This window comes from Burkholderia sp. BKH01 (assembly GCF_025685725.1).
Lineage (GTDB): Bacteria > Pseudomonadota > Gammaproteobacteria > Burkholderiales > Burkholderiaceae > Burkholderia > Burkholderia pyrrocinia_C.
This window is the reverse complement of sequence record NZ_JAOTQT010000037.1, coordinates 1-53,977: the sequence shown is the minus strand read 5'-3', so window position 1 is coordinate 53,977 and position 53,977 is coordinate 1. Positions and strand designations below refer to the sequence as shown.

The window sequence follows — 53,977 nt, the reverse complement described above, 5'->3', positions numbered from 1 at the left end:
GCGGCGCCCAGGGCCGCGAGCCTGCCGCCGATCCGGCGCCCGCACCGGCCGCGCCGGCCCGCCAGCGACGCGCAGCCGCTCGTCGCCACGCCGCGGGACGACAACCACCGTGCGACGGCCCCCGCGAAAGCGGCGGACGCCGGCACCGCTCATTAACGGAGAAAGGCATGCAATTCGACAAGCGCGCCTGGCTCGACAAGATCAAGCAGATGTTCGCGGGCTTCGACCGCCCGCTCGCCCTCATCGTGTTCCTGCTGCTGTGCGTCGGCATCGTCACGCTGTACAGCGCGGCGATCGACATGCCGGGCCGCGTCGAGGACCAGCTACGCAACATCCTGCTGACGTTCGTGCTGATGTGGGTGATCGCCAACATCCCGCCGACTACGCTGATGCGCTTCGCGGTCCCGCTCTATACGTTCGGGGTCGCGCTGCTGATCGCGGTCGCGCTGTTCGGGATGACCAAGAAGGGCGCGAAGCGCTGGCTGAACGTCGGCGTCGTGATCCAGCCGTCGGAGATCCTCAAGATCGCAACACCGCTGATGCTCGCGTGGTACTACCAGCGCCGCGAAGGCGGGCTGCGCTGGTACGACTTCCTCGCCGCGTTCGGGATCCTGATGGTGCCGGTCGGGCTGATCGCGAAGCAGCCCGACCTCGGCACGGGCCTGCTCGTGTTCGCGGCCGGCTTCTTCGTGATCTACCTCGCCGGCCTGTCGTTCAAGCTGATCGTGCCGGTGCTCGTCGCGGGCGTGATCGCGGTCGGGTCGATCGCCGTGTTCGAGGACCGCATCTGCCAGCCCGAAGTGCAGTGGCCGCTGATGCACGACTACCAGAAGCACCGCGTGTGCACGCTGCTCGACCCGACTTCCGACCCGCTCGGCAAGGGCTTCCACACGATCCAGGCCGTGATCGCGATCGGCTCGGGCGGTGTGCTCGGCAAGGGCTACCTGAAAGGCACGCAGGCGCACCTCGAATTCATTCCGGAGAAGCACACCGACTTCATCTTCGCGGTGTTCTCGGAGGAATGGGGGCTCGTCGGCGGGCTCGTGCTGCTGACGCTGTACATGGCGCTGATCGCGCGCGGGCTCTATATCGCCGCGCAGGGCGCGACGCTGTTCGGCCGCCTGCTCGCGGGCTCGCTCACGCTCGCGTTCTTCGTCTATGCGTTCGTCAACATCGGGATGGTGAGCGGCGTGCTGCCGGTCGTCGGCGTGCCGCTGCCGTTCATGAGCTACGGCGGCACCGCGCTCGCGACGCTCGGCATCGCGATCGGGATGATCATGAGCGTCGGGCGACAGCGGCGGCTGATGAAGAGTTGACCGCGCGGCACGGCCGCAGCCAAGAAAAACGGCGCTCCGGCGCCGTTTTTTATCGTGCGTTTCGAACGCGGCAACGCGGCGCGGCGCCCACTCACTGCGGTGCCGCGCGCGGGCTCCCCGGCTCCGCACCGACGCCCGAGGCCGGCCCCTGCGCCTTCAGCCGCGCGCTCAACTCCTTGAATTTCAATCCGGCCGTCTCGTCGCCCTGCGCGGCCGCCGCCGCGTAATACGCCCGCGCGATATTCAGGTTCTGCTCGACGCCGTCGCCGCCGCGCTCGTAGAACGACGCGGTCACATACTGCGCGGTCGGCTCGCCCGCGTCGGCGGCCTGCTTGTACCACGCGAACGCCTGCCGGTTGTCGCGCGGCGTGCCGCGCCCGTCGAGGAACTGGTTCGCGAGCGACAACTCGGCCTGCACGTGCCCCTGCTTCGCCGCGCGCAGGAACCAGCGATGCGCTTCGGCCGGATTGCGCGCAACGAACTCGCCGTCGTCGAACATCCGGCCGTACACGTACTGCGCATGCGACATGTTCGAGTCGGCCGCGCGCTTCAGCCAGCGCAGCCCTTCGTCGATGTTCGCCGTCACGCCTTCGCCCGTCAGCAGCATCATCGCGTAGTTGAACTGCGCGAGACGGTCGCCGCGCTCGGCCGCGTCGTGGAACTGCACCAGTGCCGCGCGATAGTCGCCGGCGTTGTAGTCGGCGACCGCCGATTGCGTCTCGCGCGACGGATCGGGCTTCGCTTGCGGCGCACCCTGCGCGGCCGCCGCGACACACACGGCCCACAGGCCGAGCATCGCGCCCAACCGCCCGCTTGCACCGCTCGCACCCTGCGCGCGCCTGCAAGACGCGCCGTCACCGCCGTTCATGACCGTACCTCCTGCAGCGCTTGCCGCGTCGCACGCAGCAGCCAGCTCACGTCGGCCGACAGCGTGATCATCCGGTAGCCGGCCTCGCGATACTGCCGCGCGCCCGCCGCGTCGCCCGCGAAAATGCCGACCGCGACGCCGGCCTGCCTGCCTGCTGCGAGCACGCGCGCCATCGCGGTTTCGACGTCCGGGTGGCGGATGTCGCCGAGATGCCCGAGGCTCGCCGCGAGATCGGCCGGGCCGATGAACAGGCAATCGACGCCTGGCGTCGCCGCGATCCGCTCGACTTCGTCGACGCCGCGCGCCGATTCGATCTGCACGATCACCGCGACCTGCGCGTTTGCCGTCTGCACGTAATCGCGACGCATGCCGAACGCCGCCGCGCGCACCATGCCCGCGACGCCGCGCAGCCCGTCAGGCGATTCCGGCGACGGGAAGCGCGTGAGCCGCACCGCGTGCGCGGCGTCGTCGGGCGTCTCGATGCACGGAAACATCAGCGTGCGTGCGCCGGCGTCGAGCGCGCGCTTCACGAGCCACGGCTCGCGCGCCGGCACGCGCACGACGGGTTCGCTCGGCAGGTGCGCGGCAGCGATCGCGCGCAACTGCGAGGTGACGTCGCGGCTATCGTTCGGCGCGTGCTCCATGTCGATGCAAAGCCAGTCGTAGCCGGCGTGCGCGAGCGCTTCCGCGGCCGAATCGCTGCCGAGCGACAGCCACAGGCCGTACAGCGGCTCGTCGCCGTCGCGCAGGCGTTGTTTGAGGGAATTGGTGAGCGTGCTCATCGATACGGCCTCCTGGACGGAACGGCAATCGAACGGGACAAGCAACAGGCGAAGGGGCGCCACACGTCGGGCAGCGCGGCACGACGGCGGCGCCAGACCGCGCCCTTCAACGTTAGTCGGCTGTGGGCGGCCAATCTGACAGCGCGCGCCGTACGACCGCACACCGATGCGTTTTCCGGTGCCACGCAACGATCATAGCGCGGCGTTACGCGGAATGTGGGAATGGGCGGGGAGCAGCGCCGGCGCGGGACGAGGCCGCGACGCGCGGTGGCGGGCAGCCCGCGCCGGACGGCGGGGCTGCCGGGAAGGCAGGATCAGCGGCCGGGCTGGCGCTCGACGTCGGCCCAGCAGTTCGGCGTTTCGTACAGGCGCACGCGCTCGAGGCGCAGGTTCACGCCGTAGTGCGCGTCGTACACGTTCGCGAGCAGGTCGAACGCGATCGCCGCAAGGTTCTCGACGGTCGGGATCCGGTCGATCACGACGGTCTTGTGGTCGGCCATCTGCTCGAGGAACGAGCGCACGACCTCGTCGCGCGCGTAGACCAGGAACGCGTGGTCCCACTTGCTGACCAGGTGCTCCATCGCGAGCGCCTTCACGTCGGCGAAATCCATCACCATGCCGCGGTCGGGCGCGCCCTCGGTATCGACGAGATCGCCGCGCAACGTGATTTCGAGCACGTAGCGATGGCCGTGCAGGTTCCTGCACTGGCTGCGGTGATCGGGAATGCGGTGGCCCGCGTCGAATTCGAGTTTTCGGGTAATCAGCACGATGTCAAAAGCCGTGGCTCAGGGAATGTTCAGATATTTGTGGGTCTGCATCGACAGGCGCCACTGCGGATGACGCTTGCACCAGTCGATCGCGAGCTTCGTATTGAGGTCGCGCGACGGGCCGTCCATCGGCTGGACGAGGAAATACTCGAAGTCGAGCTTCGCATAGTCGGCCAGCCGCTGGTTGTCCTGCGGGATCACGACCTTCAGTTCGTTGCCCTTCGTGACGACGAGCGGCGCGTCGGCCTTCGGGCTCACGCAGATCCAGTCGATCGATTCGAGCACCGGCAGCGAGCCGTTGGTCTCGATCGCGATCTCGAAGCCGGCCGCGTGCAGCGCGTCGACGAGCGGCTGGTCGAGCTGCAGCATCGGCTCGCCGCCCGTGCAGACGACGAAGCGGTGCGCTTCGCCATCCGGCCACAGGCCGGCGATCGTCGCGACGAGCGCTTCGGCGTCCTTGAACTTGCCGCCGTTCTCGCCGTCGGTGCCGACGAAGTCCGTATCGCAGAAGCGGCACACGGCCTCCTCGCGATCCTCTTCGCGGCCCGACCACAGGTTGCAGCCGGCGAACCGGCAGAACACGGCCGGCCGGCCCGCGTTCGCGCCCTCGCCCTGCAACGTGTAGAAAATTTCCTTGACCGCGTAAGTCATCGTCCTTCGTCCGGCTCGCGCCGCTCGTTGTCGATCAGAATCCGTTATCCATCAAGCGCTGCCGGCGCGCCGCGTCACAGCGGCGCTTCGGTCACCCGCTCGCCCTTCAGGTAGGCCTCGTAGCCGCGCTTGCGCAGCTTGCAGGCCGGGCACTCGCCGCAGCCGAAACCCCAGTCGTGCAGCTCCGCGCGCTCGCCAACGTAGCACGTGTGCGTCTCGACGCGGATCAGCTCGACGAGCGCTTCGCCGCCGAGCTGTTCGGCAAGCTGCCACGTCTGCGCCTTGTCGAGCCACATCAGCGGCGTCTCGAGCACGATGCGCGTGTCCATCCCGAGGTTCAGCGCGACCTGCAGCGCCTTCATCGTGTCGTCGCGGCAGTCGGGGTAGCCCGAAAAATCAGTCTCGCACATCCCGCCGACCAGCACGCGCAGCCCGCGGCGATAGGCGATCGCCGCGGCGATCGTCATGAACATCAGGTTGCGGCCCGGCACGAACGTGTTCGGCAGGCCGTTCGCCGCCGTCTCGATCTCGATCGTGCGCGTCATCGCTGTATCGCTGATCGCGCCGAGCACCGACAGGTCGATCATGTGATCGTCGCCGAGCCGGTCCGACCACGCGGGAAACTTGTGCTTCAGTGCTTCGCGCACGCCTTCGCGACATTCGAGCTCGACCCGATGGCGCTGGCCGTAATCGAAGCCAAGCGTCTCGACCGTCTGGTAGCGTTCGAGCGCCCATGCCACGCACGTGGCCGAGTCCTGCCCGCCGGAAAACAACACGAGCGCGCCGTCTTTAGCGTCTGTCCGAATCACCGTGATACTCCGTGAATGTGTAGGCTCGCGTCGCGCTGCGCCCCGGGGCCGGCTGCCGCCGGGCGGCCCGACGCGTGCCGGCCTGCGCCGGCTCGACCAGTATAGGCAGCGCGGTCGGCCGCGAACGCGGCGGAGCGCTTATACCGCCCATCGCGCGGCATCGTTGCCGCGCGTCACGGCGGCGCATCACTGGCAGCCTGCCGTGCGCATGTAGCGATGCGCTAAGTCATTGAGCGGGCACGGATTTTATCATGCCCACGCGAATGCTGCCGCGCACGCCGCCTATGGCACGCAATACCCACCACAAACGAAAAACCCCAAGAACCTTCCGATTCTTGGGGTTGGAACTGCTGGTGGCCTGGGACGGAATCGAACCATCGACACGCGGATTTTCAATCCGCTGCTCTACCAACTGAGCTACCGGGCCAACGAAGAATGAAAGTATATCGAGCTTTTCTCACCTGCTCAAGCGTTTTCGCAAAAAATTTATACGGCGCCTTCGGCCGGCTTCTTGCCGAGTTCGACGCCGAGCTGCTTGAGCTTGCGATACAGGTGCGTGCGCTCGAGGCCCGTCTTCTCCGCGACGCGCGTCATGCTGCCGTTCTCGCGCGCGAGGTGATATTCGAAGTACGCGCGCTCGAACGCATCGCGCGCTTCGCGCAACGGGATGTCGAACGGGATCGCGGCCGTCTGCCCCGCGAGGCCGAGTGCCGCCGCCATGTCGTCGCCGAGCGTCGGCAGCGCAGCCGCGGATGCAACCGCCGCGGCCCCCGCGGCCTGTCCGGCACCGGCCTTCGCCGCCGCGTTGGCGGACACCGGCGTCGCGCCGCGTGCGAGACCGTGCTCGACGGACTTCAGCAGCTTCTGCAACGCGATCGGCTTCTCGAGGAAATCGAGCGCGCCGATCTTCGTCGCCTCGACGGCCGTATCGATCGTCGCGTGCCCGGACATCATGATCACGGGCATCGTCAGCAGCCCCTGCGCCGCCCATTCCTTGAGCAACGTGACGCCGTCGGTATCGGGCATCCAGATATCGAGCAGCACGAGATCGGGCACCTGATTCAGCCGGTATTCCCGCGCGGCTTGCGCGTTCTCCGCTGCCTCGACGACATGTCCTTCATCGCTGAGGATCTCCGAGAGCAATTCCCGGATGCCCATTTCATCATCTACCACCAGGATGGTTGCCATTTACGCTGCCCTTGTCTGCTCACTTGCTTTTGTCTTAGCGGGGGTCGTCCCGCCCTGCGCGCCTGTTTCGGCGCCTGGCGCATCGCTCGCCATCTGCAGGAACAGGATCGACACCTGCGCACCCTCGACGGTCTCGCCGTGCATGCGATTGCGCAGATCGATCCGCGCACCGTGCTCGTCGACGATTTTCTTGACCGTGGCCAACCCGAGCCCCGTGCCCTTCGCCTTCGTCGTCACGTAAGGCTCGAACGCGCGGGTCAGGATGCGTGCCGGAAAACCGGGCCCGTTGTCGGACACGGTAAGACGTACCGCGACGCGCGTTTTGCCCTCGGCGTCGGGATCGCCATATTCTACTGTCTTGGTTTCGATCAACACACGCGGATGCGCGACTTCCGCGACCGAATCCTGCGCATTCTGCAGCAGGTTGTGGATCACCTGGCGCAATTGCGTCGCGTCGCCGCGAATCACCGGCAGCGACGGCGCGAGCTCGGCGACGATCGGGCTCTTGCCCTCGCCGACACCATACAGCCCGAGCACCTCGCTCGCCAGTTCGTTCAACTGCAGGTTCGCGAGCACCGCCGGCGGCGTGCGCGCGTATTCGCGGAAATCGTCGACCATCCGTTTCATCGCGGCCACCTGGTTGACGATCATCGTCGCGCCGCGCTTGAGCACATCCGCGTCGGGCGGCGCGAGCTTGTCGGACAGCTTCATCTGCAGCCGCTCGGCCGACAGCTGGATCGGCGTCAACGGATTCTTGATCTCGTGCGCAAGCCGCCGCGCGACCTCGCCCCACGCGACCGAACGCTGCGCGGAAATCACGTCGGAAATGTCGTCGAACACGACGACGTAACCGGATGTCTGCGGATCGTCGGCCTGCCCGTCGACCGTCAACACGAGGCGCGTGCCGCGCACGAGCAGCGTCAGCGGATCGGCTTCGCCCGGCACCTCGATCGCGAACTGCTGCTGCCAGTGGCCGCGATCGCCGCTGGCGCCGTCGGACGCCGCCTCGCGATCGGCGAACGCCTTGCGCACCATCGCGCCGAACCCCGCGGCAACGCCGATCCGGTCGAGTGTCGTGCCGATCAGCGCGTTGAACGGCTGCCGGAAGATTCGCTCGGCACCGCGATTGGCCGTCGTCAGCCGGAACTGGCGGTCGAGTACGAACACACCGGCCGTCAGGTTCGCGAGGATGCTTTCGAGATACGTCTTCGAATGCTCGAGCGCGATGCGGTTCTTCTCGACCGCGAGCCGCGCCTCGGACAACTGGCGCGTCATCGCGTTGAACGACTGCGTGAGGAAACCGAGCTCGTCGCGCGTCTTGATCTCGCGCTTCGGCGTGTAGTCGCCTTCCGTGATCTCCTTCGTGCCCTGCGCGAGCAGGAACAGCGGCCGCGCAAGCTGCTGGCCGAGCGCAAGCGCGAGCATCATCGCGATGAAGGTCGCGAGGAACAGCGCGAGCGTCAGCGTGCCGATGTACATCTTGCGCAAGCCGGTGCGGCCGAGCGCCTTTTCCTGGTACTCGCGATAGGCGCGCTGCACGGCGTCCGCGTTGTGCGCAAGCGTCGGCGGCACCGGTTGCGTGAGCTGCAGGAAACGTTCGGCCGGCTGCAGCAGCGACGTCGTCGCATCGGGAATCGGCCGCACGACGCGCAGCCGCAGCGCGCCCTTCGCACCGTGCGCGCGCGGGTCGCCGTCGACTTCGCCTTCGATCGCCGCGTACGCGCCGTGTTCGCGCGCCTGGCTCAGCATCAGCGGCGTCGGCAGGTCATCCGGAATCAGCGCCGCGAAATTGCCCGACGCCTGCGCGACGATATGCAGTTCGGGCGCCGCGCCCGAGCCGCCGCGGCCCGGCTCGACGATCGTCGCGTCCTGCACGCCGAACTGGTCGCGCAGCCGCAGCAGCGTGAGCGTCGTGCCGTTCGTGTTCGCATCGACGCTCGCGAGCTGGTCGGACATCAGTCGCGCCTTCGTCTGCAGATCGGACAGCGACGCATCGAGCATCCCGCGGCCGAGGTTCAGGCCGGCCGTCAGCGCCGTCTCGACGTTCACGTCGAACCACGACTCGATGCTGCGCGACACGAACTGGTACGACACGATGTAGATGATCCCGCCCGGCACCACGCCGACGAGCGCGAAGAACACCGCGAGCTTCGCGAGCAGCCGCGTGCCGAACTTGCCCTTCCTCAGGCGCACGACGATCATCCCGATCAGCCCGAGCACCACGAGCAGGAATACGAGCGCGACGACGATGTTGGTCGCGTACAGCCACGAGTAGTAGCGGTCGAAGAATTCGGTGTTCGCGCTCGCGGCCGCGAGCAGCACGAGCAGCAGCAGCGCGGTGAGCGCGACGGTCGAGACGATCACGCGAACGAGGAGGCTCTTCCCGCTGGCCGCGCGGCGCACTTTATTTAGCACGTTCGGTCACCGTGAAGTTGAAGCGCTTCCAGTCCGACCCGAGCGTCCAGTCGCGGTTGTTCACGGCGTCGACCTGGAACGGCTTCGGCATCAGCGCCGTATCGAGCTGCATCCGCACCGATGCCATGTAGGTTTCCCCCAGGCGCACCTGGTTGCGGTCGATCACATGCCACGACGTGATGTGCCGGACGACCGCGAGCGCGTCCTTCAGCGACGGGAAGCCGAGCTGCAGGCCGCCCGTCGACACGCGGTATTCGCGCGTGAGCGGCTGGAACGACAGGCGGATCGTCTGCGTCACCGACACCGGCTGCTCGTCGAACCAGTACCAGCGCGCGCGGCTCAGCTCGAAGTCGGTCGTGAAGTAAAGCGGGATGCCCTTGTTGACGGCATCCTCGAGGTTCGGATTCAGCTCGAAGTCGAAACGGGCGTCGAGGCTCCAGCCGCTTCCGTCGGCCTGGAGCGACGCGCGCTGCACGGCGATCGACTGGGCATGCGCCGGCCGGACGACGGCCAGGCACAGCGTCAACGCGACCATCAGGACGGCCGCGAGCCGAAGTGGAAAAAGGTGTTTGATCGTCACCGTTTCTGAAACCGCGCGTAGAAAAATCCGTCGTGATCGGTGTTCTGGTCGAGTGCGCCGGCGGCCGCCCCTCCCTGCACTCCGCCCGGCAGCAGCTGGCCGGGGGCGTCCAATCGTACCGCATCTTCACAAGCCGCTTCAAACCAGCGGGCCTGCAACTCACCTTCTTCGGGGAAGATCGAACAGGTCACGTAAAGCAATTCGCCGCCCGGTTTCACGAGCGGCCACAACGCCGACAGGATGCGGCGCTGTTCCGCGACGAGCGCCGGGATGTCGGCCTCGCGGCGCAGCCAGCGAATGTCCGGATGCCGCCGCACGATGCCGGAGGCCGAGCATGGCACGTCGGCCAGGATACGGTCGAACGGGCGCCCGTCGTACCATGCGTCGGGCGCGCCCGCATCGCCGACACGCACATCCGCTGCGAGCGACAGGCGCACGAGGTTCTCGCCGATGCGCGCCGCGCGCGTCGCGTCGCTTTCGAGCGCAACGACTTCCGCATCGGCCAGTTCGAGAATGTGGCCGGTCTTGCCGCCGGGTGCCGCGCATGCGTCGAGCACGCGCATGCCGTCGCGCGCGCCGAGCCATTCGGCCGCGAGCTGTGCGCCGGCATCCTGCACCGACACCACGCCGTCGGCGAATCCCGGAATGCGCTCGACCGGCAGCGCCGATGCGAGCCGCACCGCATGCCGGCCGATCGCGGTCGCGTCGATCCCGCTCGCGCGCAGCGTGTCGAGATACGCGTCGACGCTCGCGCGGCGCGCATTCACGCGCAGCGTCAGCGGCCCCTGGCGCTCGCCGGCCGCGAGGATCGCCTGCCATGCGTCGGGCCACGCGCGCTTCACCGCATCGACCCACCATGCGCGGTAGTTCCAGCGCGCGACGGCGTCGTCCCGCATCGCCGCGACGAGCGCGTCGCGCTCGCGCAGGAAACGGCGCAGCACCGCGTTGACCATTCCCTTCGCGAACGCAAATTCGCGCCGCGCGCCGATTACGGTGACGGCCTGGTCGACCACCGTGAACGCCGGGTACGCGGCATCGTCCGCCGGGTCGAGCAGCAGCGCGAGCGCGCCGGCGAGCACCGCGTGCACGTGCGCGGGCGGCGCCTTGCTGACGAACTTGCCGATCAGCCAGTCCGCGCTGCCGAGGCGTCGCATCGTCCGGTACGCAACGTCCTGCGTCGCGCCGCGCGCGAGCGCCTGCGCACCGGACGCCATCTGCGCGAATACCACCGACAGCGCTGCCGGCAGCGCGGTGCCGCGCCGTACCGCATCGACCGCCTGCGCGGCCGCGTCGAGTGCGAAGCCGAGCGATTCGGGCGCAAGGTGCAGCGCGGACAGGCGCGCCGGGCGGCCGGAAGAAGACGGAGCGGAAGAACGGGTTCGTGTCATCGGAGCGAAATCGGCAAACAAACGCAGCAAGCAAATGCGGCAAACGGCGGGATCGCGGAGGCCGCGCGGCCCAGCGATCCCAAACCGCGCATTGTAGCGTGCGACCATGCGGCCCCTTTGGCCCGTTTACCGCGCGCACAAATGAAACACCCCGCAGCGCGAAGCGTGCGGGGTGGCGAGGGGGACGCCACGCGGCAACGGCCGCGCGGTGCGCCGAGACTTAATCGAAGCGGCCGGTACGCGCCATCTCCATCAGGCGCGCGATGCGCTCCTCGGTGGCCGGGTGCGTCGAGAACAGGTTCTGCAGGCCACCGCCGTGGAGCGGGTTCATGATCATCATCTGCGCGGTGGCCGGATGCGCTTCGGCGGCCTGGAACGGGATGCCGGCCGCATAGCGATGGATCTTGTCGAGCGCGGTCGCAAGCGACTGCGGATCGCCGGAAATCTGTGCGCCGCCGCGGTCGGCCTCGAACTCGCGTGCCCGCGAAATCGCCATCTGGATCAGCGCGCCGGCAATCGGTGCGAGCAGCGCGACCGCAATACCCGCGATCGGGTTGGCCGGCCGGCCGTTCTCGTCGCGCCCGCCGAAGAACATCGCGAAGTTCGCGAGTGCCGAGATCGCACCCGCCATCGTCGCGGTGATCGTCGAGATCAGGATGTCGCGGTGCTTCACGTGCGCGAGCTCGTGCGCCATCACACCGCGCATCTCGCGCTCCGACAGCACGCGCAGGATGCCCGTCGTCGCGGCGACCGCCGCGTGCTCGGGGTTGCGGCCCGTCGCGAACGCGTTCGGCGCATCCTCGTTGATCAGGTAGACGCGCGGCATCGGCAGGTTCGCGCGCGTGGCCAGCTCGCGCACCATCCGGTAGAACTGCGGCGCCGTGTTCTCGTCGACTTCCTGCGCGTTGTACATGCGCAGCACCATCTTGTCGGAGAACCAGTACGAGAAGAAATTCATGCCGAGCGCGAACAGCAGCGCGATCGTCATGCCGCGCGAGCCGCCGATCATGCCGCCGATCACGATGAACAGGGCCGTGATCCCGGCCATCAGCATCGCCGTTTTGACCCAATTGAACATACCCACTCCTTATCCGTCAGGGGACCCGCCGCGCATCACAGGGCGCGACGGAAAATTGTAAGCGATTTGTTAGATAAGGTCTTGCCGGAAAAATTCAATCTCAGCGTTGCGATGTTGCAAGACGCAGGCCGAGGCCGACGAAAGCACTGCCGACCGTGCGGTCGAGCCACTTCTTGACGCCCGGCTTGCCGGAAAAGCGTTGCGTGACGCTGCCCGCGACCCATGCGACCAGGCTGGTCCAGACCGTGCTCATCGCGACGAACACCGCGCCGAGGGTCAGGAACGCCAATGCCTTGTGCGGGCTGTCGACCGAGACGAACTGCGGGAAGAACGACACGAAGAACAGCACGACCTTAGGGTTCAGCACGTTGGTCCAGAAGCCCTGCATGAACAGTTGCCGCAGCGGCTTCGCGGCCTGTGCGGCGGCGGCGCCCGACGGTGCAGCCGCCTGCTTCGCGACGATCATCCGCACGCCCAGATAGATCAGGTACGCGGCGCCGACCAGCTTGATCACCGTGAACGCGGCAGCCGACGCTGCAAGCAGCGCGGTCAGGCCGAATGCGCACGCGAGCGCGTGAACGCAGCAGCCGACCGAAATGCCGAGCGCCGACATCAGCCCCGCGCCGCGGCCCTGCGCGACGCTGCGGCCGACGATGTAGGCCGTGTCGGGGCCGGGCGTGACGTTCAGCAGGAAAACTGCCAGCACGAAGAAGCCGAAATGGGTGATGCCGAACATGAAAACCTCGAAACCGGAGAGCGCAGGGAAATTCTACGCGCGCCTGCCGCGCTGCGCGACTCGGCCGTCCGGCCGATTGCGCAGGGCCGGCAGGCCGTGTCGAATGGCAGTCAGGTCACGTTACGCAACGTCGGTCGGCGCGAAACGCTGGCCCGCGGCGAGCGGCGAGCCGGCCAGGAATTCGCGCGCGGGCAGCCGCTTGCCGCCCGGCTTCTGCAACTGCGTGACGCGCAGCGCGCCGCTGCCGCATGCGACGACCACGCCTTCCGGCGCGGCTTCGACGATCGTGCCGGGCGCCGCGTCGCCGCGCGCCGCCACCGGCTCGGCCGCCCACAGCTTGATTGCCGCGCCGTCGAGCGTCGCGACGCCGCCGGGGAACGGATCGAACGCACGCACCTGGCGCGCGAGCACGTCGGCAGGCTTGCGCCAGTCGAGCGCCGCTTCGTGCTTGCCGATCTTTTCCGCATAGGTCACGCCGTCGGCCGGCTGCGGCGTCGCCGGCAGCGTGCCGTCGCGCTCGAGCCGCACCAGCGCGTCGACGATCAGCCGCGCGCCGTCGGCGGCCAGCCGGTCGTGCAGCGTTGCGGTCGTGTCGTCGGGCGCGATCGCGATGCGTGCCTCTTCGATCATCGCGCCGGTGTCGAGGCCGACGTCCATCTGCATCAGCGTGACGCCCGTCTCGGCGTCGCCGGCCTCGATCGCGCGGTGGATCGGCGCGGCGCCGCGCCAGCGCGGCAGCAGCGACGCATGGATGTTGATGCAGCCGCTGCGCGGAATGTCGAGCACCTCCTGCGGCAGCAGCAGGCCGTACGCGGCGACCACCATCACGTCGTGCGGCGTCGTGCGCAGCAGCTCGATCGCGTCGGCCGCCTCCGCGGGGTACTTGCCCGCGCGGCGCAGCGACGGCGGCTGCGCGACGGGCATGCCATGCTCGACGGCGTAGCGCTTCACGGCGCTCGCCTGCAGTTTCATGCCGCGGCCGGCCGGGCGATCGGGCTGGGTGAGCACGAGCGGCACCGGAAAACCGGCCTCGTGGATCGCGGCGAGGGCAGCCGCGGCAAATTCCGGCGTGCCGGCAAAAATCACGCGCAACGTATGGGTCATGACAGCGTTCGGGGTCGGGCAGGATGAACGCGCGTCACATCGCACGTTCGAGTTTCTTCATCTTCGTCTTGATGCGCGTCTGCTTGAGCGGCGACAGGTATTCGACGAACACGCGCCCCATCAGGTGATCCATCTCGTGCTGGACGCACACGGCAAGCAGGCCCTCGCAGTCGAGCTCGAACGCCTCGCCCTGCTCGTTGAGCGCGCGCACGCGCACGTGGTCGGGACGCTCGACTTCGTCGTAGATGCCGGGCACCGACAGGCAGCCCTCTTCATAGATCTGCTTCACGTCGCTCGACCAGACGATCTCGGGGTTGATGAACGCGCGCAACTCGTTCTTTTCCTCGGAAACGTCGATCACGATCACGCGCTCGTGCACGTCGACCTGCGTGGCCGCAAGGCCGATGCCGGGCGCCGCGTACATGGTCTCGGCCATGTCGGCGACGAGCTTGCGGATCCGGTCGTCGACCTTGTCGACGGGCTTGGCGACCTTGTGCAGCCGCTTGTCGGGGTAATGAAGAATGTTGAGCAAAGCCATGGTGTTCGGTATTCGGTGGCGCGGCGTGCCGCATCGGCCATCCGGCCGGCTGGCGCCGCCGCCGCGATGCAATGAAGATGAGGCGGATGCGCGGCGTATCAATGCCGCGAATCGCGCCTCCTGCAATTGGCCGGGCGCCTGCGCGCGCGGCCCTGTCGAGTATTTCGGATGATGAAAATTTTATCATGGCGCCACGCGGTCCGCTGGCCGCTGCGTTCGAGGGCAGCCTCATGTCGCCGCACGCGCTGACCACCTCCGCGTTGCGCGCGTGGCTGCAGCTCGCACATGCGCCCGGCCTCGCACCCGCCGTACTGCAGGCGCTGCTCGACGCGTTCGGCTCGCCGGCGGCGCTGCTGCGCGCGTCCGACCAGGCCATTGCCGCCGTGAGCAGCCCGGCCGCCGCGCAGGCCGTGCGCGCAAGCGAACGCGACGATCTCGATGCGCGCACCGATGCCGCGCTAGCGTGGCTCGATGCGCCGGGCAACGCGCTCGTCACGCTCAGCGATCCGGCCTACCCGCCGCGGCTGCGCGACCTGCACGACCCGCCGCCGCTGCTATATATAAAGGGCCGGCTCGACCTGCTGCACGCACGCGGCTTCGCCGTGGTCGGCAGCCGCCACGCGACGCCGCAGGGGCTCGCCGACGCGACGCGCTTCGCACGCGAGTTGTCCGACGCGGGGCTCCCGATCGTCTCGGGCCTTGCGCTCGGGATCGACGGCGCCGCGCATCGCGGCGGGCTCGACGGCCGGTCGGGCACGGTCGCGGTGATCGCAACGGGCGCCGACCTCGTCTATCCGGCACGGCACCGCGCACTCGCCCACGAGATTGCCGCGCACGGTGCGATCCTGTCGGAATGGCCGCTCGGTACGCCGGCCCGCGCCGCGCATTTCCCGCAGCGCAACCGGCTGATCGCCGCGCTCGCGATCGGCGCGCTCGTCGTCGAGGCAGCCCCGCGCTCCGGCTCGCTGATCACCGCGCGGCTCGCGAACGAACTGGGGCGCGATGTGTTCGCGATGCCTGGCTCGATCCACGCACCGCTCGCGCAGGGCTGCCACGCGCTGATCCGCGACGGCGCGAAGCTCACGGCAGCGCCGCTCGATATTCTCGAAGAATACGGGCTGGGAGAACCGATGACCGGTGTGGCCTGCCCCGGAATTCAGGGCGCGAACCCCGGCCAGATTCGCGCAACCGAAGCCTCCGGCCAGCACGCCTCCGCCGGCATCGTGGAAGCGGCCGCCTCCGGTCCGGCCGCCGCGCCAGCCCGAATCGAGGCATCCCCGCCTCTCTCGCTCGGCACCCCGTCCGAACAGGCCGTGCTCGCCGCACTGGGATACGGCCCCGTCACATACGAATGGCTCGCCGAACACAGCGGCCTGTCCGACGACGTGCTGCACCGCGTGCTGCTCGCGCTCGAACTGGCCGGTCGCGTCGCGAGTCTCCCCGGCGGACGCTTCGCGCGGCTTGACGCGGCCCCCACCCCGCCTGCGCGCGGCGTGCTACATTTCCCCGAATAGGGGCGGCCGCGCCGCCGACGATACTCAAGGAAATCCATGCCCGCGCTGAATCTCGACACCGATGCGGATCGGATCGCCGAGCGCCTCGCCGATCCCGGCACGTTGCTCGTCGCCTGCCTGTGCGCCGAGTGGTGCGGCACGTGCCGCGACTACCGGACGGCCTTCGACCAGCTCGCCGACGCGCATCCCGACGCCTGCTTCGCCTGGATCGACGTCGAAACGCACGCCGACCGCCTCGACGATCTCGACGTCGAGAACTTTCCGACGATCCTGATCGAGGATGCCAACACCGCACGCTTCTTCGGCACGGTGCTGCCGCACGCGGCGATCGTCGAGCGAATGCTGACCGACCTGAGCGCGGTACCCGGTGCGCCGCACGCACCGAAATTGCGCAACGTCCTGAACGTCGAAGCCTGAATTCGCACGCCGGCCCGGCGGTTTCTCGCGCGTTTGCGCACCGCGCCGCGCCGGGCGCTTGCCGCCGCAGCAGCCCCCCCTCTATGATGACCCGCTTTTTACACGCCGAGCCGCCGTCGCTTCGGCGTGTGCTATAAAGCGGTCGTAAAAGGGACCCACACCGGCGAACCCGGTCTACCATCACACACCTGTCATGTCCAAAGCACTGATCATTGCGGAAAAGCCTTCTGTCGCGAACGACATCGCGCGCGCTTTGGGCGGCTTTACAAAGCATGACGAATACTACGAGAGCGACGAATTCGTCCTTTCGTCCGCTGTCGGCCACTTGCTCGAAATCGCCGCCCCGGAAGAGTACGAGGTCAAGCGCGGGAAATGGAGCTTCGCGCATCTGCCCGTCATCCCCCCGCATTTCGACCTGAACCCGATCGCAAAAAGCGAGTCGCGCCTCAAGGTGCTCACCAAGCTGATGAAGCGCAAGGACGTCGACCGCCTGATCAACGCATGTGACGCGGGGCGCGAGGGCGAACTGATTTTCCGCCTGATCGCGCAGCACGCGAAGGCGAAGCAGCCGGTCCAGCGCCTGTGGCTGCAGTCGATGACGCCGCAGGCGATTCGCGACGGTTTCGCGAACCTGCGCAGCGACACGGACATGCAGCCGCTCGCCGACGCCGCACGTTGCCGCTCGGAAGCCGACTGGCTCGTCGGGATCAACGGCACCCGCGCGATGACCGCGTTCAACAGCAAGGGCGGCGGGTTCTTCCTGACGACCGTCGGCCGCGTTCAGACGCCAACGCTGTCGATCGTCGTCGAACGCGAAGAGAAAATCCGCCGCTTCATCCCGCGCGACTACTGGGAAGTGAAGGCCGCATTCGCGTGCGCGGGCGGTTTCTACGAAGGCAAGTGGTACGACCCGAAATTCAAGCGCGACGAATTCGATCCGGAAAGGCGCGACTCCCGCCTGTGGAGCCTACCGGCCGCCGAAACGATCGTCGCCGCATGCCGCGACCAGGTCGGCACGGTCTCCGAGGAATCGAAGCCGTCGACGCAGCTGTCGCCGCTGCTGTTCGACCTGACGAGCCTGCAGCGCGAGGCGAACGGCCGCTTCGGCTTCTCCGCGAAAAACACGCTCGGCCTCGCGCAGGCGCTGTATGAAAAGCACAAGGTGCTGACCTACCCGCGTACCGACGCGCGCGCGCTGCCGGAAGACTACATTTCGACGGTCCAGTCCACGCTCGAGATGCTCAAGGAGAGCAACAACTACCTGCCGCATGCGAAGCAGGTGCTCGACAAGGGCTGGGTGAAGCCGAACAAGCGGATCTTCGACAATTCGAAGATCAGCGACCACTTTGCAATCATCCCGACGCTGCAGGCGCCGAAGTCGCTGTCCGAGCCGGAGCAGAAGCTGTACGACCTGGTCGTGAAGCGCTTCCTCGCCGTGTTCTTCCCGGCGGCCGAATTCCGCGTCACGACGCGGATCACCGAAGTCGCCGGCCATCACTTCAAGACCGAGGGCAAGGTGCTCGTCGAGCCGGGCTGGCTGCAGGTGTACGGCCGCGACGCCGAAGGGGCGGACGCGAACCTCGTGCCGGTGCAGAAGAACGAGAAGGTGAAGACGGACGAAATCGCCGCCGTCGCGCTCGTGACGAAACCGCCCGCACGCTACTCGGAAGCGACGCTGCTGTCCGCGATGGAAGGCGCGGGCAAGCTCGTCGAGGACGACGAGCTGCGCGAGGCGATGGCCGCGAAGGGCCTCGGCACGCCGGCCACGCGCGCGGCGATCATCGAAGGCCTGCTCGGCGAGAAATACCTGTTGCGCGAAGGCCGCGAGCTGATCCCGACCGCCAAGGCATTCCAGCTGATGACACTCTTGCGCGGGCTCGGCGTGAAGGAGCTGACCGCGCCGGAGCTCACCGGCGAATGGGAATACAAGCTGTCGCAGATGGAGCGCGGCAACCTCGGGCGCGACGCGTTCATGCAGGAAATCGCCCGCATGACGCAGCAGATCGTCAAGCGCGCGAAGGAATACGATTCCGACACGATCCCCGGTGACTACGCGACGCTCGAGACGCCGTGCCCGAACTGCGGCGGCCAGGTGAAGGAAAACTACCGCCGCTTCGCGTGCACGAAGTGCGAGTTCTCGATCTCGAAGATCCCGGGCAGCCGGCAGTTCGAGATCCCGGAAGTCGAGGAGCTGCTGCAGAAGAAGGAAATCGGTCCGCTGTCCGGGTTCCGCAGCAAGATGGGTCGCCCGTTCTCGGCGATCCTCAAGCTGTCCTTCGACGACGAGACGAAGAACTACAAGCTCGAGTTCGATTTCGGCCAGGACCAGGGCGGCGAGGAAGGCGAAGCACCCGACTTCTCCGCGCAGGAACCGGTCGGCGCGTGCCCGAAGTGCAAGGGCCGCGTGTTCGAGCACGGGATGAGCTACGTGTGCGAGCACTCGGTTGCGAACCCGAAGACCTGCGACTTCCGTTCGGGCAAGGTGATCCTGCAGCAGGAAATCACGCGCGAGCAGATGGGCAAGCTGCTTGCCGACGGCCGCACGGATCTGCTGCCGAACTTCAAGTCGTCGCGCACCGGCCGCAACTTCAAGGCGTTCCTCGTGAAGCAGCCGGACGGGAAAATCGGCTTCGAGTTCGAGAAGAAGGAACCGAAGGCCGCTGCCGCGAAGAAAACGGCAAAATCGGCGACGAAGGACGCCGAAACCGTGACGGAAGGCGCCGAAGAGAAACCGGCACCGGCCCGCAAGACCGCCGCCAAGGCCACGGCGACCAAGACTGCCGCCCGCAAGACGACGGCGCGCAAGACCGGCTCGTAACGGCCGGGCCGCCGGGGCTTCCCCCGGCGTACCGGGCTCCGGCATGCCGCCATAAAAAAAACGCGGATCGATCGCTCGATCCGCGTTTTTTCTTTGTGCCGGCGGCAACCGCCGCCCGGCCGTCGTGCCGTTACAGCGGCGACGGCACCGCGACGCGCGTGCGCGTCGAACGCGGCAGGCGCGGCGACAGGTTCGGGTCGGCCGATTCGGGTTGCTCGGCACGCGTCTCTACGCCGATCGGCGCGAGCGTCGCACCCTGCGCGGCCCACTGCTCGCCGATCGTCGCATCGGTCGAGTGGCTGAAATACTCGACGAGGTGGTCGATGAACGTGCGCACCTTCGCGGGCAAATGGCGCCGGCTCGGGTAAGCGATGTTGATTTCGACCTGCGGCAACCGGAAATCCGGCAGCAGCCGCACGAGCGCGCCGCGCGCGATGTCGCTGCCGATCAGGTAGCTCGGCAGGATCGCGACGCCCATCCCGAGCAGCGCGAACTGGCGCAGCATCGCGGTGTTGTTCGCGACGATCACGTTGGTCGGGCGTACGCGCACTTCGCCGTCCGGCCCCGTGAACACGCGCTCGTCGCCCCAGTATTCGGCCGGCAGGCTCAGGCTCGGGTGCGCGACGAGCTGCTCCGGATGGGTCGGCACACCGTGCTTCTCCAGATAGCTCGGCGTCGCGCACACGGTCATGCAGCCCGTGGTCAGCCGCCGCGTGACGATGCTCGCGCTGCGCATCTGGCGCGTGACGACGATGCCGACATCGAAACCTTCCTCGACGAGATCGACCTGCCGGTCGACCAGCGTGAGATCCGGCACCACTTTCGGGAAATTCTCCGTATACGTCTGCAACACGGGCGCGAGGTTATGCAGGCCGAACACGACCGGCGCGACGATGCGCAGCGTGCCGACCGGCTCGTGATTGCGCGCAACGACCATCTGCTCGACGTCCTCGAGCTCATCGAGGATCTGGCGAGCACGCTCCAGATAGACCTGGCCCGACTCGGTCAGGGAAAGGCTGCGTGTGGTGCGGTTCAGCAAACGCGTGCCGAGCCGGCCTTCCAGATCGGCGACGTGACGCGTCGCAACCGCGTTGGAAATATCCATTGCACTCGCGGCCCGCGCAAAACTGCCGAGATCTGCAACCTTGACGAACACGCGCATCGACTGCAAATGATCCATAAACGACTCCTGCCGCTGTTACAACTTCAAAAAGATGAAGCAAATGCGTAATTCTCCTACGACAGCGGAAATGATGCAGAGTTGCTCAACAAGGCGCCGGTTGACGATAAAAATAGTCAAAAATCCTCGCCATTTGCGGATGGTTGATCCAATTATTCTGATTGGAGCAACAATTGGGTGAACCTCGTCGAGTAAGCGGCCGAATCAGGAAAGACGTATTTGATGCGACACAGCAGCGCACCCTTGCGTACCGCACGCGAGCGGCGCCGGGTGAGGCTGTCGCCAATTGCCGCGGAGCGTAACAACCTGTTAAAAAGACCCCACGAAGGCGGCCGACGTAGCATCATGTCGGCCCCGGCCGGGCGGGACGGGTGCGCGACGTGCGCCACCGCCACTGCCGCTTTCAACGCGCGACACCGTTCACCATGAAAATTGCCATCCTCGACGATTACCAGGACGCCGTCCGCAAGCTGAACTGCTTCGAGATGCTTGCCGGCCACGACGTGAAGGTCTTCAACAATACGGTGCGCGGCCTGGGACAGCTCGCGAGCCGTCTGGCGGAAGTCGAGGCGCTCGTGCTGATTCGTGAACGGACCCCGATTTCGTCGCAACTGCTCGCCAAGCTGCCGAACCTGCGCATGATCAGCCAGACCGGCCGCGTCTCTAGCCATATCGACCTCGAAGCGTGTACCGACCGCGGCATCGCGGTGCTCGAAGGCACCGGTTCGCCGGTCGCGCCCGCCGAGCTGACCTGGGCGCTCGTGATGGCCGCCCAGCGCCGCATTCCGCAGTACGTCGCGAACCTGAAGCAGGGTGCATGGCAGCAGTCGGGCCTGAAGACGTCGGCGCTGCCGCCGAACTTCGGCCTCGGCCAGGTGCTGCGCGGCCAGACGCTCGGCATCTGGGGCTACGGCAAGATCGGCCGGCTCGTCGCCGGCTACGGCAAGGCGTTCGGGATGAACGTGCTGATCTGGGGCCGCGAGCATTCACTCGAAGCGGCGCGTGCCGACGGCTACACGGCCGCCGAGAGCCGCGAGGCGCTGTTCGAGCAGAGCGACGTGCTGTCGCTGCACCTGCGCATGCACGACGACACGCGCGGGATCGTCAAGCAGGAAGACCTGATGCGGATGAAGCCAACGTCGCTGCTCGTCAACACGAGCCGCGCGGAGCTGCTCGAGGAAAACGCGCTCGTCAACGCGCTGTCGCACAACCGCCCGGGGATGGTCGCGATCGACGTGTTCGAGAGCGAGCCGATCCTGCAGGGCTACAGCCTGCTGCGGATGGAAAACGTGATCTGCACGCCGCACATCGGCTATGTCGAGCGCGAGAGCTACGAGCTCTATTTCAGCGCGGCGTTCAGGAACATCCTCGCGTTCGACGACGGCGACATGTCGAGCGTCGCCAATCCGGAAGCGCTGACGCCGATCCGCAAGCGCTGATCGCGTGGGCCGCGCACGCCGCGCGGCCCGATTCTCCGTTCCCCGCCATCAGGCGGCCGCGCGGCCGCCTGTCATCGCATCGACGCGCGTGAGGAAGTGCTCGCCGTCGCGCCGCCCGAGGTCGTATGCATGCCGCATCTGCGACGGGCTCGTGTAATCCCAGCTCGAAATCGGCACCTTGCTCGACGGCTGCACGTACAGCCGCCGCTGCTCGCCGTGCGCGACCGTGAACATCTGCGGACGCGGATACAGCCGCGTGACGAGCACCAGCACGTCGCCCGGCGACGGGTCGAGCGCGTCGACCGGCACGTTGTCGACCATCCCGCCGTCGAGCACGGGCCGGCCGCCGCGGCGCAACACCGGCGTGAACGGCGGCGTGCAGGACGACTGCAGGATCAGGTCGGCGAGTTCGTCGACTTGCGTGCAGGCCTGCGCGCGCACGAATTCAGGCCGAAAGCCGAGCGTGCGCCCGAGCGTCGGATGCAGCGTCTTGCGCACGTATTTCTCGATGTTGTACGCGACGAGCCCGGCGGCAACCGCACTGCGCGCACCGAGCCAGCGCGGCACGTGCGACACGCCGATGCGGATCTCCGGCGCCGCGGCGAGCTTCGCGAACGGCTCGCCGTAGATGTCGAGCAATGCCTGACGGTAGATGCGGTAATGCGGAAACACGGGCTCGCGCCCGAACAGGTTGCCCCAGTACGCGTTCTTCCGGTTGTGGCGCAGCGCCTCTTCGTAATAGCGCATTACCCACGCGGCGTCGCGCGTATACAGCATGCACGCGGTCGCCGCGCCGGCCGAGATGCCGGTGATCACGCGCGGGCGCAGGCCGAGGGCCGGCTGCGCGACGTCCCAGAAGCCGGCCTGCCACCAGCAGCGATTGCCGCCACCCGCAAAGACGATCTGGTCGAACATCGCGCCGCTCAGCTGACGAGTGCGTAGGTCGACGTCGCGTGGACGGCCATCTTGCCGTCCTCGTCGAACAGCTCGACTTCGCCGAACACGAGGTTGCGGCCCATCCGCAGCACGCGCGCGGTGACGAGCACGTCGCCCTTGCGCACGGGGCGCATGAAGTTCGTGTTCAGCGATACGGTGGTCATCGGCCTGAACTCGCCGAGCGCGGCCGAGATCGCGACGACCATCGCGGTGTCGGCGGCCGCCGTGAACACCTGGCCGCAGATCACACCGCCCGAATGGCGGAATTCACCGGAAAACGGCAGGCGCATCGTGACGCTGTCGTCACCGATCGACACGGGGACCAGACCGAGCGAGCGGACCCACGGGGCCAGCAGGCGATCCAGCAATTCGCGGACTGCGTTTTCGTCCATCTTCGAATGTCCAGAAAACGTTGCGCGACCGCCGCGCAACGCGTGTGGCGTCATCATACCGGGAGCACGCCAACTGCGACCGCTCGTTACCGCGTCGACAGCCGCAGTTGGCGTGACGAAATATTTTCAGGAAATTTGCACAAATGGCTTGCCATGCCCCAAAAACCCGTGCATAATCTTTCTTCTGTTGGGGGCGTTAGCTCAGTTGGTAGAGCAGCGGACTCTTAATCCGTAGGTCGAGTGTTCGAGTCACTCACGCCCCACCAGGAATTCAAAAGGCCGGTCAGCGAAAGCTGACCGGCCTTTTTCATTTCCGCACGCCACGCTCGTGGCGCGTGCCCCCTCTCGGCACACATCCGCACGCCCCTTCCGCACCGTTTCCGCTAGAATCGTCCGACAAATATCACACGACCGGCCCAGGCATCGCCGTTTGTTTGCCCGCCGGCACTGAGAGAACATGGGACGTCAGACATGGAAGCATGTGAACGAGACGCGACCATTCAGAGGGCATGGTTGCGCCGATATCGGCCTGTCCGTCGGGACACGCCGTTCATCCGATCGCACTCGAATCCGCCGCACGACGCACAAGCCGGGTCCGGTCATGCCGGGTAAGGACGCGCTCGCCGCGCTGGCGCTCGGCGTCGTGCTGCTCCTGCTCGCAGGCGTGCTCGCCGTCACGGCCGGCCGCGCGACCGGCCACCTGGTCCGCGCGCCGGGCACGGTCGTGCGCATCGTGCAGGACAGCGACGCGATGCGCGCGTACCGGCCGATCGTCGCCTACCTCGCGAACGACGGCCAGCGCCGCGAAATCGCCGGCAACACCGCGTCGACCGTCCCCGCGTACGACATCGGCGAGAACGTCGACGTCTTGCTCGATCCGGCCCACCCCGACCGCCCCGCACTGATCGACGATTTCGCGCAACGCTGGTTTCCGGTTGCGGTGCCGACGCTGCTCGCCATCGCGTCGTTTGCGATCGGCAGCCTGCTGATCGCCGGCGAGCGCCGCCGTCGGCAATTCGACCCGCCGCCGGCCCGAACCGCAAGCAAGCAGGCGCGGCGCCGCTGGGATATCGCGATCGTGCTGATTCCGATCGCGATCGGCACGGGCTTCCTCGCCGGCGCCGGCGCAGCCGGCCTGCGTCAGTGGCAGATCGTCCGCGACTATGCGCACTCGACCGGCCATGTCGTCGAGATCGCGAATAACGCGCGGTCGCCCCGCGCGCGCACATCGCTGTATTCGGCAATCGTCGCGTTCACGACCGACGGCGGGCGCCTGATCACGTTCGCCCAGGGCTCGGCGTCGTCGCATCCGGGTCTGCGCGAAGGCGACGCGGTCAACGTGCTGTACGACCCCGTCACACCCGAGCGCGCGGTCGTCGACCGCTTCTGGGATCGCTGGGGCCTCACGGCCATCCTGTTCGCGATCGGCGCGCCGTTCCTCGCGGCCGGGCTGTTCGTCGCCGCGACACTGTGGCCGGACCATCGGACGCACGAGACCGCCCAGTAACGATCGAGCGCCGGCCGCGCGCGGCGTGCCAACCGTCACGGCGCGCTTCACCGTTCCCTGAACGCCTCCACCTTCGCGCGATTCCCGCACGTGCGCATGTCGCACCAGCGTCGCCCGACGCCGCGCCCCCGATCGACGAAGAACCACGTACAACGGCCGCACTGCCGCACGCGCGCGAAATCGTCGCTGCGCAGCAGATGCTCGAAACCGAGGGCGGCCGCATCGACCCAGCGCGACGCGGCACGCGCATCGGGCCGCCACGCGAACCGGCCGTCGACCGCATCGAACGCGCTGCGCCCGATCGCATCGCGGATCGCGACGGCGAGCCGGCCCGCCGCGCGCGCACCGGCGCTGCCGCCGCCTCCGGCCGTCAGGTGCGCGATCGCGGCGTACGCCTCCTCGCGAAAGCGATGCAGCGCCGCCAGCTCGTCCGGGCCTTCCTGCCGCGCATGACGCAGAAGCCGCGCCAGATCGGCCGGCGCCAGCAATCCCGCTTTCCCGGCCCACGCGCGCACGGCCGGCCAGTCGACGAGCTTGTCCTCGTCGCGCGTCTTACCCGTATCGGCCACCGTGTTGAGGAAGTCGAGCGCCGGATGGCCGCCGACGAAATCGGCCGCGCCCCATTCGTGCGCGTGTCGCGCAGGCTCGTTTCGAGTAACCATTTATTCTCACCTATCGGTTTCATGTCCGGATAATCCGGAGTAACCTGTTAACAACCAAAACAGGTTAGCACGGAGAAGCCGATGCTCGAACTCGCCAATCGCTTCATTTTCGAAGGCCACCGGATCGCATGGGGCATGCTCGGTGAAGGCCTACCACTCGTGCTCGTGCACGGCACGCCGTTTTCGTCGCAGGTGTGGCGCCGGATCGCGCCGTGGCTCGCGCGGCGCCATCGCGTGTACTTCTACGACCTGCTCGGCTATGGCCAGTCCGACATGCCGGACGCGGACGTGTCGCTCGGCCGTCAGAACGTGCTGTTCGGCGCGATGCTGGATGAATGGAAAATTGCGCGCCCGCGTGTGCTCGCACACGACTACGGCGGTGCGACCGTGCTGCGCGCGCACTTCCTCGACGGCATCGCGTATGCGGACCTCACGCTCGTGAACCCGGTCGCAATTGCACCGCAGGGATCGCCGTTCGTGCGCCATGTCGCGCAGCACGAAGCCGCGTTCACCGGGTTGCCGGCGTATGCGCATCACGCGCTCGTATCGGCCTATATCGGCAATGCCGTGGCACGGCCGATGAGCGACGACGCGCTGTCGATCTACCGTTCGCCGTGGCTCACGTCAGGCGGCCAGTCCGCGTTCTATCGCCAGATCGCGCAGATGCGCCAGCACTACATCGAGGAAGCGGAGGCCCGCTACGCGCCGCCGGACTTTCCGGTGCGCATCGTGTGGGGCGAGGACGACGCGTGGATTCCGCTCGAACAAGGACAGGCGCTCGCCGATCGCATCGCGAACGGCGCGCTGATCCGGGTGCCGCGCGCGGGCCACTTGGTCCAGGAAGATGCGCCGGAGGCGATCGTCGCAGCGGTGCTCGACGGACAAGGGCAGAGCTGAGCGCCGCCGGAATCGCGTATCGCGTCGGAACGCCGGCTCGCCTTGCGCGAGCGTCGCGATGAACTTCGCAGTGCGCGGATCGCGCGGCCGGCCGAGTCCGCGATTTCCACCGACGCGCCGATGCGCGGCAAAAACGCCAATCCGTTGACGATACGAGGGCGTCGAATAACGCACCGGCCAGCCACACATTCCGCAGACGAAATATGTCGCGATGCGGCGCTGCGATCGTCCGACGATTCGTTACCGGCGGTTACATAAGCGACACCGCGGTATCACCCATTCTGTACGCGCTACGTACCATGAAAACAGGTGAACCGATTGCTCGCGGGCCCTGCCGCCCGCGAACGGAGGGAACGGCAAATGAAACGCATCCTGTTGTCCTGCGCCCTCGGCATCGCGGCCGCCTGCCTGTCGGCAAGCGCATTCGCGCGTGCCGACATCGGCGTGTATTTCGGCGTGCCGGGGCCCGTGATCGAAGCGCCGCCGCCTGTCTACTACGCGCCGCCGCCGCCCGTCGTGTACGAGCCGGCACCCGTCTATTACGGCCCGTACTACGGCGACTACCGTTACCGCTACTACCGGCACGACAACGGCTGGCATCGCGGCTGGCGTCATCACCATCACGACGACGATTGACCGTCGCCTGGCGGCCGTCGAGGCCGCGTCCCGCCGGGGGAAATTCCGCGCGCCGGCCTTCGAGCCGGCGCGTCCGCATCACGCGCCGCTTACCAGGGCAATGAATACGTCTTCGTATTCGTGAAGCTCTTCATTGCTTCCTGCACACCTTCCTTGTAGCCGAGCCCCGAATCCTTCACGCCACCGAACGGCGTCAGCTCGAGCCGGTAGCCCGGCACCTCGCGCACGTTCACGCTGCCGACTTCCAGCTCGGTGATGAAGCGCGTGATGTTGTCGAAGCGGTTCGTGCAGACCGACGACGACAGCGCATAGTCGGTGCTGTTCGACATCCGGATCGCTTCGTCGATGTCGCGAAAGCGCATGATCGGCGACACGGGGCCGAACGTTTCGTGCTTCACCAGCGGCATGTCGGGCGTCACGCGATCGATCACCGTCGGCGAATACAGCGCGCCGTCGCGCACGTTGCCGACCAGCAGCCGCGCACCGCGCGCGATCGCATCGTTCACCTGCTGCTCGCAGAACTTCGCGGCCGCTTCGTCGATCACGGTGCCCATGTCGACCGACGGATCCGACGGGTTTCCGTACGACCACGCGCGCGTCTTCTCGACAACGAGCTCCGTGAAGCGATCGGCCACCGCTTCGTGCACGAGCATCCGCTTGATCGCCGTGCAGCGCTGCCCCGAGTTCTTGTACGAGCCCGACACCGCGAGCGTGCTCGCTTCGTCGAGATCCGCATCTTCCATCACGATGATCGGATCGTTGCCGCCGAGTTCGAGCACCGCGCGCCGGTAGCCCATCCGCGCCGCGATCGACTTGCCGATCGATACGCCGCCGGTGAACGTGATCAGGTCGATCGCCGGGTTCGTGATCAGTTCGTCCGCGATCTCCTTCGGGTCGCCGGTGAGTACCTGCAGCATCTGCGGCGGCAGGCCGGCTTCGTACAGGATGTCGGCGAACAGGTAGCACGACAGCGGCACCTTCTCCGACGGCTTCACGACGATCCGGTTGTTGGTCGCGACCGACGGCACGATCTTGTGCGCGACCTGGTTCATCGGGTGGTTGAACGGCGTGATCGCGGAGATCACGCCGAGCAGCGGATCGCGCTGCGTGTACACGCGGCGCTTCTTGCCGTGCGGCGTCAGATCGCAAGAAAAGATCTGCCCGTCGTCCTTCAACACTTCACCGGCGCCGAACGTCAGCACGTCGGCCACGCGACCCGCTTCGTACGTCGAATCCTTGATGCACAATCCGGCTTCGGCCGTGATCAGCGCCGCGATCCCGGCGGTGCGCGAGCGCACGATGTCGGCCGCGCGGCGCAGGATCGCCGCACGCTCGTGGCGCGTGAGCGTCGGTCGGTACGCGCGCGCGACCGCGAACGCGCGTCGCACATCTTCCAGCGTCGCCTTCGGCACGGTGCCGACCAGCGAGCCGTCGTACGGGTTGCGCACGTCGATCACCGCATCGCGATGAATCCGTTCGCCGTCGATTCGCAGTGCTTCGCGATGAATCTCGCGGACGGCCGTCGATCCCGCAATGGCGTTCATGAGTGTGTCCCCTTGCCGATGCATGCGCATCACTGCAGATGGTTGAGCGCGATGTCGATGATGTCGAAGTTGCGCAGCCGCGCGCGACCCGTGACGTCGGTGGCGACCGGCTTGCTGAAGATCAGCGGCACGATCTGCTCGGAGATCCCGCCGTGCGAGCGCAGCGGCACGTCGAGCCCCGACAGGTCGTGCCTGATGCGGCGCGTGCCGAGCACGACGTGCTGCTTCGAGATCACGATCAGGTCGCCCATCCGCTCGGGCGGCAGCTCGAAGCGCGCGCAGCCCTCGGCGCCCGTCAGCACGATCTCGATACCGTCCACCGCCGCAAGACGCGCGCGCAGCGCATCGGCATCGGCCGACGCCGGCACATAGACGGTCGCGAACGAGCCGAGCGCGCCGTGGTGCACGACGTACGGATCGGTGATCGGCAGGATCACGCGCGCCGCGTCGTGCCCGAGCCATTCGTCGAACAGCTCCTGCAGGTAGATCACGTTCGGCTCGCCGGTAGTGGCGTCGTGCTTCGCGTTCATCCCGTGGTCGGCCGTGATCGCGACGATCGCGCCGAGCGCGTCGAGGCGCTGCAGGTACTTGTCCATCATTGCGTAGAACGCGTTCGCGCCGGGCGTGCCGGGCGCGCACTTGTGCTGCACGTAGTCGGTCGTCGACAGGTACATCAGGTCGATCGGGCGCGTCTCGAGCAGGCGCACGCCGGCCGCGAACACGAATTCCGACAGATCCGCGCTGTACACGCTCGGCACCGGCTTGCCGACCAGCTCCAGCACGTTGTCGATGCCGTTCTCATCGATGCTCGCCTCGTCGGCCTTTTCCGACGAGAAGCAGATGCCCTTCAGCCCCTTGCCGAGCAGGCGGCGCAGCTTGTCCTTCGCGGTGACGACCGCGACGCGCGCGCCCTGTTCGGCGAAGGTCGCGAGCACGGTGGGCGCGACCAGGTACTTCGGATCGTTCATCAGCACCTCGGCGCCGGTGTCGCGATCGTAGAAGTAGTTGCCGCTTATCCCGTGGATCGCCGGCGGCACGCCGGTCACGATCGACAGGTTGTTCGGGTTCGTGAAGCTCGGCACCACGCATTCGCCCTTGAGTGCCGTGCCGGGCTTCAGCAGCGTGCACAGGAACGGCGCGACGCCGGCCGCGGCCGCTTCTTCCAGATATTCGTATGCGCAGCCATCGACGCAGACCACCACCACGGGCCGGCTCATCCAGTTGTAGCGGCGGCCGTTCACTTCCACCGATACAGGCGTTTCAGTCATGACGTTCATTCCTTTCAGGTCGAAGGGGTTGAGCCGTCGGCGCCCGCGCCGCGCCGAACGGGGGTGCTTTCCGTGCTTGACATTAAAATCGATGGTTTGTAGATTGTCAACAACATGCAGAGAACAGAAAGCAAAGCAGCGCAGTGAAAGGAGGGCTGGCCTCTACTCACCCGCCGCGTGCCGCGGCGCCACAGTCAATGTGGTCTGAAGATGATCCGAACCACGACTTCAAGCGGTTTTATCGACAGGTCAAAAAGCGCGGCTACATTCTGTATCCGGGCAAGCCGACCGAGGTCGACACGTTCCGGGTCGGCTGCATCGGCCACTTCGGCGAGGCCGGCATTGCGGGCACCGTCGCGGCGATCGCCGACGCGCTGCGGGCGATGGGCGTGAGCCGTGTGTCGGCCGAAGCGGCGGCCTGACGTGATGTGGTGCAACCGGTCGCGTGCCCATGCGATCGCCGACAAGCTGCGGGCGATGGGCGTGAGCCGTGTGTCGGCCGAGACGGCAGCCTGACATGACGTAATGCAATCGGCGCGCGCCCATGCGCGCGGCCAACCCCGCCGTGTGTCGCCACGCAGCGTGCAGGTTTTCCGGCCGTGCGCGGCATGCCCCCCGACCCTTATTGACGAAACATTCGATGCGCCCCTTCTGGATCGAACAAGCACTGTTCAACGACGGCGATCTCGCCCCCGCGCTGCAGGGCGCGACGCAGGCCGACGTCTGCATCGTCGGCGGCGGCTTCACCGGGCTGTGGACCGCGATCCAGGCGAAGCAGCAGAACCCGGCGCTCGACATCGCGATCCTCGAAGCCGACCTGTGCGGCGCCGGCGCGAGCGGCCGCAACGGCGGCTGCCTGCTCACGTGGTCCGCGAAATTCCTGACGCTGCGGCGCCTGTTCGGCGAAGCCGAGGCGATCCGGCTCGTGAAGGCGTCGGAAGCGGCCGTCCGGCACATCGCCGATTTCTGCCGCGCGCACGACATCGATGCCGAACTGCGGCTCGACGGTACGCTGTACACCGCGACGTCACACGCGCAAGTCGGCACGCTCGCGCCGGTGCTCGACGCGCTCGCCGCATGCGGCATCCACAGCTACGAGCCGCTGCCGCCCGCCGAAGTCGCGCGCCGTTCCGGTTCCGCGCGCAATCTCGACGGCGTCTATTCGCCGATCGCCGCGACCGTGCATCCAGGCAAGCTCGTGCGAGGGCTGCGCCGCGTGGCGCTCGCGATGGGCATCCGGATCCATGAACGCACGCCGATGCTCGACTTCACGCCCGGGCAGCCGGCGGTCGTGCGCACGCCGTCCGGCAGCGTCACGGCGGGCAAGCTCGTGTTCGCGATCAACGCGTGGATGGCGAGCCGCTTCCCGCAGTTCGAGCGCACGATCGCGGTAGTGTCGAGCGACATGGTCATCACCGAGAAATGCCCGGAACTGCTCGAAAAGACCGGGCTCGTGGACGGCGTGTCGGTGCTCGATTCGCGGATCTTCGTCTACTACTACCGCACGACGGCCGACGGGCGGCTGATGCTCGGCAAGGGCGGTAACACGTTCTCGTGGCGCAGCCGCATCGCGCCGGTGTTCGACCGGCGCTCGCCGTACGAGGCGCAGCTCACGCAAAGCCTGCGCGAGTTCTTCCCGTCGCTCGCGGGCGTGCCGGTCACCGCAAGCTGGAACGGCCCGTCGGACCGCTCGGTGACAGGCTTCCCGTTCTTCGGCCGCCTCGACGGGGCGCCGAACGTGTTCTACGGTTTCGGCTATTCGGGCAACGGCGTCGGGCCGACCTACATGGGCGGGCAGATCCTGTCGTCGCTCGTGCTCGGCGTCGACAACGCGTGGACGCGCAGCCCGATCGTGCGCGGCCCGCTCGGCCATTTCCCGCCGGAGCCGATCCGCTATGTCGGCGCGCACGTCGTGCGCAATGCGATCCGCCGCAAGGAGCGCGCGGAGGACGAGAACCGGCAGCCGTCGGCCGTCGATACGTGGCTCGCGAAATTCGCGAGCGCGGCCGGGAAGGCCGACAAGGCGTGACGATGCGTTCGACGTGACGACGGTAACGTCGCAATGAAAAAGGGACGCTGCGAGGCGTCCCTTTGCTTTTTATGCGGCGACTCTTGCGGCTGCGTCAAGCGCGCGCGGTTTTCTCCCGCGCCGCCTTGCCCGCCGTCGGCAGCCCCTGTTCGTGCGTGCGGCGCATCCGCGCAAGACCGTGCGCGACGTGCTCGCGCACCAGCGCGACGGCCTTCTTCTCTTCGCCGCTCGCGAGCGCCTGCACGATCTTGTCGTGCTCGGCCGCCGACACCGCGATCGCATCTTCCTCGGCCTCGATCGCGGCCTGCCGCAGCAGTCCGAGCTGGCGCACGAGCCGGCGGTAGGTGTCGGTCAGGTGCGTATTGCCGACGCCGACGACCATCGCGTCGTGGAACTGCACGTTCAGCTCGGTATAGCGCGTAACGTCGTGCGTTTTCGCGGCTTCCTTCATCGACTGGGTGATGCCTTTCAGCACTTTCAGCGTGTCGGGCGAGATGCGCTTCGCGAGCGCGCGCGCGACCGACTCGTCGAGCATCGCGCGCACTTCGTAGATCTCCTCGGCCTCGCGCAGCGGCACGACGCGCACGGTCACGCCGCGGTTCTTCTCGTTGCGCAGCAGGCCAGCCTGTTCGAGCGCGCGGAACGCTTCGCGCACCGGGCCGCGCGACACGTTCAGCTTCGTCGCGATCTCGACTTCGTTGAGCTTCTCGCCGGGTGCATATTCGCCGGAGACGATCGCGCGCTCGAGCATGTCCTGGACGATCATCGCGAGCGACTGGCTTTGCAGGAGTTCGATGGCGCTGAGCGTGTTCGGGGCAGTCATGGTCGGGCAGGCAGCGGAGCTGCGGGTGAAAACGAGGGCGCCATATCGGCGAATGATCCTTCTATACCCTCGGCCCGACACATTGTCAACAGTCTTCAGTTTCCAAAAACCAATTTCGCCTGCCGGGATACATCCGGCAGGCGGCCGTCGCACGGCGGGCGAACCTCGCCCGAACCGCGCGACGCGTGCCGGCCGTCAGGCCGTGTGCTTCACCGGCCCCGGGTCACTGTGGCTCGGCCGGCCCGTCTCGACGTGGCCCGCGAAGCGACGCACGACCTTGTCGTCGCCGCCGCGCAGCGTCGTCGCGGTGATCGTCAGATCGTACCAGCCGTGGCTCGACGACAGCTCGAAGTGATCCTCGACGCGCTCGCCCGGCTCCAGCGTGTAGGTGCGCGCATGCGCATGGCTGTACGCGTTGTCGACCGTCACGCGGCACGTCGCGCGCCCGCTGTTGCGCAGTTGCAGGTACACGTGGCGGTTGCGCACGTCGTAGCCGATCTTCGCTTCGGGGTTCGCGTGGCGGCCGTCCGCGGCGAGCCGCGTGTTGCCCTGAAACTCGCACAGATAGCCGTTCGGGCCGTATGCGGCGAGATGGTACTCGCCGTGCGCGGCCGACGTGCTCCACGTATCGACGAAGCGGTCGTGCGCGGAGAGCGCATAACGACGCGGCGGCGTCGCCGGGTTGCGGCGGTCGTACACGTAGAACGCCGCGCCCGCATCGCCGGAGTTCGCGAAGTCGAGCGACACGGTGTCGTCGTGCCCGCTCACGCGGCTGTGCACGAACAGCTCGTACGGCAGCGCACGCGCCGGACGCGTGCCGGGCTCCTGCGCCGGCATCGACTGCTGCGCGGGCACCTGGTACGCCTGGCCGGCCGTCGCGATGTGCTGCGGCACCGTGAAGTTCACCGTACGCGTGTCGGGCCGCGCGGAGAAGTCGAATGCCGACGTGAGGTCGCCGCAGATCGACCGGCGCCATGCGCTGATGTTCGGCTCCTTCACGCCGAAGCGCGCTTCGAGGAAACGCAGCACCGACGTATGGTCGAACGTCTCCGAGCAGACCCAGCCGCCCTTCGTCCACGGCGAGATGATGATCAGCGGCACGCGCGGCCCGAGGCCGATCGGCTGGATGCCGCCCGGGTCGGCGCCCGGCACGAGCGGGCTCATCTCGCCCGGGTACTTGTTCAGGTCGAGCAACTCGTCGCCGAGGTTCGACAGCAGGTTCGACGACACGATGCCCTGCCCGCCCACGCCGCTCGTCACTGGCGGCACCGGCGGCACGACGTGGTCGAACAGCCCGTCGTTCTCGTCGTAGTTGAGGATGAATACCGTCTTCGCCCACACCTCGGGGTTCGACGTCAGCGCCTCGAGCACCATGTTGATGTAGAACGCACCGTCGGTCGGCGACGCCTGCGGGTGCTCGCTGTACTTGTACGGCGACACGATCCACGACACCTGCGGCAGCCGGTTCGCCTGCACGTCGGCCTTCAGCTCGGCGAGCGTGTGGTCCGACGCGCCCTTGTCGACCAGCGGGCCGCTCGCGCCTTCCTTCACCTGGAAGCGCTTGAAGAACATCAGCGAATTGTCGGTGTAGTTGTCGGTCGGGTCGCCCGGGATGCCCGTGCCGCCCTGGTATACCTTCCAGCTGATCTTTGCGTTCTCGAGGCGCTCGGCGTAGGTCGTCCACGTGTAGCCGTTCACGTCGTCGCGCTCGCCGATGCCCGGGCCGTTCGGCGGGTTGCCGTAGATGTTGCGCGGGTCGACCGTGCCGGTCCACAGATAGATGCGGTTCGGCGCCGTGTCGGCGTGCGCGGAGCAGAAGTACGAATCGCAGATCGTGAACGCGTCGGCCAATGCGTAGTGGTACGTGAGATCCTGGCGCTTCAGGTAGCCCATCGTCAGCACGTCCTGCTTCTGGTTCACCCACTGGTCCCACTGCCCGTTGTTCCAGGCGAGGTGGCCGCTGCTCCAGCCGTGGTTGGTGCCCGGCTGGAATTCGGTCGTCTGCTTCGGGTCGAGGTAGAAGGGCAGCACGTACGGCGCAGACGGATCGAGGCCGCGCGAATGGTAGTTCTTCGTGAACGCCGACGCCGGCGGCTGCTGCCACACCGGTGCGCCGCTCGGCAGCAGGTGCGGGCGCGGGTCGTTGAAGCCGCGCACGCCGCGCAGGCCGCCGAAGTAATGGTCGAACGAGCGGTTTTCCTGCATGAAGATCACGACGTGTTCGACATCGCGGATCGTGCCGGTGCGATAGGCGGCCGGCATCGCCAGCGCGTTGCGGATCGCGGGCGGGAAGCCCGCGTAGGCGGCCATCGCGCCGGCCGACTGCGCGGCGAGGCGCAGGAAATCGCGTCGATTGTTCGAGGACATGAAGAGGACCCTGTGGTCGGTAGGAGTGGGGTCGCCGGTCGAGCGGGGCCGGCGGTCGGTGCGTTGCCGTTATTACCCCGCACCGGCATGTCCCGGCCGTGACCGGTTCCCGCAGGTTTCTTGCGGTGACCCCCAGCTTTTTTTCGAAGCGGCATACGACGCGCCTTTCATCCGGCCGACACACGCATGCGCTACGCTGACGCGCGATGAAGAGGGGGGAGAAGCCGAGTCGTGTTCGATCAGCTGAAGGCGTTCCACGCGACCGTCCGGCAGGGCAGCATCACGCGCGCCGCGCGCCACCTGGGCGTGAGCCAGCCGACGATTGCCGCGCAGATCCGGCAGGTCGAGCAGGTGTACGGCGTCGAGCTGTTCTACCGCAGCGGCCGCAAGCTCGAGGTCACCGAGACGGGCATCGAGCTGTTGCCGCTCGTCGAGAAGATGATCGCGCTCGAGGCGCAGGCCGACATCATGCTGCGCAACGTCGGCGGCCTGTTCGAAGGCCACCTGCGGATCGGCGCGACGGGCCCGTACTACATCATGGACGCGGTCGGCCGCTTCGCGAACGCGCATCCGTCGATCGCGCTCACGTGCCGGATCGGCAACTCCGAGGAGATCCTGCAGGCGCTGCAGGAATTCCGCATCGATCTCGCGGTCTCGTCGCAGCGCAACGACGCCGACGGCCTCGAACGCAAGGTGATCTCGACCGATCCGCTCGTGCTCGTCGTGCATCGCAACCATCCGCTCGCGCGTTTCGACACGATCGACCCGGTGCAGCTCGCCGACGTGCGGCTGCTGATGCGCGAGGAAGGCTCGGTCACGCGCCGCTGCACGGAGACGATCCTCGCGGCGGCCGGCGTCACGGCCGCGTCGGTCGCCGAGATCGGCAGCCGCGAAGCGATCCGCGAGGCGATCCTGCATGGCGTGGGCGGCAGCCTGTTTCCGCTCGGCGAGGCCGAGCGTCATCCGGACCTGCGCGTGATCGCGCTGCGCGGCATCGACACGACGATCGACGAATACGTGTACTACCTGAAGGCGCGCCGCCAGAGCCCGGCGATCGACGCGTTCCTCGCATGCATCCTGCCCGCGGAGCACGCGACGCGCGACCCGGCGCGGCGGGCGAACGCGCGCTGAGCCGCCGCACGTTCGCCGCTTTCGCGCGTTTTCCGGCGCTTTTCCTCGCGCCTTCCCTCGTTATTTCCTCGTGCCTTCCTTCTCGCGTCCGGCCACGCGTCACTTCGGCAGCGCCGGAATCATCCACGTGAACACGTGCTGCTGCAGGAACACGAGCACGCCGAGCAGCAGCGTGAGGATCACGCTGTGCCAGAAGGTGCGCGCGAACACGACGCCTTCCTGCCCCTTCAGGTCCGTCGTCGACACGCCCGTCGCGATGTTCTGCGGCGAGATCATCTTGCCCATCACGCCGCCCGACGAGTTGGTCGCGGCCATCAGCACCGGATCGAAGCCGAGCTGCCTGGCAGCGACGACCTGCAGGTTGCCGAACAGCGCATTGCCCGACGTGTCGCTGCCGGACAGGAACACGGCGATCCAGCCGAGCGACGCGGACACCAGCGGGAACAGCGCGCCCGTCGACGCGACGCCGGTGCCGAGCGTGTAGCTGATCCCCGAGTAGTTCAGCAGGTACGCGAGCCCGACGATCATCATCACCGTGACGATCGCGATCCACGTCTGCCGCCAGGTCTTGACCACGCATTCGAGGAACGCGCCGACGCCTGTGCGCGTCAGCACGGCCGTGACGATCGCCGAGAGCAGGATCGCGGTGCCCGTGCCGAGCGGCTGGAAATCCCAGATCGCCGCATACGGCTTGTGGTACAGCGACACGAACACCGCATTGTGCAGGCCCGGCCACTTGATCTTCACGTCGCCGATCGCCGCGACGTTCGCATGCACCCACACGATCACGACCACCGACACGACGAGCCACGGCAGCCAGCCGCCGAAGCCCGCGCGCGCGGCGCCGGCCGCCGCGGGCACGCTGCGCGCGAGCGCGTACTGCGGATCGGGCTGCGGCTTCCACAGCTGCAGGAAGCCGATCGTGACGATCAGCGACGTGAGCGACGACAGCACGTCGGTGAGCTGGTAGCCGAGGAAGTTCGACGTGACGAACTGCGCGATCGCGAAGCTGCCGCCCGACACGAGCAGCGCGGGCCACAGCTGCCTGATCGAACGCAGCCCGCCATACGCGCCGACCACATAGAACGGCAGCAGCAGCGCGAAGAACGGCAGCTGGCGGCCGACCATCTGGGCGAGCGTCGCGGGCGGCAGCGACGTGACCGCGCCGAGTACGGTGATCGGCACGCCGAGCGCGCCGAACGCGACCGGTGCCGTGTTGAACAGCAGCGTATAGGTGAGCGCTTCGAGCGCGGGGAAACCGAGCGCGATCAGCAGTGCGCTCGTGATCGCGACCGGCGTGCCGAATCCGGAGATCCCTTCGAGCAGGCAGCCGAACGAGAACGCGACGACGAGCAGCACGAGGCGGCGGTCGTCGGGCAGGTTGTCGAGCATCCACTGCCGGAACTGGTCGAAGCGGCCCGACTTCACCGCGATGTTGTACAGCAGCAGCGCGTTGAAGACGATCCACATCACGGGCACGACCGCGAGCGCCATGCCCGCGCCGACCGCGTTGAACGCGAGCCCGGCCGGCATGCCCCACGCGCCGATTGCAACCGCGAGACCGGCGACGAGCCCGGCGAGCGACGCCTGCCACGCGGGGCGGCGCAGCACACCGAGCGCGATCAGCGCGACCGCGATCGGGATCGCGGCGACGAGGAAGGACAGGAGCAGCGAGTTGGCGACCGGCGTCAGCGGCTGCGCGAAGACGATGCCGGGCGGTAGGGCGTCGGTGGGGTTCATCGTGTCTCCAAATGTCGGCCCGGGTTGGCGCTTCAGCGCTTATGTCGGACCGAGTGAGTGCTTCGGCACTTGCTCGGAACCCATGCCTTGCATCGGGTCCCATGCGTTGGGCGAGCGCCCCGGGTCGGCGCCTCAGGCGTGCCCCCGGATTCAGTACAAGGCGACGTTCTTCAGTTACGACAACGATCGGGCGCTTGCGCACGCAACCACGTTGCACGGCCAACCGATCAGTCGCTTAAAAGAGGTTAGGAGGCGCGCGGCGCTTGTACAAGGGGGACAAGCCCGATGCGTGGCGCCCCGATACGGCCCATCCGCCGCACGATGACCGGCAGTTGGCGGGCCGCTGTCGCACCCGACAGGAAACCCGTCGCGAACGGTTCGCGGGGGCGCGACGTCGGCGCCCGCGCAATGTTGCGCGCGCTACAAAGGTCACTACCGGCAAGCGGGATGTTTCGTTTGGCGTCCGAAGCCTAGACTGGCCGCATCGATTCCGCCCGCGCCGACGACGGCACGGCACCGGAACCTCACGGAGCAAACACGATGAAGACGATGAAACACGCGGCATGCGCATTCCTGCTGATCGGCGCGGCCTTCGCCGCCCACGCGCAGGCCGCATCGACGCTCACGCGTGCGGAGGTCCGCCAGGAACTCGCGGAACTGCAGGCCGCCGGCTACCGGACGAGCCTCGCGAGCAGTCCCGACTTTCCGGAGAACATGCAGGCGATCATGCAGCAAGCCGCGCAGGCGCGCGGCGACGATGCGAGTTACGGCAACGGTGGCCGGGCGAACGTGGAATCGGGCAAGCCGGCGCTGCCGCATACGATCGATCGCGGCACGTACGCGCATCACTGATTGCTGACCGAACCGGATTGATCGCGCAACGGTGCGGCGCGACCGGTAACAGCCGACACACACGCGGCCCGCGCGCCAGCGCGCGCGGCCGCGTGCGCGATCGTCACACGCTGAAGCGGTTCAGCGTATACGCGCGATAGGCCGCGACGAACGCGTCGAACGATCCGGCCTCCTTCGCTTCGAGCTCGGCCTGCTCGGCCAGCGACTTCGCGGCGAGCGCCTGCTCGGTGCGCAGCGTGTCCGCCGACGGCGGATGCGCACGGAAATGCGCGGCATGCGCTTCGCTCTGCACCAGCGCGAACGCGAGGAACGACAGCCCGTTCTCGCGCATCGTGCGCAGCACGCGCGCGGACGGCGTGCGCTCCGGATCGGCGAGCTTCTCGCGCTGCGCGGCGATCGCGCGCGCATGCTCGTCGCCGCCGCGGATTTCATCGAGACGGCGGCCGACGGTCTCGATATCGGCCATCAGGTCGTCCGCCCACGCCTGCAGCGTGATCGGCTGCCCGTCGCGCGACAGCGTGAGCCCCGGCTTGCGGCCTTCCATCGTCACGCTGCCGAAGTTCGCGTTCGCTTCCTTGTACGCGTCGCAGTCGAGCGGCGCGCTGTCGTCGAGCGCGCACGCGAGCAGGAACGCGTCGATGAAGCGCGCGGTCTCCAGCGCGATGCCGGTCGGCTCGAACGGATCGATGTCGAGGCAGCGCACCTCGATGTACTGCACGCCGCGCGATGCGAGCGCATGCAGCGGGCGTTCGCCCGAATACGTGACGCGCTTCGGCCGGATCGTCGAGTAGAACTCGTTCTCGATCTGCAGCACGTTCGTGTTGATCTGGATCCACTCGCCGTCGCGATGCGTGCCGATCGCCTCGTATGCGGGATACGGCTCGCTGACGGCCTTCGACAGCGCATCGAGGTAGCCGGGCAGCGTGTTGTAGTCGACGTGCAGCGCGGCCTGGGCCGTCGTGTTCGAGTAACCGAGATCGCTCATCCGCAGGCTGGTCGCATACGGCTGGTACAGCGTATCGGCGTCGAACGTATCGAGCTTGTGCGGCTTGCCGCGCAGGAACTTCGTGTCGAGCGCGGGCGACGCGCCGAACAGGTACATCAGCAGCCAGCTGCGACGGCGGAAGTTGCGGATCTGCGCGAGATAGCGCTCCGACTGGTAATCGACGAGCGTGGCCGTCGACCCTTCTTCCGCATGCAGGCGCCGCCACACTTCCTCGTGCAGCGAGTAGTTGTAGTGGATGCCGGCGATGCACTGCATCGTGCGGCCGTAGCGATACGCGAGGCCGCGCCGGTACACCGTCTTCAGGCGGCCGATGTTCGACGTGCCGTAGTTGGCGATCGGAATCTGGTCGTCGGCCGGCAGCAGGCCCGGCATCGAGTCGTTCCACAGCATCTCGTCGCCGAGCGACGCATAGACGTAGCGATGCAGCTCGTCGAGGCGTTCGAGCGTGATCGCGGCGTCGCGTTCCGCGGGCGTGATCAGCTCGATCAGCGCTTCGGAATAGTCGGTCGTCAGCGCCGGGTGGGTGAGTGCCGAACCGAGCGCGCGCGGATGCGGCGTGAACGCGATCATCCCGTCGCGCGTCACGCGCAGGCTTTCCTTTTCGATGCCGCGCAGGCCGTCGGGCAGATGCTGCCGCGTCGGGCCCGAGCTCAGTGCTTCGAGGCGATTCAGCAGCAGTTCGGACTGGCGGTGAGTCATGGTGTTCGACATGGAGACGCAAGTGCGTGACGGCCGCGCGCAGAACGCCGCGCGCGGCCGGCTGGATTGTTGGTCGCTTCGTTGGTAGCGGGCACTTTAACATCTCGCCGGATCACGCGCTTGAGGTGGCCGCGGGCATGGCTCGCGGGCCGGAGCGGGCCGCCGGACGGGCCGATCGCGGCTGTCGCGGCTCGTGTTACCGGATTCGGGCGGCACCGATCGGCACGTCGGCCGCGCGAATTCGTCCGACGGAACGTGACGCGCGGACAGGCGGCGGCAGGTGCAACCGTGCCGCCGAACGGGCCGACGCAAGCGGCATGCGCGCGCGTTGCGCGCCCGGCATCCGGCAGGCGCCGGATTCGCCGAATCGTCGTGGTGGCCAGCAGCCGGCGGGCATCCCGTGAACAGCAGCACGGCCTGCGCAACGGGTTGCATCGCGGCCTCGTCCGATCGCACCCGAGCGCGGGCCGCCCCTGTCACCCGCCGCGCGCGCCGCCCGCCCGGTCGGCCACTTCGTTCCACAAATGCAGTGCCGCGTACGCGCGCCACGGCCGCCAGCCTTCGGTGCGGCGCTTCTGGCTCGCGAGCCGGTCGAGCGACGGATCGCGCGCGGCGATCGACTGCATCAGCACGAGATCGGATGCCGGCCACGCGTCCGGGTCGCGCCACGCGCGCATCGCGATGTATTCGACGGTCCACGGGCCGATGCCGGGCAGATCGAGCCACGCGCCGCGCAGCGTCGCGAGGTCGGCATGCGCACGATCGACGGGCACGTCGCCGGCCGCCACCGCGCGCGCCACGCCCGTCAGTGCCGCCACGCGCTTGCCGGGCATCCCGATCTTGTCGAGATCGCACGCGGCCAGCGCGTCGGGCGTCGGGAAACGCCACGCCGGCGCACCATCGTCGATATGCACCACGCGCTCGCCAGCCCGTTCGACGAGCCGGCCGACGATCGTCGTCGCGGCCTTCACGCTCACCTGCTGGCCGACGATCGCGCGCACGGCCAGCTCGAACCCCGACCACGCGCCCGGCACGCGCAGCCCCGGCGCGGCCTCGACGAGCGGAGCGAACCACGGATCGCGCGCGAGCCCGCCGCCGATCGCAGCCGGATCGGCGCCGAGGTCGAACATCGTCGCGACGCGCGCGGCGAACGTTTCGTCGACATGACGCGCGACCGCCCCTTCGACAGTCGCGATCAGGCAATGCTTGCGCGGATGTTTTATGACGGTGAGTCGGCCAGAGTCGCCATGCAGGTCGACGATGCGGCGATACACACCGTCCGCGACCTGCTCGACGCCCGGAATCGCGCGCCCGCTGAAGAAGCGCAGCACGCGCGCCCAGTCGTAGGGCGCGTTGAAGCGCAGTTCCATCTGCGCGGACGGCGGCACATGGCCGCCGTTCACGATTGACGTGATCGTTGTTTTCGCGATGCTCAAACTGCACTTCCCTCCGTCACGGCTTCGTTTTCATCGTCGTGCGCATGACGCGCCTCGGCCGCCAGCAGCGTCGCCTTGCGGCGCACGCCCCAGCGATACCCGGCGAGCGCGCCGCCCTTTTGCACGACTCGGTGGCACGGAATCGCGAGCGCGACCGGGTTCGACGCACACGCGGACGCCACGGCGCGCACCGCGCGCGGCGAGCCGAGCGCCTCGGCGATCTCCGAGTAGCTGCGCGTTTCGCCGTACGGAATATGCGTCAGCGCTTCCCACACGCGCTGCTGGAACGCGGTCGGCGCGATGTCGAGCGGCAGGTCGAATGCGTGCCGCGTGCCGTCCAGGTACGCGCGGATCTGCGTGACGAACGGCGCGAGCCGCGCGGACGATTCGACCAGTTCGGCGCGCGCGAATACGTCCTTCAGCTCGCCGACCAGCAACGCCGGTTCGTCGCCGAACGCGATCCGGCAGATGCCCTGTTCGGTCGCGGCAACGAGCACCGTGCCGAGCGACGTCGACGCGGTCGCATAGTCGATCCGCAGGCCCGCGCCCTGGCGGCGAAACGCGGACGGCGCCATCCCGAGCTCGCGCGGCACCGACGCATAGAGCCGCGACGGCGAGTTGAAGCCGGCATCGACGGCCGCCTGCGTGACCGGCTGCCCGCTTTGCAGCGCCTGCCGCAGCGCGGCGCCGCGCTGCGCGGCCTGGTACTGCCGCGGCGACACGCCGACCACGCGCTTGAACAATCGCTGAAGGTGGAACGGGCTCACGTGCACGGCGTCGCTCAGCTGCTGCAGCGTGAGCCGCTCGGCATGCGCGTCGAGCACCGCGCACGCGCGGTTGACGATCTCGAGCTCGCGCGGCAGCCCTTCCGGCTGGCAGCGCTTGCAGGGCCGGAAGCCGGCCGCACGCGCGGCCGCCGGATCGGCGAAGAAGGACACATGCTCGCGTCGCGGCAGCCGCGACGCGCAGGTCGGGCGGCAAAACACGCCGGTCGTGCGCACGGCATAGAAGAACGCGCCGTCCGCATGCGGATCGCGCTCGGTCACTGCGCCCCAGCGGGCATCGTCGGTCGGATAGGCGGTTTTCATCTGAACCTCGCACTCTCTAGTGTAGATGGTGCCTACTCTAGACATCGGCACGTGCCGTCGCGCCCTGAATCTTGCTCTGTGATTCGTGCCGGCGAACCGGGGGCGGATCACCCCGAAATAAATCCGACAAAACGGCCGCGCCGGCTGCTCCGGCGCGGTTTTCGTCATCGTCCCGTCACCATTTTGCTGCAGTGCGAATGCGACAAATCGCCGTCCTGACGTTTTTTTGCATTTGGAATATTGCGTCGCACCATCGCCGTGTGTATAGTTGGAACTGTCTCCTCCATGTCTCCTCCTGATATGGATTAAGCCCGTTCCGCTCTGCGTGAACGGGCTTTTTTTCGTCTGTCGATTGTGCCGCGTTCCGGCCGGCGGCGCAGGCGCGATGCGTCTACACTCGATGCTCGTTGACTGCGAAGGAGTATCCGCCCATGAAACCCACCATCCGCGCGATCGATCACATCGTGCTGCGCGTGACCGACATGGCAGCGATGACGCGCTTTTACTGCGACGCCGTCGGTTGCCACGTGGAGAAAGAACAGCCCGATCTGGGCCTCGTGCAGTTGCGCGCCGGCGATGCGCTGATCGACCTGCTGTCGGTCGGCGGCCCGATCGACCGTCCCGACAGCGGCCCGCCCGGCACGGGACGCAACCTCGATCACTTGTGCCTGCGCGTCGAGCCGTTCGACCCCGACGCGCTGATCGCGCATTTCGCCGCGCATGGCGCGCGGCCGGGCGCCCCCGCGGAACGCTACGGCGCCGGCGGCTACGGGCCGTCGATCTACCTGTTCGATCCCGAAGGCAACATGCTGGAATTCAAGGGGCCGCCGGCCGCGATCGGCTGAGCACGGCCGGTGCGCGGGCCGTCACGCGCCCGCGCGCGCCTTCAGCACCGTCCATTCGACCGCGATCGGATCGTGGTCGGCGCTCGAGATCCACGCCGCGCCGTCCTGCACCGTGCACTGCAGGCGCATCGTGCGCTCCGCGAGCTGCCCAAGCTCGGCCGCGACGCCATCGGCCAGCGACAGCACCTGCACGTTGCGCAGCCGCTCGACCTTGCTGCGCACGCCCTGCCACCAGATATCCGACGTCTTGCCGCCGTAGGCGATCACCGTGACCTGCCCGGCGCGGCCGGCCGCCTTCGAGATACGCCGCTCGTCGGGCTGGCCGGCCTCGATCCACACGTCGATCGCGCCCGTCAAATCCTTCTGCCACAGATCGGGCTCGTCGACGTCCGACAGCCCCTTGCAGAATTCGAGCCGCTCGTGCGCGAACAGCGCGAACGCGACGATGCGCACCATCATCCGGTCGTCCGTTTCCGACGGATGGCGCGCCACCGTCAGCGCGTGATCGGCGTAGTAATGCCGATCCATGTCGGCGATTTGCAGTTCGGCTTTGTAGATCGTGGATTTCAGCGCCATGCGGATGCGGCCCGGGCGGGCATTCGGTTCGGTCGGGCCGTGATGATACCGAATGCGCGCCGTCCGGCGCGTGTCATGTGCGCCCCACAGTGCAACGGCCCGGCATCTGCCGGGCCGTGTTCGGTTCGCGCCGCCGGCTCATCGGGCCGGCGCGCTCGCGCGTCGTACGACTGCGCGGTGATCGGGCGGTTATTGCTTGACGAAGCGCGAATCGGTCCAGAGACCCTGCTGGTCGCTGTTGTCGGCGCTGACGAACTGCACGTCGCCCTGGTCGACCGACACCACGCGGAAGCGCTGGCCTTCCGGCACCGACAGGCAGCGGTAGTCGTCGAAGTACTGCTGCTTCGCCTGCGACTTGCCGTCGCGCTCGTGATTCAGTACGGAATCCAGATTGTCTTTCGACAGGCAGCCCCAGGCATTCTTCGTCAGCTGGATTTCCTGCTTCGGCTTGACGGCCGAATCGCCGCCGGCCTGCGCAATCGACACTGCGCAAAATGCGCCGACGAGGGCAAAAAGGATACCGGTACGCTTCATCATTTTTTGTCTCCAGGCTTGCGGGCACCAGGCTTGGGTTAGCTATGTGTTTAAAGGTGATCGTGAACCCGCGTTTTTCACTTTAGAAGACCGGCAAGCGATAGCAAGCACATTTGTTGTGCGACCGCAATAGCGGCGGATTGTCGCACCCCGTGCGCAGCCCGTTTTTCACGCGATGTGCGCGTGGAACAAAGCCTGCCGTGCGACGAACAGGCCCGTGGCGCCGGGCGGAAAGCATTGCCCGGCAAGACTTTCAGCAAAGTTACAAGGCGGTGATTGAACGGTTTGGATAATCCATTTCGATATCCGGATCATTTTGATGCGTTGCACATAAAGTCATCCGAAACGATCCGACTTTACCGCAGCGCGGAATCGCATTTACCTGATACAAGAAAAATGCCAGGTATAAGCGCGTCCGTATTTATCCGTGTTTCCCCGCATGCATCCTGCGCCCGCGGAGGCCGTGCCGCGGGCGTCGTTCGTCAGCGTGTTTACCCTGCCTTATTCAGGCCGATTGCTGGCGCTCGAAATAATCGCGCTGGAAGATGCACATGCGATAAGCGTTGTGATACGCGCCGTTGCCGAAAAATTCTTCCTTCAATTCAGCCTCGTGCTGGAAACCGCATTTTTCGTACACGTGAATCGCCGCCGCATTCGACGTATCGACGATCAAGTACAGCTTGCGCATGTTCAGTACGTTGAATGCGTACTTGATCGCGAGGCGCGTCGCCTGGCCCGCATAGCCGCGCCCCTGGCATTGCGGCGCGATGATGATCTGGAACTCGCCGCGGCGATGGATGTAGTCGAGCTCGATCAGCTCGACGAGACCGACCAGTTCGTCTTGCGCATCGACCGCGACGAAACGGCGCTCGCGCTGATCGTGCACGTGGCGGTCATACAGCTGCGACAGTTCCGAGAAGGTTTCGTACGGCTCCTCGAACCAGTAGCGCATGATCTTCGCGTCGTTGTTCAGCTCGTGGACGAAGCGCAGGTCCTGGCGCTCCAGCGGCCGCAGCGCAAGCGTATTGGTATCGTTCTGGAGTTGCATGTTCATGTCCTTTTTGATGCCGGCGCACGTGCGGAACGCCCGCGCGGCGCAGCCGCGTTCGGGCTCGTTCCGCGCTGCAAGAAGTTGAACGCGGGCGAAGTTCAGAGCCTAGAATGTGAGCAAGGGTTCCTGCCACTGCAGGGAGGCTATCGTGATCGAGCAAGTCATACTCGGTATTTTTCTCGTGCTGCCGCTCGTGATCGTCGCAGCGCTGTTTTCCGACGAACTTTGGCAGGAACATCGGCGCCAGCATCCGCGCGACGAAAATGCCCCGCACATCGACTGGAAGCATCCGTGGCGCCGCGTGCGACGCGGGCATTGAGCCGATCGCCGACGATCCGCAGTGCGCGCCGGCCGGGCCGCCCCGGGCCGGGCAACGCGTGATGCGCCCTTATTCCGCTTCGAACCGATCCCCGCCCAACCCGCGAGACGCCGACGTGAACGACAAGCCCGCCCTCCCTCCGCACGATATCCCCAACGAAACGATCGACCTGCAGATCGCCGACGTGCTGGCGGCCGTCCGCTACCCGGCGAACAAGGATGCGATCGTCGATGCCGCGCGCGATGCCGGCGCCAGCAACGAGGTGCTGTCGATGCTCGACGGCCTGCCCGAACAGGACTACGCGGACGTCGACGCCGTCACGCACTGGGTCGCCGGCAACTTCGGCCCGGGGCTCGGCATTTGAGCGCGCGCCAATAACGCGATAGGATCGGGCCGCACCGGTCGCGCCGCGGCCGGGATGCGTGGCGCCCGGCGCAAGACCGGGCGTTTGCGCACGCGTGTCCGGGGGACTCCATGGAAGGCATCCTGATCCAGCACACGACGCGTCGTCAGCTCTGGTTCGGCGCGCTGACGGCGCTCGTCATCCTGCTTGCGCTCGGGATCGCCGCGCCGCACGCGAACGTCACGCTGCCGGCCATCGAGCCGTTCATGCCGATGTGCGCGCTCACCGTGTTTACGACCGCGAGCATCGCCGCGTTCTTCCTCGGCGCGCAGTTCACCGTGACGCGCCAGCCCGTGCTCGGCGCGCTCGGCGGCGCCTATGCATTCACCGCGCTCGCCGTCGCGCTGCAGTTGCTCACCTTTCCGGGCGTGTTCGCGCCGCAGGGCCTGCTTGGCGCGCGCCCGCAAAGCGCCGCGTGGATGTGGATCTTCTGGCATGCGGGCTTCCCGTGCTTCGTGATGGCCGCGCTGCTCGCGCGCGAGCGGTTGACGCACGCACCGGTCGGCGAGAAGCAGACGCGCCGGTGGGCCATCGCGCTGGTCGGCGGGCCGGCCGCTGCGGCCGCGCTGCTGTGCGCGCTCGCGCTGAACGTATCGCTGCCGCCCGCGTTCCATCCGCCCGGCGACGCGGCCTTGCTGCCCGTCAATGGCGTCGCGCTCGTCGTGTGGATACTCAACGCGCTTGCGCTCGTGGCCGTGCTGGCCTCCGGCCGGCTGCGCACGACGCTCGACCTGTGGCTTGCGATCGCGGTGCTCGCGTGCCTCACCGACACGACGCTGAACCTGCTGACCACGAACCGCTTCACGGTCGGCTGGTATGTCGCGCGCGTGTTCAGCATGTTCACGCCCGGCGTGCTCGTGTGCGTGCTCGCATGGGAAGTGACGATGCTGTACCAGCAGCTGTTCGAGGCGCATGCAACGCTGATTCGATCTTCCTCACGCGACGGGCTGACGGGCGCGTTCAACCGCAGCCACTTCAACGATCATTTCCATACGCTGTTCCTGCAGGCGCGGCGGCAAGGCGAACCGCTGTCGATGCTGATGGTCGACGTCGATCGCTTCAAGGCATACAACGACGCGTTCGGTCACGTGAAGGGCGATGCGTGCCTGATCGCGGTCGCGAACGCGCTGGCCGGCGCCGTGAGGCGGCCAGCGGATATCGTCGCGCGCTACGGCGGCGAGGAGTTCGCGATCGTGCTGCCGAACACGGGCGCGCGCGGCGCGCGGGTCGTTGCCGAAGAGGTGCGCGAAGCCGTGTTGCGGCTCGATCTCGCGATGCCTGCTTCGCCGGCGGGGCGCGTGAGCGTCAGCGTCGGCTGCGCGACCGTGTCGGCCGACGATCTGTCGACACCCGATGCGTTGATCGAAGCCGCCGATGCCGCGCTGTATCGTGCGAAGGATACGGGGCGAAACAGGGTCGTCGCCGCCTGAAAACGTCTGCTGTTTGGGGCATTTGTTACGGTCATTTTGACCGGAATAATGCGCCGTTACGCAATGCGTGGCAGGGATACCAATGCTTACAGCCCGTGTTGCGGGCGCTCGCTATGCTGGGTTTCATATCGAACCCGAGCAGGTGAGCGCCATGAAGAAAACCCTTTTGCTGATTGCCGGCGTCGCCGTGTTGCTGAGCGGCTGTATCGTGGTGCCTGACGGTGGCGGGTATTACGGTGATGGCGGGTATTACCACCATCATCGGCATTGGGATTGACGCGGGTGAAGATCCGGACGCGTCGATCGGCATGCGTGCCGATGCGGGATCGACGATCCGGACTGCAACGCAATCAGGCCGGCGTGGTCAGTTCGCCATGCATCAGAAATACCTGTAGCGCGGCGAGCGTTTCGTAGTGGAGACGCTCGACGCGCGTATCCTTTTCCGCGTCTTCGATCAGTTTCGAGGATCGCCTTGGCGAGATCGATCGTCGCACCGTCCAATCACTTCCCGATACAAAACCTGCTGAAAATCACCCCCAGCAGATCGTCCGAAGTGAACTCCCCGGTAATCGCATTGAGCTGTTCCTGCGCGAGCCTCAGCTCCTCGGCAAACAGATCCAGCGACTGCGCTCGTTGCTCCGCATGATCCGCCGCTTGCGCCAGATGCTCCTGCGCCGCTCGCAACGCGATCAAATGCCGCTCGCGCGCGAGATATACGCCTTCGGCCCCCGCCTGCCACCCCGCTATCCGCAGCAGTTCCGCGCGCAGCATGTCGATCCCGTCGCCGCGCTTCGCCGACAGATGCACCTCGGTCAGATCCCCTTCCGCCGCCGGATGCTCGACGCGGGCCGGCACGCCGGTCAGATCCGTCTTGTTCAGAACACGCACCACCGGCACGCGGCCCGGAAACCGCGCCGCGATCGTCTCGTCGTCCGGCGTCAGCCCCGTGCGCGAATCGAGCAGATGCAGCACGACGTCCGCACGCTCGATCTCGCTCCACGTGCGCGCAATGCCGATCCGCTCGACTTCATCCTCCGTCTCGCGCAACCCGGCCGTATCGATGATGTGCAGCGGAATCCCTTCGACCTGGATCGTCTGCGCAACCTTGTCGCGCGTCGTCCCGGCGATCGGCGTGACGATCGCCAGTTCCGCGCCGGCCAGCGCATTCAGCAGCGACGACTTGCCGACGTTCGGCTGTCCGGCAAGGACGACCGACAACCCTTCGCGCAGCAGCGCACCCTGCCGCGCATCGCCAAGCACGTGCGTGAGCTGCGCACGGATCTTCGCGAGCTTGCCGCGTGCATCGGCGGCCTCCAGGAAGTCGATTTCCTCTTCCGGAAAATCGAGCGTCGCCTCGACCAGCATCCGCAGCGTGATCACGTCTTCGACGAGCGCGTGGATCTGCCGCGAAAACGCGCCATCGAGCGAACGCCCGGCCGAACGCGCAGCGGCCTCGGTGCTTGCCTCGATCAGGTCGGCAACGGCCTCGGCCTGCGCGAGGTCGAGCTTGTCGTTCAGGAACGCGCGCCGCGTGAACTCGCCCGGCTCCGCGAGCCGCAAGCCGAAGCCGCGCCCCGCATCCAGGCAGCGCTGCAGCAGCAGCTGCATCACGATCGGCCCGCCATGCCCCTGCAGTTCGAGCACGTGCTCGCCGGTGTACGAATGCGGCGCCGGGAAATACAGCGCGATCCCGCGGTCGAGCGGCGCGCCGTGCTCGTCCAGGAACGGCACGTAGCTCGCATGGCGCGGCGCGAGCTTCTGCCCGCACAACGCGTCGATCAGCGGCAGCGCGGCCGCCTCGCCGCCGCGCCCGAACGACACGCGGACGACGCCGATGCCGCCCCGGCCGGCAGCAGTGGCAATGGCGACGATCGGATCGGAATCGGTAGCGAGCATGGGAATCGGATGAATCGGGTGATCAGGCAATGAGTGGTGCGCCCGCGCAACAGTTCGGGCATCGGAACGCCGGCATTGTAGCGTGCCGGCTCATATGCCACCGGGCGCCATGCCGGATTCGGACTCGCCCGAATTTATCCCACCGGGGATAAGTCGAGTATCAATCCTGCGCGATGACACAGCCACCGTTTCGGACGAGTATGCCTGCCGGAGCGGCCTGACACGGCGTCCCTCAATTCCGCGGCTCATCCTGCGCAAGTCCGGGATTAGTCTGAATAAGATACGCTTATCTCACATGGTTGTCTGAAACGCATCGGTGGAATTGCACAATCTCCCCCATGCCGACATCCGAAGAAAAAGCCGCGTTCTCGGAACGCCTGAAATTCGCCCTGCGGCGCAGTCCGGAGAAGGTCACCGGCGCGACGGAGCTGGCGAATCGGTTCAATCTGCGCCACCGCGGAACGCATCCCGTTTCGCCGCAAACCGCGCACAAGTGGCTGACGGGCCGCACGATTCCGACGTCGGACAAACTCGAAACGCTCGCCGAATGGCTGCGCGTCGAACTGCACTGGCTGCATTACGGGCCGTCACCGAGCGTGATCGAACACCCGACGCCGCAACCGCTGCCGCGCGACGAACGCTATCCGCCGACGCCCGAAACGATCGAACTCGCGTCGAAGATCGAGGCACTGTCTCCGCATCACCGCTACCTCGTTCAGGAACTGGTCGAGCAGTTCTACGGCGAACCGAAAATCGAAGCGAAGAAATCCTGACCAGGAACGGCACGCACATCGCACACCGCGCGCCGCCGCCACCGAGAAACAAAAAAGCCGCATGGGCGAACCATGCGGCTTTTTTACGTGCATCGCGGGCAGCGCGCCCGCGGGTGCGACGGGCGTCAGGCCGGTTTCTTCTTGACCCCACCGAGCTTGCGCGTGATGTAGTACTGCTGCGCGATCGACAGCACGTTGTTCACGACGTAGTACAGCACAAGGCCGGCCGGGAAGAAGAAGAACATGACCGAGAACGCGATCGGCATGAACTTCATCATCTTCGCCTGGACCGGGTCCGGCGGCGTCGGGTTCAGGCTCGTCTGCACGAACATCGACACGGCCATCAGCACCGGCAGGATGAAGAACGGATCGCGCTGCGACAGGTCGTGGATCCACAGAATCCACGGCGCGCCGCGCATCTCGACCGACGCGAGCAGCACCCAGTACAGCGAAATGAACACCGGGATCTGGATCACGACCGGCAGGCAGCCGCCGAACGGATTGACCTTCTCGGTCTTGTACAGCTCCATCAGCGCCGCGTTCATCTTCTGCGGATCGCTCTTGAAGCGTTCGCGCAGCGCCTGCATGCGCGGCGTGATTTCCTTCATGCGCGCCATCGACTTGTAGCTCGCAGCCGACAGCGGGAAGAACACGGCCTTGATCAGCACCGTCAGCAGCACGATCGCCCAGCCCCAGTTGCCGACGTAGCCGTGGATCTTCTCGAGCAGCCAGAACAGCGGCTTCGCGATGATCGTCACCCAGCCGTAGTCCTTCACGAGCTCCAGGCCCGGCGCGATGCCTTCGAGCATGCGCTCTTCTTCCGGACCGGCGAACAGGCGTGCCTGCACGTCGGCCGACTGGCCCGGCGCGATCGCGGCGACCGGCTGCTTCACGCCGACGCGATACAACGTCGGATCGATCTTCTCAGCGTAGATGTCGCGCTTCGTGCCCTGCTGCGGAATCCATGCCGACGCGAAGTAGTGCTGCACCATCGCGACCCAGCCGTTGTCGGCGGAGGTCACGTAGTCGGCCTTGTTCTTGTCGAGGTCGCTGAAGTTGATCTTCTGGAAGTGCTTCGCGTCCGTGTAGACCGCCGGCCCGAGGAACGTGTGCGAGAACATCGGCGTTTCGACGGCCGTGTTGTCGCGGACGAGTTCCATGTAGACCGTCGGCGTGACAGGCGCCGTGCCGACGTTGTCGATCTTGGTATCGACGCCGATCACGTAGCTGCCGCGCGTGAACGTGTAGGTCTTCACGACCTTCACGCCGCCCTTCACCGGCGATTCGAACGACAGCTTCAGCGCGTTCTGGTCGCCCGTCATCGACGTCGAGCCGGTGTTCACCTGCGTGTAGACGTCGTTGTGGTTCGGGAAGTCGCCGCCGAGCAGGCCCGAGCGTGCGAGATACGTGTGGCCGGCCGTGTGGTCGAACAGCGTGATGTACAGGTCGGGCTGCTTGCCGTCGCCCTGCTTCTTCAGCGTCAGCTTCGCGAGCGTGCCGCCGCGCGTGTCGATTTCGCCGTCGTAGACGTCGGTCGAGAACTTCACGAGCTGCGCCTGGGCGGCCGGTGCCGTCGTCGACGGTGCGGCGCCGGCTGCGGCGGCAGGCACTTCACCTGCGGTCGTCGTCGTCGCGCCCGTGCCCGATGCGCCGCCGGCAGCGGCCGCGGGGGCCGTCTGCGTGGCGCTCGGGAAGAACATCGACGGGCGTCCATGGGAACGCTGCCAGTTGTCGTACAGCATGACAGCTGACATGAAGAAGATCACCCATAGGACGGTGCGTTTGATATCCATGCGTTGTCTCAGAGTCGATGGGACCGCGCGTCGGCTTCGCCGCGAGCGCGAGTGTCGGAGTTGGGCGGCGGGACGAGGTCGATGCCGCCCGCGGAAAACGGATGGCATCGGCACACGCGCCTGACGGCGAGATACGTGCCGCGCGCGGCGCCATGATACTGGATTGCCTCACGCGCGTAATCCGAACAGGAAGGATAAAAACGGCAACGGTTGCCGAGCAGGGGGCTCACGGCAACCTTGTAGAAGCGCAGCAACGCGATCAAGACCGTTTCCATACCTTGGGCGGCACCGTTCGGCGCCGCGTCAAAACCGGCCGGGCGGGCGCGAACGCCGCACCGCGAACGGATGCGTCACTCGGACGCGGGCTTCGACGCACGGCGGGCGATCTCCCGGACTGCCCTGTCGAGCAGCTCGCGGATTTCGGCCGCGCACATCGCCGCGAGCGGGGCGGAAGCCGCGCTCGGCAGCGCTTTCTTGTCGAAGCGCGTGTGCTGCCGCAGCAGCAGGTCGTAACCGGCGAACTCGGCCCGGCGCAAGCGAAACGCGTCGCGCGCCAGCCGCTTCACGAGGTTACGCGTGACTGCACGCGGCGCATACTTCTTGCCGACGACGAGCCCCAGACGCGCGGGCTGACCGGTCGGCTTGCCGTAAATCACGAAGTGCGCGGAACGCCGCCAGGGGCGCAAACGAAAAACGGATGAAAATTCATCCGTTTTCAGAAGTCGCGCAGCTTTCGGGAAGGCGGCTTTCGTCTGCGACGGATTCGCACCCGGCTCGACGGCACCTTCCGCAGGACTGCGGACGGCGGACACAGCGCGCAACCTGCCTTAGATGGCGAGGCGCTTGCGGCCCTTCGCGCGGCGAGCGTTGATGACCTTGCGGCCACCTGCCGTCTTCATGCGGACACGGAAGCCATGGGTGCGCTTGCGGCGCGTCACGGACGGTTGGTAAGTACGTTTCATGATGTTCTCACTTGTTCGAGAATGTCGAAATTCAGGGGACCGCGTGCCCTTAACCGGAGGCATTCGGGCGAACGCAATCGCCGGGAATACAGGATTGGTTTTCGCGGAACCCGCTATTTAAACCGTTTTTCTCTTGACGGTCAATACTTTACGAGTCACGCGCCTGTGCCGGCCCACGCCGATCCGGCCCCGCGACCCACCAATCCGGCCTGTGGATAAGTCCCGCTGTGGCCGCGTTTGGCGTTAGAATCTCGCCTTATCTCCAAGAATCCCGCACGCCGCTTCGGCTCCCGCCTGCCTCTCCACGACTGTGACGCAGGCGTCCGAGGCACGCTCGCACGACCGCTTCGGGCCTTGTTGCGTGACCGCGACAAGGGCGCCGGCGAGCCGCGCTGTGCATGCAAAAAACGACAGCTACTTGATGAACGATTTCTGGCAACACTGTTCCGCACTGCTGGAGCGCGAGCTGACGCCCCAGCAGTACGTGACGTGGATCAAACCCTTGGCCCCGGTGGCCTTCGATGCGTCGGCGAACACGCTGTCCATCGCCGCGCCGAACCGCTTCAAGCTGGACTGGGTCAAGAGCCAGTTTTCGGGCCGGATCTCCGATCTGGCCCGGGATTTCTGGAATGCGCCGATCGAAGTCCAGTTCGTCCTCGATCCGAAGGCCGGCATGCGCAGCGCCGCTACGGGCGCCACGTCGGCCGCCCCGCGCGCGCCGCTGCAGCCGGGCGGCCCGGCCGCCACGGTGGCCGCGATCGCCGCGAACCTGACCGCGCATGCCGCGGCTGCGC

51 protein-coding genes, 2 tRNA genes and 1 pseudogene are annotated in these 53,977 nt (G+C 67.1%); 20 read left to right on the top strand and 34 right to left on the bottom strand.

Going from position 1 to position 53,977, the window contains the following annotated elements; genetic code table 11:
* Window positions 1-167 precede the first annotated feature (167 nt).
* Window positions 168-1,316 (top strand): rod shape-determining protein RodA, encoded by a 1,149-nt coding sequence (rodA, locus tag OEJ37_RS32785; RefSeq protein ID WP_152860840.1) that lies wholly within the window; start codon window positions 168-170, stop codon window positions 1,314-1,316.
* 91 nt (window positions 1,317-1,407) lie between these two features.
* Here rodA and OEJ37_RS32780 read toward each other — a convergent pair whose 3' ends face one another.
* The 14 genes from OEJ37_RS32780 to def all read right to left on the bottom strand — a co-directional run bounded on the left by OEJ37_RS32780 (window position 1,408) and on the right by def (window position 14,220).
* Window positions 1,408-2,184, bottom strand: a complete 777-nt coding sequence (locus tag OEJ37_RS32780; RefSeq protein ID WP_263349151.1) for a tetratricopeptide repeat protein — start codon at window positions 2,182-2,184, stop codon at window positions 1,408-1,410.
* A complete protein-coding gene (locus OEJ37_RS32775) occupies window positions 2,181-2,966 on the bottom strand; it encodes an HpcH/HpaI aldolase family protein (protein WP_174420270.1) in 786 nt (261 codons plus the stop codon). The genes OEJ37_RS32780 and OEJ37_RS32775 overlap by 4 nt, the downstream gene beginning before the upstream one ends.
* 314 nt (window positions 2,967-3,280) lie before the next feature.
* On the bottom strand, window positions 3,281-3,733 hold the full coding sequence (gene queD, locus OEJ37_RS32770) for a 6-carboxytetrahydropterin synthase QueD (protein WP_006482561.1): 453 nt from the start codon (window positions 3,731-3,733) through the stop codon (window positions 3,281-3,283).
* Between the two features lie 18 nt (window positions 3,734-3,751).
* Complete coding sequence (queE, locus tag OEJ37_RS32765; protein ID WP_072437609.1) at window positions 3,752-4,384, bottom strand: 7-carboxy-7-deazaguanine synthase; 633 nt, start codon at window positions 4,382-4,384, stop codon at window positions 3,752-3,754.
* A gap of 74 nt (window positions 4,385-4,458) precedes the next feature.
* A complete protein-coding gene (queC, locus tag OEJ37_RS32760; RefSeq protein ID WP_174420269.1) occupies window positions 4,459-5,193 on the bottom strand; it encodes a 7-cyano-7-deazaguanine synthase QueC in 735 nt (244 codons plus the stop codon).
* Between the two features lie 351 nt (window positions 5,194-5,544).
* Window positions 5,545-5,620, bottom strand: a tRNA-Phe gene (locus OEJ37_RS32755).
* 59 nt (window positions 5,621-5,679) lie between these two features.
* Window positions 5,680-6,381: a response regulator transcription factor EsaR gene (esaR, locus tag OEJ37_RS32750; RefSeq protein ID WP_174420268.1), complete on the bottom strand. Its 702-nt coding sequence runs from the start codon at window positions 6,379-6,381 to the stop codon at window positions 5,680-5,682.
* Window positions 6,382-8,796 carry a sensor histidine kinase EsaS gene (esaS, locus tag OEJ37_RS32745; RefSeq protein ID WP_263349146.1) on the bottom strand — a complete coding sequence of 805 codons (2,415 nt, stop codon included), beginning with the start codon at window positions 8,794-8,796 and terminating at the stop codon, window positions 6,382-6,384. It lies immediately after the preceding gene.
* Window positions 8,786-9,376: a DUF4390 domain-containing protein gene (locus OEJ37_RS32740; protein ID WP_034179354.1), complete on the bottom strand. Its 591-nt coding sequence runs from the start codon at window positions 9,374-9,376 to the stop codon at window positions 8,786-8,788. Before OEJ37_RS32740 ends, esaS begins: the two co-directional genes overlap by 11 nt.
* Window positions 9,373-10,764 carry a 16S rRNA (cytosine(967)-C(5))-methyltransferase RsmB gene (gene rsmB / locus OEJ37_RS32735; RefSeq protein ID WP_174420266.1) on the bottom strand — a complete coding sequence of 464 codons (1,392 nt, stop codon included), beginning with the start codon at window positions 10,762-10,764 and terminating at the stop codon, window positions 9,373-9,375. The genes OEJ37_RS32740 and rsmB overlap by 4 nt, the downstream gene beginning before the upstream one ends.
* 220 nt (window positions 10,765-10,984) lie before the next feature.
* Window positions 10,985-11,842: a zinc metalloprotease HtpX gene (gene htpX, locus OEJ37_RS32730; protein ID WP_014895693.1), complete on the bottom strand. Its 858-nt coding sequence runs from the start codon at window positions 11,840-11,842 to the stop codon at window positions 10,985-10,987.
* 100 nt (window positions 11,843-11,942) lie between these two features.
* The gene (locus OEJ37_RS32725) at window positions 11,943-12,578 is read right to left on the bottom strand and encodes a LysE family translocator (RefSeq protein ID WP_263349143.1); all 636 of its coding nucleotides are present in this window, start codon (window positions 12,576-12,578) and stop codon (window positions 11,943-11,945) included.
* A 120-nt stretch (window positions 12,579-12,698) separates the two neighbouring features.
* The gene (gene fmt, locus OEJ37_RS32720; protein ID WP_175947037.1) at window positions 12,699-13,682 is read right to left on the bottom strand and encodes a methionyl-tRNA formyltransferase; all 984 of its coding nucleotides are present in this window, start codon (window positions 13,680-13,682) and stop codon (window positions 12,699-12,701) included.
* 34 nt (window positions 13,683-13,716) lie between these two features.
* Window positions 13,717-14,220, bottom strand: coding sequence for a peptide deformylase (gene def, locus OEJ37_RS32715; RefSeq protein ID WP_034179358.1), 504 nt, complete (start codon window positions 14,218-14,220; stop codon window positions 13,717-13,719).
* A gap of 71 nt (window positions 14,221-14,291) precedes the next feature.
* On the opposite strand from def, the gene dprA reads away from it, so the two are divergent.
* From dprA to OEJ37_RS32700, 3 genes are all read left to right on the top strand, one after another.
* Window positions 14,292-15,734: a DNA-processing protein DprA gene (dprA, locus tag OEJ37_RS32710; RefSeq protein WP_411859304.1), complete on the top strand. Its 1,443-nt coding sequence runs from the start codon at window positions 14,292-14,294 to the stop codon at window positions 15,732-15,734.
* A 36-nt stretch (window positions 15,735-15,770) separates the two neighbouring features.
* The gene (locus OEJ37_RS32705) at window positions 15,771-16,151 is read left to right on the top strand and encodes a thioredoxin family protein (protein WP_152860856.1); all 381 of its coding nucleotides are present in this window, start codon (window positions 15,771-15,773) and stop codon (window positions 16,149-16,151) included.
* Between the two features lie 193 nt (window positions 16,152-16,344).
* Window positions 16,345-18,969, top strand: a complete 2,625-nt coding sequence (locus OEJ37_RS32700; protein ID WP_263349137.1) for a DNA topoisomerase III — start codon at window positions 16,345-16,347, stop codon at window positions 18,967-18,969.
* A gap of 130 nt (window positions 18,970-19,099) precedes the next feature.
* Here the strand turns inward: OEJ37_RS32700 and OEJ37_RS32695 are convergent, their stop codons facing one another.
* Complete coding sequence (locus OEJ37_RS32695) at window positions 19,100-20,149, bottom strand: LysR family transcriptional regulator (RefSeq protein WP_034179362.1); 1,050 nt, start codon at window positions 20,147-20,149, stop codon at window positions 19,100-19,102.
* A gap of 425 nt (window positions 20,150-20,574) precedes the next feature.
* Here OEJ37_RS32695 and OEJ37_RS32690 point away from each other — a divergent pair, with 425 nt between their 5' ends.
* The gene (locus tag OEJ37_RS32690; RefSeq protein WP_034179363.1) at window positions 20,575-21,588 is read left to right on the top strand and encodes a D-2-hydroxyacid dehydrogenase family protein; all 1,014 of its coding nucleotides are present in this window, start codon (window positions 20,575-20,577) and stop codon (window positions 21,586-21,588) included.
* A 48-nt stretch (window positions 21,589-21,636) separates the two neighbouring features.
* On the opposite strand, the gene OEJ37_RS32685 is transcribed toward OEJ37_RS32690, so the two are convergent.
* Window positions 21,637-22,503 (bottom strand): patatin-like phospholipase family protein, encoded by an 867-nt coding sequence (locus OEJ37_RS32685; protein WP_152860863.1) that lies wholly within the window; start codon window positions 22,501-22,503, stop codon window positions 21,637-21,639.
* Window positions 22,504-22,511: 8 nt separating this feature from the next.
* Entirely contained in the window at window positions 22,512-22,916 is a 405-nt protein-coding gene (locus OEJ37_RS32680; RefSeq protein WP_044847342.1) for a PaaI family thioesterase, read from the bottom strand.
* 190 nt (window positions 22,917-23,106) lie between these two features.
* Here OEJ37_RS32680 and OEJ37_RS32675 point away from each other — a divergent pair.
* Together OEJ37_RS32675 and OEJ37_RS32670 are read left to right on the top strand one after the other, a co-directional pair.
* Window positions 23,107-23,182: transfer RNA gene (locus tag OEJ37_RS32675), tRNA-Lys, on the top strand.
* A gap of 191 nt (window positions 23,183-23,373) precedes the next feature.
* Window positions 23,374-24,423, top strand: coding sequence for a DUF3592 domain-containing protein (locus tag OEJ37_RS32670; RefSeq protein WP_175919567.1), 1,050 nt, complete (start codon window positions 23,374-23,376; stop codon window positions 24,421-24,423).
* A 47-nt stretch (window positions 24,424-24,470) separates the two neighbouring features.
* Here the strand turns inward: OEJ37_RS32670 and OEJ37_RS32665 are convergent, their stop codons facing one another.
* Window positions 24,471-25,085 carry a CGNR zinc finger domain-containing protein gene (locus tag OEJ37_RS32665; RefSeq protein WP_175919568.1) on the bottom strand — a complete coding sequence of 205 codons (615 nt, stop codon included), beginning with the start codon at window positions 25,083-25,085 and terminating at the stop codon, window positions 24,471-24,473.
* A gap of 81 nt (window positions 25,086-25,166) precedes the next feature.
* Between OEJ37_RS32665 and OEJ37_RS32660 the strand changes: the two genes are divergently transcribed.
* Together OEJ37_RS32660 and OEJ37_RS32655 are read left to right on the top strand one after the other, a co-directional pair.
* Entirely contained in the window at window positions 25,167-25,982 is an 816-nt protein-coding gene (locus OEJ37_RS32660; RefSeq protein WP_175919569.1) for an alpha/beta fold hydrolase, read from the top strand.
* 360 nt (window positions 25,983-26,342) lie between these two features.
* On the top strand, window positions 26,343-26,618 hold the full coding sequence (locus tag OEJ37_RS32655) for a hypothetical protein (protein ID WP_152860875.1): 276 nt from the start codon (window positions 26,343-26,345) through the stop codon (window positions 26,616-26,618).
* 89 nt (window positions 26,619-26,707) lie between these two features.
* Here OEJ37_RS32655 and phnY read toward each other — a convergent pair whose 3' ends face one another.
* Complete coding sequence (phnY, locus tag OEJ37_RS32650) at window positions 26,708-28,162, bottom strand: phosphonoacetaldehyde dehydrogenase (RefSeq protein WP_263349133.1); 1,455 nt, start codon at window positions 28,160-28,162, stop codon at window positions 26,708-26,710.
* A 29-nt stretch (window positions 28,163-28,191) separates the two neighbouring features.
* Complete coding sequence (gene phnA / locus OEJ37_RS32645) at window positions 28,192-29,430, bottom strand: phosphonoacetate hydrolase (RefSeq protein ID WP_263349131.1); 1,239 nt, start codon at window positions 29,428-29,430, stop codon at window positions 28,192-28,194.
* Between the two features lie 209 nt (window positions 29,431-29,639).
* Here phnA and OEJ37_RS32640 point away from each other — a divergent pair.
* A pseudogene (locus OEJ37_RS32640) lies at window positions 29,640-29,852 on the top strand (2-aminoethylphosphonate--pyruvate transaminase); the annotation flags it as partial.
* Between the two features lie 218 nt (window positions 29,853-30,070).
* Complete coding sequence (locus tag OEJ37_RS32635) at window positions 30,071-31,459, top strand: FAD-dependent oxidoreductase (RefSeq protein WP_263349130.1); 1,389 nt, start codon at window positions 30,071-30,073, stop codon at window positions 31,457-31,459.
* Window positions 31,460-31,553: 94 nt separating this feature from the next.
* On the opposite strand, the gene OEJ37_RS32630 is transcribed toward OEJ37_RS32635, so the two are convergent.
* Both OEJ37_RS32630 and OEJ37_RS32625 read right to left on the bottom strand, forming a co-directional pair.
* On the bottom strand, window positions 31,554-32,282 hold the full coding sequence (locus OEJ37_RS32630; RefSeq protein ID WP_175919572.1) for a phosphonate utilization associated transcriptional regulator: 729 nt from the start codon (window positions 32,280-32,282) through the stop codon (window positions 31,554-31,556).
* 195 nt (window positions 32,283-32,477) lie between these two features.
* Window positions 32,478-34,649 (bottom strand): phosphocholine-specific phospholipase C, encoded by a 2,172-nt coding sequence (locus OEJ37_RS32625; protein WP_263349129.1) that lies wholly within the window; start codon window positions 34,647-34,649, stop codon window positions 32,478-32,480.
* Between the two features lie 231 nt (window positions 34,650-34,880).
* On the opposite strand from OEJ37_RS32625, the gene OEJ37_RS32620 reads away from it, so the two are divergent.
* Complete coding sequence (locus OEJ37_RS32620) at window positions 34,881-35,780, top strand: LysR family transcriptional regulator (RefSeq protein WP_263349128.1); 900 nt, start codon at window positions 34,881-34,883, stop codon at window positions 35,778-35,780.
* Window positions 35,781-35,879: 99 nt separating this feature from the next.
* Here the strand turns inward: OEJ37_RS32620 and OEJ37_RS32615 are convergent, their stop codons facing one another.
* The gene (locus OEJ37_RS32615; protein WP_174420249.1) at window positions 35,880-37,520 is read right to left on the bottom strand and encodes an L-lactate permease; all 1,641 of its coding nucleotides are present in this window, start codon (window positions 37,518-37,520) and stop codon (window positions 35,880-35,882) included.
* Between the two features lie 540 nt (window positions 37,521-38,060).
* Here OEJ37_RS32615 and OEJ37_RS32610 point away from each other — a divergent pair.
* Window positions 38,061-38,372, top strand: a complete 312-nt coding sequence (locus OEJ37_RS32610) for a DUF4148 domain-containing protein (protein WP_263349127.1) — start codon at window positions 38,061-38,063, stop codon at window positions 38,370-38,372.
* A 103-nt stretch (window positions 38,373-38,475) separates the two neighbouring features.
* On the opposite strand, the gene gshA is transcribed toward OEJ37_RS32610, so the two are convergent.
* The 3 genes from gshA to ada form a co-directional block, all read right to left on the bottom strand.
* A complete protein-coding gene (gene gshA, locus OEJ37_RS32605; protein WP_263349126.1) occupies window positions 38,476-40,089 on the bottom strand; it encodes a glutamate--cysteine ligase in 1,614 nt (537 codons plus the stop codon).
* Between the two features lie 464 nt (window positions 40,090-40,553).
* A complete protein-coding gene (locus tag OEJ37_RS32600) occupies window positions 40,554-41,513 on the bottom strand; it encodes a DNA-3-methyladenine glycosylase family protein (RefSeq protein ID WP_175919576.1) in 960 nt (319 codons plus the stop codon).
* On the bottom strand, window positions 41,510-42,601 hold the full coding sequence (gene ada / locus OEJ37_RS32595) for a bifunctional DNA-binding transcriptional regulator/O6-methylguanine-DNA methyltransferase Ada (RefSeq protein WP_263349123.1): 1,092 nt from the start codon (window positions 42,599-42,601) through the stop codon (window positions 41,510-41,512). Before ada ends, OEJ37_RS32600 begins: the two co-directional genes overlap by 4 nt.
* A 431-nt stretch (window positions 42,602-43,032) precedes the next feature.
* Between ada and OEJ37_RS32590 the strand changes: the two genes are divergently transcribed.
* On the top strand, window positions 43,033-43,446 hold the full coding sequence (locus OEJ37_RS32590) for a VOC family protein (RefSeq protein ID WP_034179392.1): 414 nt from the start codon (window positions 43,033-43,035) through the stop codon (window positions 43,444-43,446).
* A gap of 21 nt (window positions 43,447-43,467) precedes the next feature.
* On the opposite strand, the gene OEJ37_RS32585 is transcribed toward OEJ37_RS32590, so the two are convergent.
* The 3 genes from OEJ37_RS32585 to speG all read right to left on the bottom strand — a co-directional run bounded on the left by OEJ37_RS32585 (window position 43,468) and on the right by speG (window position 45,604).
* The gene (locus OEJ37_RS32585; protein ID WP_263349122.1) at window positions 43,468-44,022 is read right to left on the bottom strand and encodes a YaeQ family protein; all 555 of its coding nucleotides are present in this window, start codon (window positions 44,020-44,022) and stop codon (window positions 43,468-43,470) included.
* A gap of 189 nt (window positions 44,023-44,211) precedes the next feature.
* The gene (sap1, locus tag OEJ37_RS32580; protein WP_059232871.1) at window positions 44,212-44,559 is read right to left on the bottom strand and encodes a surface attachment protein Sap1; all 348 of its coding nucleotides are present in this window, start codon (window positions 44,557-44,559) and stop codon (window positions 44,212-44,214) included.
* A 502-nt stretch (window positions 44,560-45,061) separates the two neighbouring features.
* A complete protein-coding gene (gene speG, locus OEJ37_RS32575; RefSeq protein WP_174420244.1) occupies window positions 45,062-45,604 on the bottom strand; it encodes a spermidine N1-acetyltransferase in 543 nt (180 codons plus the stop codon).
* A 115-nt stretch (window positions 45,605-45,719) separates the two neighbouring features.
* On the opposite strand from speG, the gene OEJ37_RS32570 reads away from it, so the two are divergent.
* From OEJ37_RS32570 to OEJ37_RS32555, 4 genes are all read left to right on the top strand, one after another.
* Window positions 45,720-45,926: a hypothetical protein gene (locus tag OEJ37_RS32570; RefSeq protein WP_175946980.1), complete on the top strand. Its 207-nt coding sequence runs from the start codon at window positions 45,720-45,722 to the stop codon at window positions 45,924-45,926.
* 115 nt (window positions 45,927-46,041) lie between these two features.
* Window positions 46,042-46,290, top strand: coding sequence for a DUF2795 domain-containing protein (locus tag OEJ37_RS32565; protein ID WP_034179394.1), 249 nt, complete (start codon window positions 46,042-46,044; stop codon window positions 46,288-46,290).
* Window positions 46,291-46,400: 110 nt separating this feature from the next.
* Window positions 46,401-47,759: a sensor domain-containing diguanylate cyclase gene (locus tag OEJ37_RS32560; protein ID WP_174420243.1), complete on the top strand. Its 1,359-nt coding sequence runs from the start codon at window positions 46,401-46,403 to the stop codon at window positions 47,757-47,759.
* Window positions 47,760-47,910: 151 nt separating this feature from the next.
* On the top strand, window positions 47,911-48,036 hold the full coding sequence (locus tag OEJ37_RS32555; protein WP_256980637.1) for a hypothetical protein: 126 nt from the start codon (window positions 47,911-47,913) through the stop codon (window positions 48,034-48,036).
* 224 nt (window positions 48,037-48,260) lie between these two features.
* On the opposite strand, the gene mnmE is transcribed toward OEJ37_RS32555, so the two are convergent.
* Window positions 48,261-49,655, bottom strand: a complete 1,395-nt coding sequence (mnmE, locus tag OEJ37_RS32550) for a tRNA uridine-5-carboxymethylaminomethyl(34) synthesis GTPase MnmE (RefSeq protein WP_263349117.1) — start codon at window positions 49,653-49,655, stop codon at window positions 48,261-48,263.
* Window positions 49,656-49,993: 338 nt separating this feature from the next.
* Here mnmE and OEJ37_RS32545 point away from each other — a divergent pair, with 338 nt between their 5' ends.
* The gene (locus OEJ37_RS32545; protein ID WP_174420241.1) at window positions 49,994-50,428 is read left to right on the top strand and encodes a transcriptional regulator; all 435 of its coding nucleotides are present in this window, start codon (window positions 49,994-49,996) and stop codon (window positions 50,426-50,428) included.
* 125 nt (window positions 50,429-50,553) lie between these two features.
* On the opposite strand, the gene yidC is transcribed toward OEJ37_RS32545, so the two are convergent.
* The 4 genes from yidC to rpmH form a co-directional block, all read right to left on the bottom strand.
* Window positions 50,554-52,221 carry a membrane protein insertase YidC gene (gene yidC / locus OEJ37_RS32540; protein WP_152860908.1) on the bottom strand — a complete coding sequence of 556 codons (1,668 nt, stop codon included), beginning with the start codon at window positions 52,219-52,221 and terminating at the stop codon, window positions 50,554-50,556.
* Window positions 52,222-52,229: 8 nt separating this feature from the next.
* Window positions 52,230-52,496: a membrane protein insertion efficiency factor YidD gene (yidD, locus tag OEJ37_RS32535; RefSeq protein ID WP_009694594.1), complete on the bottom strand. Its 267-nt coding sequence runs from the start codon at window positions 52,494-52,496 to the stop codon at window positions 52,230-52,232.
* 75 nt (window positions 52,497-52,571) lie between these two features.
* Complete coding sequence (rnpA, locus tag OEJ37_RS32530) at window positions 52,572-53,033, bottom strand: ribonuclease P protein component (protein WP_021157986.1); 462 nt, start codon at window positions 53,031-53,033, stop codon at window positions 52,572-52,574.
* Window positions 53,034-53,048: 15 nt separating this feature from the next.
* Window positions 53,049-53,183 carry a 50S ribosomal protein L34 gene (gene rpmH, locus OEJ37_RS32525; protein WP_004198824.1) on the bottom strand — a complete coding sequence of 45 codons (135 nt, stop codon included), beginning with the start codon at window positions 53,181-53,183 and terminating at the stop codon, window positions 53,049-53,051.
* 421 nt (window positions 53,184-53,604) lie between these two features.
* On the opposite strand from rpmH, the gene OEJ37_RS32520 reads away from it, so the two are divergent.
* The coding region (locus tag OEJ37_RS32520) for a DnaA N-terminal domain-containing protein (protein WP_317891545.1) at window positions 53,605-53,977 on the top strand (373 nt) is incomplete at its 3' end.

Bases quoted from the DNA above. Each gene is read 5' to 3' on its own strand.
- rpmH (WP_004198824.1), bottom strand. From the start codon at position 53,183: ATGAAACGTACTTACCAACCGTCCGTGACGCGCCGCAAGCGCACCCAT.
- OEJ37_RS32555 (WP_256980637.1), top strand. From the start codon at position 47,911: ATGAAGAAAACCCTTTTGCTGATTGCCGGCGTCGCCGTGTTGCTGAGC.
- sap1 (WP_059232871.1), bottom strand. From the start codon at position 44,559: ATGATGAAGCGTACCGGTATCCTTTTTGCCCTCGTCGGCGCATTTTGC.
- htpX (WP_014895693.1), bottom strand. From the start codon at position 11,842: ATGTTCAATTGGGTCAAAACGGCGATGCTGATGGCCGGGATCACGGCC.
- fmt (WP_175947037.1), bottom strand. From the start codon at position 13,682: ATGACCCATACGTTGCGCGTGATTTTTGCCGGCACGCCGGAATTTGCC.
- OEJ37_RS32615 (WP_174420249.1), bottom strand. From the start codon at position 37,520: ATGAACCCCACCGACGCCCTACCGCCCGGCATCGTCTTCGCGCAGCCG.
- rsmB (WP_174420266.1), bottom strand. From the start codon at position 10,764: ATGACACGAACCCGTTCTTCCGCTCCGTCTTCTTCCGGCCGCCCGGCG.
- gshA (WP_263349126.1), bottom strand. From the start codon at position 40,089: ATGTCGAACACCATGACTCACCGCCAGTCCGAACTGCTGCTGAATCGC.
- OEJ37_RS32670 (WP_175919567.1), top strand. From the start codon at position 23,374: ATGGGACGTCAGACATGGAAGCATGTGAACGAGACGCGACCATTCAGA.
- esaR (WP_174420268.1), bottom strand. From the start codon at position 6,381: ATGGCAACCATCCTGGTGGTAGATGATGAAATGGGCATCCGGGAATTG.
- mnmE (WP_263349117.1), bottom strand. From the start codon at position 49,655: ATGCTCGCTACCGATTCCGATCCGATCGTCGCCATTGCCACTGCTGCC.
- OEJ37_RS32610 (WP_263349127.1), top strand. From the start codon at position 38,061: ATGAAGACGATGAAACACGCGGCATGCGCATTCCTGCTGATCGGCGCG.
- OEJ37_RS32690 (WP_034179363.1), top strand. From the start codon at position 20,575: ATGAAAATTGCCATCCTCGACGATTACCAGGACGCCGTCCGCAAGCTG.
- yidD (WP_009694594.1), bottom strand. From the start codon at position 52,496: ATGGAAACGGTCTTGATCGCGTTGCTGCGCTTCTACAAGGTTGCCGTG.
- OEJ37_RS32635 (WP_263349130.1), top strand. From the start codon at position 30,071: ATGCGCCCCTTCTGGATCGAACAAGCACTGTTCAACGACGGCGATCTC.
- queE (WP_072437609.1), bottom strand. From the start codon at position 4,384: ATGACTTACGCGGTCAAGGAAATTTTCTACACGTTGCAGGGCGAGGGC.
- rodA (WP_152860840.1), top strand. From the start codon at position 168: ATGCAATTCGACAAGCGCGCCTGGCTCGACAAGATCAAGCAGATGTTC.
- phnA (WP_263349131.1), bottom strand. From the start codon at position 29,430: ATGACTGAAACGCCTGTATCGGTGGAAGTGAACGGCCGCCGCTACAAC.
- def (WP_034179358.1), bottom strand. From the start codon at position 14,220: ATGGCTTTGCTCAACATTCTTCATTACCCCGACAAGCGGCTGCACAAG.
- OEJ37_RS32700 (WP_263349137.1), top strand. From the start codon at position 16,345: ATGTCCAAAGCACTGATCATTGCGGAAAAGCCTTCTGTCGCGAACGAC.
- OEJ37_RS32725 (WP_263349143.1), bottom strand. From the start codon at position 12,578: ATGTTCGGCATCACCCATTTCGGCTTCTTCGTGCTGGCAGTTTTCCTG.
- OEJ37_RS32685 (WP_152860863.1), bottom strand. From the start codon at position 22,503: ATGTTCGACCAGATCGTCTTTGCGGGTGGCGGCAATCGCTGCTGGTGG.
- OEJ37_RS32780 (WP_263349151.1), bottom strand. From the start codon at position 2,184: ATGAACGGCGGTGACGGCGCGTCTTGCAGGCGCGCGCAGGGTGCGAGC.
- yidC (WP_152860908.1), bottom strand. From the start codon at position 52,221: ATGGATATCAAACGCACCGTCCTATGGGTGATCTTCTTCATGTCAGCT.
- OEJ37_RS32625 (WP_263349129.1), bottom strand. From the start codon at position 34,649: ATGTCCTCGAACAATCGACGCGATTTCCTGCGCCTCGCCGCGCAGTCG.
- OEJ37_RS32545 (WP_174420241.1), top strand. From the start codon at position 49,994: ATGCCGACATCCGAAGAAAAAGCCGCGTTCTCGGAACGCCTGAAATTC.
- phnY (WP_263349133.1), bottom strand. From the start codon at position 28,162: ATGAACGCCATTGCGGGATCGACGGCCGTCCGCGAGATTCATCGCGAA.
- OEJ37_RS32705 (WP_152860856.1), top strand. From the start codon at position 15,771: ATGCCCGCGCTGAATCTCGACACCGATGCGGATCGGATCGCCGAGCGC.
- OEJ37_RS32585 (WP_263349122.1), bottom strand. From the start codon at position 44,022: ATGGCGCTGAAATCCACGATCTACAAAGCCGAACTGCAAATCGCCGAC.
- OEJ37_RS32590 (WP_034179392.1), top strand. From the start codon at position 43,033: ATGAAACCCACCATCCGCGCGATCGATCACATCGTGCTGCGCGTGACC.
- dprA (WP_411859304.1), top strand. From the start codon at position 14,292: ATGAAGATGAGGCGGATGCGCGGCGTATCAATGCCGCGAATCGCGCCT.
- OEJ37_RS32655 (WP_152860875.1), top strand. From the start codon at position 26,343: ATGAAACGCATCCTGTTGTCCTGCGCCCTCGGCATCGCGGCCGCCTGC.
- OEJ37_RS32630 (WP_175919572.1), bottom strand. From the start codon at position 32,282: ATGACTGCCCCGAACACGCTCAGCGCCATCGAACTCCTGCAAAGCCAG.
- OEJ37_RS32560 (WP_174420243.1), top strand. From the start codon at position 46,401: ATGGAAGGCATCCTGATCCAGCACACGACGCGTCGTCAGCTCTGGTTC.
- speG (WP_174420244.1), bottom strand. From the start codon at position 45,604: ATGCAACTCCAGAACGATACCAATACGCTTGCGCTGCGGCCGCTGGAG.
- OEJ37_RS32680 (WP_044847342.1), bottom strand. From the start codon at position 22,916: ATGGACGAAAACGCAGTCCGCGAATTGCTGGATCGCCTGCTGGCCCCG.
- OEJ37_RS32775 (WP_174420270.1), bottom strand. From the start codon at position 2,966: ATGAGCACGCTCACCAATTCCCTCAAACAACGCCTGCGCGACGGCGAC.
- ada (WP_263349123.1), bottom strand. From the start codon at position 42,601: ATGAAAACCGCCTATCCGACCGACGATGCCCGCTGGGGCGCAGTGACC.
- OEJ37_RS32665 (WP_175919568.1), bottom strand. From the start codon at position 25,085: ATGGTTACTCGAAACGAGCCTGCGCGACACGCGCACGAATGGGGCGCG.
- OEJ37_RS32695 (WP_034179362.1), bottom strand. From the start codon at position 20,149: ATGGATCATTTGCAGTCGATGCGCGTGTTCGTCAAGGTTGCAGATCTC.
- OEJ37_RS32660 (WP_175919569.1), top strand. From the start codon at position 25,167: ATGCTCGAACTCGCCAATCGCTTCATTTTCGAAGGCCACCGGATCGCA.